The sequence below is a fragment of the Marinomonas spartinae genome (assembly GCF_900089775.1).
In the GTDB taxonomy this organism is placed as follows: Bacteria; Pseudomonadota; Gammaproteobacteria; order Pseudomonadales; family Marinomonadaceae; genus Marinomonas; species Marinomonas spartinae.
The window spans coordinates 230,686-286,946 of the sequence record NZ_FLOB01000003.1 but is presented as its reverse complement, the minus strand read 5'-3'; the positions used below and the strand labels follow the sequence as shown (position 1 = coordinate 286,946).

General features: G+C 45.7%; 57 protein-coding genes, 2 tRNA genes and 1 pseudogene (2 of these 60 only partly in view). 48 read left to right on the top strand and 12 right to left on the bottom strand.

Features of this window, described 5'->3' with window-relative positions:
- From MSP8886_RS09110 to MSP8886_RS09045, 14 genes are all read left to right on the top strand, one after another.
- Positions 1-2,198, top strand: partial view of a Mu transposase C-terminal domain-containing protein gene (locus MSP8886_RS09110; RefSeq protein ID WP_067015320.1) — the 3' portion only. It extends 1 nt beyond the left edge of the window; only the last 2,198 of its 2,199 coding nucleotides appear in the window; only part of the start codon is in view: it crosses the left edge, with 2 bases visible at positions 1-2; it ends in the stop codon at positions 2,196-2,198.
- A complete protein-coding gene (locus MSP8886_RS09105; protein WP_067015317.1) occupies positions 2,195-2,911 on the top strand; it encodes an AAA family ATPase in 717 nt (238 codons plus the stop codon). Before MSP8886_RS09110 ends, MSP8886_RS09105 begins: the two co-directional genes overlap by 4 nt.
- On the top strand, positions 2,908-3,297 hold the full coding sequence (locus MSP8886_RS09100) for a hypothetical protein (RefSeq protein WP_067015314.1): 390 nt from the start codon (positions 2,908-2,910) through the stop codon (positions 3,295-3,297). Before MSP8886_RS09105 ends, MSP8886_RS09100 begins: the two co-directional genes overlap by 4 nt.
- Complete coding sequence (locus MSP8886_RS09095; RefSeq protein WP_245659066.1) at positions 3,287-3,937, top strand: DUF3164 family protein; 651 nt, start codon at positions 3,287-3,289, stop codon at positions 3,935-3,937. Before MSP8886_RS09100 ends, MSP8886_RS09095 begins: the two co-directional genes overlap by 11 nt.
- 170 nt (positions 3,938-4,107) lie before the next feature.
- Positions 4,108-4,827, top strand: coding sequence for an AHH domain-containing protein (locus tag MSP8886_RS09090; RefSeq protein ID WP_067015308.1), 720 nt, complete (start codon positions 4,108-4,110; stop codon positions 4,825-4,827).
- Complete coding sequence (locus tag MSP8886_RS09085; RefSeq protein WP_067015305.1) at positions 4,824-5,411, top strand: hypothetical protein; 588 nt, start codon at positions 4,824-4,826, stop codon at positions 5,409-5,411. Before MSP8886_RS09090 ends, MSP8886_RS09085 begins: the two co-directional genes overlap by 4 nt.
- 42 nt (positions 5,412-5,453) lie before the next feature.
- The gene (locus MSP8886_RS09080; protein WP_067015302.1) at positions 5,454-6,041 is read left to right on the top strand and encodes a hypothetical protein; all 588 of its coding nucleotides are present in this window, start codon (positions 5,454-5,456) and stop codon (positions 6,039-6,041) included.
- Between the two features lie 143 nt (positions 6,042-6,184).
- A complete protein-coding gene (locus tag MSP8886_RS09075; RefSeq protein ID WP_083200887.1) occupies positions 6,185-6,628 on the top strand; it encodes a Mor transcription activator family protein in 444 nt (147 codons plus the stop codon).
- Positions 6,629-6,982: 354 nt separating this feature from the next.
- On the top strand, positions 6,983-7,477 hold the full coding sequence (locus MSP8886_RS09070; RefSeq protein ID WP_067015298.1) for an N-acetylmuramoyl-L-alanine amidase: 495 nt from the start codon (positions 6,983-6,985) through the stop codon (positions 7,475-7,477).
- Entirely contained in the window at positions 7,464-7,964 is a 501-nt protein-coding gene (locus MSP8886_RS09065; protein WP_083200886.1) for a holin family protein, read from the top strand. The genes MSP8886_RS09070 and MSP8886_RS09065 overlap by 14 nt, the downstream gene beginning before the upstream one ends.
- Before the next feature lie 20 nt (positions 7,965-7,984).
- Positions 7,985-8,185 carry a TraR/DksA C4-type zinc finger protein gene (locus MSP8886_RS09060; protein WP_067015293.1) on the top strand — a complete coding sequence of 67 codons (201 nt, stop codon included), beginning with the start codon at positions 7,985-7,987 and terminating at the stop codon, positions 8,183-8,185.
- Positions 8,182-8,490 (top strand): DUF2730 family protein, encoded by a 309-nt coding sequence (locus MSP8886_RS09055; protein ID WP_067015291.1) that lies wholly within the window; start codon positions 8,182-8,184, stop codon positions 8,488-8,490. Before MSP8886_RS09060 ends, MSP8886_RS09055 begins: the two co-directional genes overlap by 4 nt.
- Positions 8,491-8,595: 105 nt before the next feature.
- Positions 8,596-9,321, top strand: coding sequence for an AHH domain-containing protein (locus tag MSP8886_RS09050; protein ID WP_217491337.1), 726 nt, complete (start codon positions 8,596-8,598; stop codon positions 9,319-9,321).
- The gene (locus tag MSP8886_RS09045; RefSeq protein ID WP_067015287.1) at positions 9,318-9,893 is read left to right on the top strand and encodes a hypothetical protein; all 576 of its coding nucleotides are present in this window, start codon (positions 9,318-9,320) and stop codon (positions 9,891-9,893) included. The genes MSP8886_RS09050 and MSP8886_RS09045 overlap by 4 nt, the downstream gene beginning before the upstream one ends.
- Before the next feature lie 73 nt (positions 9,894-9,966).
- Here MSP8886_RS09045 and MSP8886_RS09040 read toward each other — a convergent pair whose 3' ends face one another.
- Positions 9,967-10,518 carry a DUF6881 domain-containing protein gene (locus MSP8886_RS09040; protein WP_370737024.1) on the bottom strand — a complete coding sequence of 184 codons (552 nt, stop codon included), beginning with the start codon at positions 10,516-10,518 and terminating at the stop codon, positions 9,967-9,969.
- 576 nt (positions 10,519-11,094) lie between these two features.
- Here MSP8886_RS09040 and MSP8886_RS09035 point away from each other — a divergent pair.
- From MSP8886_RS09035 to MSP8886_RS08955, 18 genes are all read left to right on the top strand, one after another.
- Positions 11,095-11,610 (top strand): phage protein Gp37, encoded by a 516-nt coding sequence (locus MSP8886_RS09035; protein WP_067015281.1) that lies wholly within the window; start codon positions 11,095-11,097, stop codon positions 11,608-11,610.
- A 45-nt stretch (positions 11,611-11,655) separates the two neighbouring features.
- Entirely contained in the window at positions 11,656-11,826 is a 171-nt protein-coding gene (locus tag MSP8886_RS21895; protein ID WP_083200885.1) for a DUF2635 domain-containing protein, read from the top strand.
- A 2-nt stretch (positions 11,827-11,828) separates the two neighbouring features.
- A complete protein-coding gene (locus tag MSP8886_RS09030) occupies positions 11,829-13,286 on the top strand; it encodes a phage tail sheath subtilisin-like domain-containing protein (protein ID WP_067015277.1) in 1,458 nt (485 codons plus the stop codon).
- A gap of 98 nt (positions 13,287-13,384) precedes the next feature.
- Positions 13,385-13,741: a phage tail tube protein gene (locus MSP8886_RS09025; protein WP_067015274.1), complete on the top strand. Its 357-nt coding sequence runs from the start codon at positions 13,385-13,387 to the stop codon at positions 13,739-13,741.
- A gap of 95 nt (positions 13,742-13,836) precedes the next feature.
- On the top strand, positions 13,837-14,211 hold the full coding sequence (locus tag MSP8886_RS09020; protein WP_083200884.1) for a phage tail assembly protein: 375 nt from the start codon (positions 13,837-13,839) through the stop codon (positions 14,209-14,211).
- Between the two features lie 118 nt (positions 14,212-14,329).
- Positions 14,330-15,838 (top strand): hypothetical protein, encoded by a 1,509-nt coding sequence (locus MSP8886_RS09015; RefSeq protein ID WP_139063120.1) that lies wholly within the window; start codon positions 14,330-14,332, stop codon positions 15,836-15,838.
- Entirely contained in the window at positions 15,835-17,073 is a 1,239-nt protein-coding gene (locus tag MSP8886_RS09010) for a DNA circularization protein (RefSeq protein WP_067015260.1), read from the top strand. Before MSP8886_RS09015 ends, MSP8886_RS09010 begins: the two co-directional genes overlap by 4 nt.
- Positions 17,070-18,167 carry a phage baseplate assembly protein gene (locus MSP8886_RS09005; protein ID WP_067015257.1) on the top strand — a complete coding sequence of 366 codons (1,098 nt, stop codon included), beginning with the start codon at positions 17,070-17,072 and terminating at the stop codon, positions 18,165-18,167. Before MSP8886_RS09010 ends, MSP8886_RS09005 begins: the two co-directional genes overlap by 4 nt.
- Before the next feature lie 2 nt (positions 18,168-18,169).
- Positions 18,170-18,793, top strand: a complete 624-nt coding sequence (locus MSP8886_RS09000; RefSeq protein ID WP_067015245.1) for a phage baseplate assembly protein V — start codon at positions 18,170-18,172, stop codon at positions 18,791-18,793.
- Entirely contained in the window at positions 18,790-19,257 is a 468-nt protein-coding gene (locus tag MSP8886_RS08995; RefSeq protein WP_067015242.1) for a phage GP46 family protein, read from the top strand. The genes MSP8886_RS09000 and MSP8886_RS08995 overlap by 4 nt, the downstream gene beginning before the upstream one ends.
- Positions 19,258-19,260: 3 nt before the next feature.
- Positions 19,261-20,316: a baseplate J/gp47 family protein gene (locus MSP8886_RS08990; protein WP_067015239.1), complete on the top strand. Its 1,056-nt coding sequence runs from the start codon at positions 19,261-19,263 to the stop codon at positions 20,314-20,316.
- Positions 20,301-20,951 (top strand): YmfQ family protein, encoded by a 651-nt coding sequence (locus MSP8886_RS08985; protein WP_067015236.1) that lies wholly within the window; start codon positions 20,301-20,303, stop codon positions 20,949-20,951. Before MSP8886_RS08990 ends, MSP8886_RS08985 begins: the two co-directional genes overlap by 16 nt.
- Positions 20,952-20,953: 2 nt before the next feature.
- Positions 20,954-21,787, top strand: coding sequence for a hypothetical protein (locus MSP8886_RS08980; protein ID WP_067015233.1), 834 nt, complete (start codon positions 20,954-20,956; stop codon positions 21,785-21,787).
- Positions 21,787-22,077: a hypothetical protein gene (locus tag MSP8886_RS08975; protein ID WP_067015228.1), complete on the top strand. Its 291-nt coding sequence runs from the start codon at positions 21,787-21,789 to the stop codon at positions 22,075-22,077. Before MSP8886_RS08980 ends, MSP8886_RS08975 begins: the two co-directional genes overlap by 1 nt.
- Position 22,078: 1 nt before the next feature.
- Positions 22,079-22,330 (top strand): phage tail assembly chaperone, encoded by a 252-nt coding sequence (locus tag MSP8886_RS08970; RefSeq protein WP_067015227.1) that lies wholly within the window; start codon positions 22,079-22,081, stop codon positions 22,328-22,330.
- A 204-nt stretch (positions 22,331-22,534) separates the two neighbouring features.
- The gene (locus MSP8886_RS08965) at positions 22,535-23,545 is read left to right on the top strand and encodes a hypothetical protein (protein ID WP_067015226.1); all 1,011 of its coding nucleotides are present in this window, start codon (positions 22,535-22,537) and stop codon (positions 23,543-23,545) included.
- Between the two features lie 274 nt (positions 23,546-23,819).
- Positions 23,820-24,797: a hypothetical protein gene (locus tag MSP8886_RS08960; protein WP_067015225.1), complete on the top strand. Its 978-nt coding sequence runs from the start codon at positions 23,820-23,822 to the stop codon at positions 24,795-24,797.
- An 11-nt stretch (positions 24,798-24,808) separates the two neighbouring features.
- A complete protein-coding gene (locus MSP8886_RS08955; protein ID WP_067015224.1) occupies positions 24,809-25,321 on the top strand; it encodes a phage tail assembly chaperone in 513 nt (170 codons plus the stop codon).
- Positions 25,322-25,624: 303 nt separating this feature from the next.
- On the opposite strand, the pseudogene MSP8886_RS08950 reads toward MSP8886_RS08955, so the two are convergent.
- From MSP8886_RS08950 to folX, 4 genes and pseudogenes are all read right to left on the bottom strand, one after another.
- Positions 25,625-26,040 (bottom strand): annotated as a pseudogene (locus tag MSP8886_RS08950) (transposase); the annotation flags it as partial.
- A gap of 684 nt (positions 26,041-26,724) precedes the next feature.
- Complete coding sequence (locus MSP8886_RS08940; RefSeq protein WP_139063119.1) at positions 26,725-27,534, bottom strand: hypothetical protein; 810 nt, start codon at positions 27,532-27,534, stop codon at positions 26,725-26,727.
- Positions 27,531-30,941 carry a transcription-repair coupling factor gene (mfd, locus tag MSP8886_RS08935; protein ID WP_067015206.1) on the bottom strand — a complete coding sequence of 1,137 codons (3,411 nt, stop codon included), beginning with the start codon at positions 30,939-30,941 and terminating at the stop codon, positions 27,531-27,533. Before mfd ends, MSP8886_RS08940 begins: the two co-directional genes overlap by 4 nt.
- Before the next feature lie 5 nt (positions 30,942-30,946).
- Positions 30,947-31,318 (bottom strand): dihydroneopterin triphosphate 2'-epimerase, encoded by a 372-nt coding sequence (gene folX, locus MSP8886_RS08930; protein ID WP_067015200.1) that lies wholly within the window; start codon positions 31,316-31,318, stop codon positions 30,947-30,949.
- A gap of 472 nt (positions 31,319-31,790) precedes the next feature.
- Here folX and MSP8886_RS08925 point away from each other — a divergent pair, with 472 nt between their 5' ends.
- The 8 genes from MSP8886_RS08925 to sthA all read left to right on the top strand — a co-directional run bounded on the left by MSP8886_RS08925 (position 31,791) and on the right by sthA (position 39,634).
- Positions 31,791-33,128, top strand: coding sequence for a Na(+)-translocating NADH-quinone reductase subunit A (locus MSP8886_RS08925; RefSeq protein WP_067015196.1), 1,338 nt, complete (start codon positions 31,791-31,793; stop codon positions 33,126-33,128).
- 6 nt (positions 33,129-33,134) lie between these two features.
- Positions 33,135-34,331, top strand: coding sequence for an NADH:ubiquinone reductase (Na(+)-transporting) subunit B (locus MSP8886_RS08920; protein WP_067015193.1), 1,197 nt, complete (start codon positions 33,135-33,137; stop codon positions 34,329-34,331).
- Positions 34,324-35,124 carry a Na(+)-translocating NADH-quinone reductase subunit C gene (locus MSP8886_RS08915; protein WP_067015190.1) on the top strand — a complete coding sequence of 267 codons (801 nt, stop codon included), beginning with the start codon at positions 34,324-34,326 and terminating at the stop codon, positions 35,122-35,124. Before MSP8886_RS08920 ends, MSP8886_RS08915 begins: the two co-directional genes overlap by 8 nt.
- Positions 35,124-35,786 carry an NADH:ubiquinone reductase (Na(+)-transporting) subunit D gene (locus tag MSP8886_RS08910; RefSeq protein ID WP_067015188.1) on the top strand — a complete coding sequence of 221 codons (663 nt, stop codon included), beginning with the start codon at positions 35,124-35,126 and terminating at the stop codon, positions 35,784-35,786. The genes MSP8886_RS08915 and MSP8886_RS08910 overlap by 1 nt, the downstream gene beginning before the upstream one ends.
- Positions 35,787-36,395 carry an NADH:ubiquinone reductase (Na(+)-transporting) subunit E gene (nqrE, locus tag MSP8886_RS08905; protein ID WP_067015186.1) on the top strand — a complete coding sequence of 203 codons (609 nt, stop codon included), beginning with the start codon at positions 35,787-35,789 and terminating at the stop codon, positions 36,393-36,395. It abuts the gene before it with no gap.
- A gap of 39 nt (positions 36,396-36,434) precedes the next feature.
- A complete protein-coding gene (gene nqrF, locus MSP8886_RS08900; RefSeq protein ID WP_067015184.1) occupies positions 36,435-37,658 on the top strand; it encodes an NADH:ubiquinone reductase (Na(+)-transporting) subunit F in 1,224 nt (407 codons plus the stop codon).
- 323 nt (positions 37,659-37,981) lie between these two features.
- Positions 37,982-38,218 carry a (Na+)-NQR maturation NqrM gene (gene nqrM, locus MSP8886_RS08895; RefSeq protein ID WP_067015182.1) on the top strand — a complete coding sequence of 79 codons (237 nt, stop codon included), beginning with the start codon at positions 37,982-37,984 and terminating at the stop codon, positions 38,216-38,218.
- Positions 38,219-38,239: 21 nt separating this feature from the next.
- Positions 38,240-39,634, top strand: coding sequence for a Si-specific NAD(P)(+) transhydrogenase (sthA, locus tag MSP8886_RS08890; protein WP_067015180.1), 1,395 nt, complete (start codon positions 38,240-38,242; stop codon positions 39,632-39,634).
- A 118-nt stretch (positions 39,635-39,752) separates the two neighbouring features.
- Here sthA and MSP8886_RS08885 read toward each other — a convergent pair whose 3' ends face one another.
- Complete coding sequence (locus MSP8886_RS08885) at positions 39,753-40,304, bottom strand: hypoxanthine-guanine phosphoribosyltransferase (RefSeq protein WP_067015177.1); 552 nt, start codon at positions 40,302-40,304, stop codon at positions 39,753-39,755.
- A gap of 35 nt (positions 40,305-40,339) precedes the next feature.
- The gene (locus MSP8886_RS08880) at positions 40,340-41,182 is read right to left on the bottom strand and encodes a YihY family inner membrane protein (RefSeq protein WP_083200882.1); all 843 of its coding nucleotides are present in this window, start codon (positions 41,180-41,182) and stop codon (positions 40,340-40,342) included.
- A 364-nt stretch (positions 41,183-41,546) separates the two neighbouring features.
- Between MSP8886_RS08880 and MSP8886_RS08875 the strand changes: the two genes are divergently transcribed.
- The 8 genes from MSP8886_RS08875 (at position 41,547) to MSP8886_RS08840 (ending at position 50,058) form a co-directional block, all read left to right on the top strand.
- Positions 41,547-41,623 (top strand) — tRNA-Arg (locus MSP8886_RS08875).
- A 117-nt stretch (positions 41,624-41,740) separates the two neighbouring features.
- On the top strand, positions 41,741-43,069 hold the full coding sequence (gene tig / locus MSP8886_RS08870) for a trigger factor (RefSeq protein ID WP_067015175.1): 1,329 nt from the start codon (positions 41,741-41,743) through the stop codon (positions 43,067-43,069).
- Between the two features lie 74 nt (positions 43,070-43,143).
- The gene (clpP, locus tag MSP8886_RS08865; RefSeq protein WP_067015172.1) at positions 43,144-43,776 is read left to right on the top strand and encodes an ATP-dependent Clp endopeptidase proteolytic subunit ClpP; all 633 of its coding nucleotides are present in this window, start codon (positions 43,144-43,146) and stop codon (positions 43,774-43,776) included.
- A gap of 13 nt (positions 43,777-43,789) precedes the next feature.
- Positions 43,790-45,073: an ATP-dependent protease ATP-binding subunit ClpX gene (gene clpX, locus MSP8886_RS08860; protein ID WP_067015168.1), complete on the top strand. Its 1,284-nt coding sequence runs from the start codon at positions 43,790-43,792 to the stop codon at positions 45,071-45,073.
- Positions 45,074-45,279: 206 nt separating this feature from the next.
- Positions 45,280-47,667, top strand: a complete 2,388-nt coding sequence (lon, locus tag MSP8886_RS08855; RefSeq protein WP_067015165.1) for an endopeptidase La — start codon at positions 45,280-45,282, stop codon at positions 47,665-47,667.
- A gap of 130 nt (positions 47,668-47,797) precedes the next feature.
- Positions 47,798-48,070 carry a non-specific DNA-binding protein Hbs gene (gene hbs / locus MSP8886_RS08850; RefSeq protein WP_067015163.1) on the top strand — a complete coding sequence of 91 codons (273 nt, stop codon included), beginning with the start codon at positions 47,798-47,800 and terminating at the stop codon, positions 48,068-48,070.
- Between the two features lie 7 nt (positions 48,071-48,077).
- A tRNA-Asp gene (locus tag MSP8886_RS08845) sits at positions 48,078-48,154 on the top strand.
- A 77-nt stretch (positions 48,155-48,231) separates the two neighbouring features.
- Positions 48,232-50,058 carry a SurA N-terminal domain-containing protein gene (locus MSP8886_RS08840; RefSeq protein ID WP_067015161.1) on the top strand — a complete coding sequence of 609 codons (1,827 nt, stop codon included), beginning with the start codon at positions 48,232-48,234 and terminating at the stop codon, positions 50,056-50,058.
- 150 nt (positions 50,059-50,208) lie between these two features.
- Here MSP8886_RS08840 and MSP8886_RS08835 read toward each other — a convergent pair whose 3' ends face one another.
- The 5 genes in view from MSP8886_RS08835 to MSP8886_RS08815 are tightly spaced (at most 56 nt apart) and all read right to left on the bottom strand, a layout consistent with a single transcriptional unit that may run on beyond the window.
- Positions 50,209-51,138, bottom strand: a complete 930-nt coding sequence (locus tag MSP8886_RS08835) for a Dyp-type peroxidase (RefSeq protein WP_067015157.1) — start codon at positions 51,136-51,138, stop codon at positions 50,209-50,211.
- Between the two features lie 56 nt (positions 51,139-51,194).
- Positions 51,195-53,027 (bottom strand): BatD family protein, encoded by a 1,833-nt coding sequence (locus MSP8886_RS08830; protein ID WP_067015154.1) that lies wholly within the window; start codon positions 53,025-53,027, stop codon positions 51,195-51,197.
- Positions 53,021-54,817: a vWA domain-containing protein gene (locus tag MSP8886_RS08825; protein ID WP_067015151.1), complete on the bottom strand. Its 1,797-nt coding sequence runs from the start codon at positions 54,815-54,817 to the stop codon at positions 53,021-53,023. The genes MSP8886_RS08830 and MSP8886_RS08825 overlap by 7 nt, the downstream gene beginning before the upstream one ends.
- Positions 54,814-55,827: a vWA domain-containing protein gene (locus tag MSP8886_RS08820; RefSeq protein WP_067015148.1), complete on the bottom strand. Its 1,014-nt coding sequence runs from the start codon at positions 55,825-55,827 to the stop codon at positions 54,814-54,816. Before MSP8886_RS08820 ends, MSP8886_RS08825 begins: the two co-directional genes overlap by 4 nt.
- Positions 55,820-56,261: the 3' portion of a DUF4381 domain-containing protein gene (locus MSP8886_RS08815; protein WP_067015146.1), read on the bottom strand. It continues 35 nt past the right edge of the window; 442 of the gene's 477 nt are visible here — the last part of the coding sequence; its start codon lies beyond the right edge, outside the window; its stop codon occupies positions 55,820-55,822. Before MSP8886_RS08815 ends, MSP8886_RS08820 begins: the two co-directional genes overlap by 8 nt.

Below are 56,261 nucleotides of genomic sequence, written 5' to 3'. Positions count from 1 at the left end.
TGAAACAATGGTTAACCGCAAAAGATATCAGCGAGCAGCGTTTGCCAGGGCTACCTGAAAGCAAAAGTGGCGTGCTGCGTTACGCAAAACTGAATAATTGGGAATGCCAAACCACCGCTTCCAGTGGCGGTTTGCGCTATGAATTCCACATTTCGAATTTATCAAAAGCCGCTCGTGAGGCGTTGCAAGAGCAGCATCGCCTAGCGGTATTGAAAAAAATGACCCTGCGACCCACCGCAGGGCAAAACAATAGGGCGTTAATCGCACCAAGCAGTAAGAACAACACCAGTATCCGTCAGCGAGATACGGCCAATAGTCGCGCTATGGTGTTGCGTGCTATCCAAGGCATGGTCGATGAAGGCATTAGCCAAGAAAGCGCCATCGCGACGATTTTGACACAAGCGCAGTTGGGCACCTTAGGGCAAAGCAATCCGGTGTTGGAAAAAGCCTTAGCCGAATCGGTGGATGCCCGAGGGCATACTCGTTACGTTCATTCGTGCGATTCACAAACAGCAGGGCGCTCTTATCCGAGTAAACGCAGCATTATGCGTTGGTTTGCCGAAGTGAAAAAGCAGGGCGATTTGATCCCTAAAAAGCGTGAAAAAGCCCCTTTGCCCAGTTGGTTTGCCGCGTTTCGAACATTCTATAACGTGCCAGAAAAGCCCAGTGTGAACGGTGCCTACGAGCTATTTCGTGACAACTGGCAGGGCGAAGAACCGTGTCCAAGCATTTACGCGGTGCGTCGTGCCTTGAATAAGTTGGGCAAAGTCGAACGGGAAAAAGGCCGTATGGGTAGCCACGATTTGGTGAACATTCGTCCCTTTGCTCGACGTCGTTTCGACCATCTTTTGCCCTGCGATATTTACAGCGCCGATGGGCATACTTTTGATGGGGAAGTGTCCCATCCGCTCCACGGTCGTCCGTTTCGTCCAGAGATCACGACCTTTATCGACATTGCCACTCGCCGAGTAGTGGGTGTGTCTGTGAACTTGGCAGAATCCGGCATTGCCGTGTTGGATGCCTTGATGGATGCCTGCAAGTGCGGCGTGCCAGCGCTTATTTATGTGGACAACGGCTCGGGCTATGTGAACCACATGTTAAAGGACGAAGCAAAAGGCATTCTTGCACGCTTGGGGTCTGAAATGACGCACTCCTTGCCGTACAACTCGAAAGCGCGAGGGGTCATCGAGCGTGTGCATCAAACTTTATGGGTGGCTGGCGCGAAGACTCTGCCAAATTATGTTGGCCAAGACATGGATCGCCAAGCAAGACTGGCCAATTTTACCGCCTCACGCAAAGGCGCACAGGGGAACGGCCCGATCAGCACCATGAGTTGGGAGGCCTTTATGAAATGGGTCGATGGGCGGGTGGACTGGTACAACAAGCGCCCCCATAGCAGTTTGCCGAAGATAGACGACCAAGGCACTAAGCGCCATCAAACCCCATTGGAAGTCTGGATGGACAAGGTCGCTACTGGCTGGGAGCCGTTGGAGCTTAGCAACGACGAGATCGCCCATGTGTTCCGTCCCCGTGAAGAACGCACCGTGGTGCGTGGCGAAGTGCGTTTGTTCAACAATCGCTATTTTTCTCCTGAACTTGAAGAGTTTCACGGCCTTAATGTGCATGTGGCCTATGACATTCATGACGCAAATCGCGTGTGGGTGTTCGACATGGAAACCGGTGAATTGATTGCTCAAGCCGATTGGAACGCCAACGAGAGCAAATATTTCCCTGATTCCATGCTTAACCAAGCGCGAGAAAAGCGTGCTCAAGGCCGTTTGAATCGGGCGATGAAAAAGGTCGACGAAATTGAAGCAGAGCGCACAGGCAACGGCATTCTAGACGCATCGCCTTCCGCGTTTTATCTAGAAGAGCAGAACCGTTTGGATGCCTGGCAAGGAGCGTTTTCTCTCACCAGTGCGCAACGAATCACTACACAGCAGGCTGAGCCGCTTGCCGACCCCGTTGCTCAGCAAGCAGACAACGCGCGCCAACCAGCCAACCCTTATGAGCCCTTGTCGCCTGCGGGTCGCTATGCCTTGTACCAAGCGTGTCAGCGTGACCCAGAGCAGGCGCAGCAGCATCAACGCTGGCTCGGTACCTACCCATTAACCAAAGAGTATCAGTATTTTCGTTCATTAGATGAGTCGTCCCATGAACGAGACGACATCAACAAAAAACAGGAGCCGTCATCATGATAGGAATCGCGCAAACCGCCAATCTCGCCCTGTGCGACATGGCCATCGAACGCGCCCAAGCGCGTACCCAATCACTGCCCGGTATGGTGTGCCTATATGGCCCCAGCGGCACCGGCAAATCCGTCGCGGCAAGCTTTGTGGCGAATCGCCGTCGTGCTTATTACGTGCAGGCGAAAAGTGTCTGGACCAAGAAATTTTTCCTGCAAGCCATCTTGCGGGAAATGGGCATCAGCACGGTGAAAACCTTGCCAGAAATGCTGGAGATCGCCGCCCAAGAACTGGCGTTGTCGAATCGGCCTTTGATCATCGATGAGATGGACCACCTGATCGACAAAAACGCCGTGGAGCTGGTGCGAGATTTATACGAATCCAGCCAAGCGGTGATCCTATTAATCGGCGAAGAGCGCCTGCCAGACAAGTTGAAAAAGTACGAACGTTTTCACGGTCGAGTCCTCGATTGGGTGCCCGCCCGTTTGGTGGATTTAGACGATGCGCGCCAGCTGGCGAGCCATTATGCACCGAGCATCGAGGTGGCCGACGACTTATTAGACATGCTCATCGCCCATGCGGCAGGCAGCATTCGGCGTATTGTGGTCAACCTTGAGCGCATCCACGAAGTGGCACTGTCTTGTGGTTGGACCATTGCCGACCAAGCGAACTGGGCCAATCGCCCACTGTATACCGGCCATGCGCCAAAAAGGAGGTTGTTATGACACAGCACAGATCGAATACCCAAGCCTTAGTGGATGTATCCGCCTGGGGAGAAGAGCCTCCCCATTTTATCCGCTTACTGGCCGATGCAGTGGCCTTGAGCAGCCGCGCCACCGTAGCCCGTCAAATTGGCGTGAGCCGTTCGGCAGTATCGACCTTATTGTCGAACCGTTACCCGAGCAAAACCACCAATAAAATCGAGCAAAAAGTGGTGGATGCCCTGGGGCGAGTGAATTGCCCAACCTTGGGGGACATCACCTCAGCGAAATGCCATCGCACACGGATTCGTCCTTTTATGAACACCAATAACCAAACCATTGCCCAGTTTCGCGCTTGCGCCAACTGCCCAAACAACCCCAATCGCCGGAGTCAACAAGATGAGCAATAGTATGAATCACACACAGCAAGAGAGCCAATCGTCTATCATTCCAATGGGCTACCGCCAGAATGCCAGCGGCCACTTGGTACCAGAAAGCGCCATTCGCGAGCAAGATTTATTGCGCGATCAAGTGGTGCAAAGTTTGGTGCCCAAAGCCCTTGAGTTGCATAACGCCTTGCAGGCCTTTAAACAGCTGGCCTTGCAAGACATCGACGACTTGATCCAAATCGCCGGTGAGCGTTACGGTGCCAAACTGGGCGGTAAAAAAGGTAACGTCAGCTTAACCACCTACGATGGCCGTTATAAAATTCAGCGAGCGTTTCGCGAAGTCTTGGCCTTTACTGAAGAGATCGAAGCCGCCAAAGGGTTAATTGATTCTTGTCTATCACGCTGGAGTGAAGGGGCCAACGACAACATTCGTGCTGTGGTTAGCCAAGCCTTTCGAACCAACACCAAAGGCGAAATCAAAACGGGCAAGATCCTTGATTTGATGCGTTTAACCATCGAAGACGACGAATGGAACCGCGCCATGGAGGCTTTACGGGATGCCCTCAAATCCATTGGCACCGCCGTCTACGTGCGAATCTACGAACGCATCGACAACACGGACCAGTATCGCCCAGTACCGCTGGATCTTGCTGCCTTATAAACTAGCCAGCCACGATACTTGTCACAAAAAGAAAAACGACAAAACCACCCAACGAGGTGGTTTTTCTATTTATAAACCACAAGCGTTGTAATAAGAGTGTAAGAGGGGTTGACCACAAATCCTAATGCCTAAAAAATGTCCGGCGTCAATATAGTGATAAGGATATTATTATGCAGCCATTGAAACACTACCCGCAACCTGAACGCCCGTCTGATCCAACGCCACTCGAAATGGCGATCTACAACTACGAACTCAAAGCCAAAGCCTTTTATGACAAAAAAGCGCGACTTGGCGACGCCAAAGAAGCGGACGTAACCAAACGACTTAACCAAGACTATAAACACCTAGAGCAAGAGCGGAATAGGTTGGAGTATATTACGGTGATACAGGAAGCTTTGGAGAAATATCGGGAAAATAGTGAAGCCATCGGCAAAGAAACTAAAGGGTTAGGATTGTTGGAGGAAGAGCATCATCCAACAAAAAAATTAGCTAGCTTTTTAACGGCCTCAGGAGAGCCTAAACCCTCCATAAAGCATGAGGCCCATCATATTATTCCAGGTAAAGGGCGCTTTCGAAAACCTGCCATAGCGAGAGCAAGGCTTCGTTTGCATGTCAATGGTATAGGAATTAATGATCCGATGAATGGTGTATGGTTATATGGTGTTGAGAAGGGGAAGCAAGAGTTTGATTGGGCAACGTCCGCAGCCACTTCTCACCGTCGAATACATCGATATAACTATGAAACATGGATAGCTACAACGCTTGGCGGAAGATTAGATAGAGTAAGATTTATTAACCGATTACAAAAAGTGAAATTCAAAATCAAGAATGGCATGATGCCTGAGAAAGTGATGATGAAAAAAGACGAATCTTGGGATGGCTTATCATGATGTACGCAGTTCGTAATATTACAAACTCATATGATGTTATTGAGTACGACTTTTTAGAAGTTGCGGAGAGACTAAAAGGGAGAATGGGAGGCGATATCCATCCAGTCATGTATTTATTGGATATGCATGAGGATAATAATCCTCTATCTGAGTATTGGCCTGACCCTATGGAGTTTAAGTACACTCCTAAGGGTAAAAAGCAGAACAATGACGTAAGTATTTTAGAAGGCTTAATCGTGTTTAGTGATAAAGCCCATGATGCCTTGCAGCCACTGCTGTCAGAATATGGTGAGTTCTTAAAAATCGATGTGGAAGGGGACAGAAAGTACCTTTTTAATCCTCAGGTATTTGGTAAAGAAGATCCTACGCTTAGTATAAAAGGTTATTTTAATAACGTTCATACTGATTATGAATGTATCGCGTTTAATAAGGACGATGTAGACGACAAGGTTTTCTATAAAAGCAAACTGGCTGTATCGCGTTTGTACTGCAATGAGGCTTTTGTCGAGGCGTTTAAAGGCCATCAGCTTAAGGGGCTGACTTTCACGCCAATAGAGGATTATATCGATAGAAGTGAGTTTTGATAGACAAAGTACAATAAGCGAAAGGAGTCCCGTGGCAATATCATGATTTACGCTGTTCATAATACTGAGAATACTTCTGATGCCATTGATATGGACTCGCTTAAGTTGGCAGAAGTGCTGGCATTAAAGATGCCTGATGACATAGATCCCATCGTGTATCTCGTTGAGCTGAGACAAAAGAACGACACACTTTCGGAGTATTGGCCTGAGCAGATGGCGTTTAAATATTCTGGTCGTTATAAAAAGCACAGTGTCGATATCAATATCCTCGGAAACTTGATCTTTTTTAATGGCAGAGCGTTTGATGCCATGCAAGGGCAGCTGTCTTCATATGGGGAGTTTCTAAAAATAGAAGTAGAAGGTGATCAACACTATCTCTTTAACCCTTTGGTATTTGGCGAAGAAGACCTTGTGTTTAGTGAAAGGCAATATTTTAACAATGTACCAACAGGCTACAAAAACATTATGTTTAAAAAAGAGGATGTGGATAAGAAAGTCCTCTTTAAAAGTAAGTTGGGTGGCGCTTTTATTTATTGTAATCATGAGTTTGTTAAGGCGTTTAACGACCATAACCTGACGGGCATTCAGTTCACATTGATTCCTGACTACAATTACAAAGAAGAGTTCTAGAATCAGTTAATCGGGTTATGCAACGAGTGACTGGCTGTAAACAAAACCACCCATCGAGGTGGTTTTTTATTGCTAGTGATCCGCTAAAAATCATTGACCGTTAGAATTTTTTACTAACGCATCACCATGCTATTTTTCTTAGCATGATGACTTTAGAACCTTGGCAATCTTTATTGCCCGACTCAGCGCAGCAGCTTATTCATGTAATTGGATGGGCCGATACGGCGCGTCTTATTAATACCTTTGGCGGGACGACGTTGCCGATGCCATCTGGCGTGAATGCCATTGGTCGCGCAACATTGGCGCTCTTAGCCGAGAAAATGGGCGATGAGGTAACACAAAAACTCGCCCAATATTACGGTGGCGCGCCCTTGTACGTACCCCGCTGTTCAGCGGCTCTGCGTCGTGCTCGCGATAATGTGATTATCAGTGAATTTGAAGCGCGTATTCGTGCCAAAGAAACCGCCACCAGTGCGGTGAATCAGTTAGCCATGGAGCATAAACTCACGGATCGTCGTATTTGGAAAATTCTGAAAACCACCCCGCCAGATGACCCTACACCGGATTTATTCCAAGGCTTTGCCTAACTCATTGTCTCTTTCATGGCCCTGATCGGGCCTTTTTTATGTCTGCGATTTTGTTATTTCCCCTTAAAAAAGGTGAATTTCAATGATATGAACTCAATTACCTCTTCGCTCCAACAAGGTGATTTCGATGCAACGACGTTGCACGACAATAAGGCGCTGAAAGTCTGATACAGCAGAGCGTAACAGAATGCACCAATATAAAGTCATGAAGCTAATCCAACGAAACAAGCAGCACAAATTCCCCCTCTATTACTGAATCCATCCAGTCAGGTTCCTTCTCTTGTGTCTTGTAACGTGAGGCAAAGCTCGCGGCAGTTGGCCGTGTGTGTTGTGTATTTTGAAGAGGAGAAAACGATGGGAGCCCGTCGACAGTTAAGTGTGATCGATAGTGTGATTATTCATCATGCAGAAACCCCTAATGGCCATGTGTTTACGGCTGAACAGATTGATCAATGGCATGAAGCGCGCCATTTCGAACGAGACATGAGTATTTGTCCGGGTTATAGCCCGTTAAAGCACATTGGCTATCACTATGTGATTGAGTTAGACGGCACGATTCAACGCGGTCGGCCTCTGGAAGAGGTGGGGGCACACACCTATGGGAAAAACCCTAAAAGCATCGGTATTTGCTTGATTGGTATGGATAAATTTGCCTTGGTGCAATGGCGGCAGTTGCTCAAACTTATTCAAAGTTTGGATGACAAGTTAGCCACTTCGCTGGCGGTGTACGGCCATAACCAATTTAGCCCGAAAACCTGTCCAGGTTTTAATGTTCCAGCTTGGATCAGCCGTAAATTTCGACCACTGGATCAACATATTTTAGAAGGTGACTTCCATGGGGTGGTTTAGCGATTTGTTTACGTCGGGAGCGGGATCCTTGGTGTCGTCCATTGGCGAGGTGGCGGATCGCTTTATTGAATCGCCGGACGATAAAAACGCCTTCAAGTTGCAAATGCAAACCTTGATCCAGCAGCGAGACAGTGAGATCGAGCAGAGTTTGCGCAAAAACTTGGAAGCCAAAGAGCGCGTCTTAGTGGCGGAGTTAAACCAAGGAGACAGCTACACCAAACGGGCTCGCCCCACGGTGGTTTACGCTGGGCTGATTTTTATCGCGATCAATTATGTGGTTTTTCCTTTGCTTGCCCGCATAGTGACGGCCACGGGTGTCATGATGGATGCCTCGCCGTTGGCGGATTTGCCTGGGGATTTTTGGTTGGCATGGGGAGGCATTTGTGCGACTTGGTCGATCGGCCGAACCATAGAAAAACGTGGAACGCAGACCCCGCTTACGCAAGCGGCGACGGGCTCTAAGCCAGTAACCAGCTTGCTTAAGTAAGGATGGGATAGGACAAGATTATGGATTTATTAGATTGGGCGGCGGATTTAGAAGAAGCCTTTCGTGCGGCCTCGATTCAACAACACAGACAACAAGGGGAGGCGACCTTCACGACCCATTGTGTGGACTGTGATGAAGTGATTCCCGCCCCACGACGGGCGGCATTACCTCATACCACACGCTGTATCGATTGCCAGCAAGATGAGGAGAAACGCCAATGACAACTGATTGGGGGCAATGGAAGTTTTGGTTTGATGTAGGGCAGTGGGGGATTATGCTGATGTTATCGGGCTGGATGTTTATTGACAAAGGTCGTGCTAAAAACAGCAATGCCATTCGTGAGATGACCATGAGTCAACAAACCTTGGACAAACGCATTACCCAGCTAGAAAACAAAGCCGCCACTCACGAAGACATCGCCAAACTCACCGCCGAGATGGAAGGGCTGAAAAGCACCTTAACCCGTCTGACGGTGACAACAGACCGAATACACGACTATTTGTTGAATAAGAAGGAAGGGGGCTAAGTGCCCTCTGGTTCGTTAAATACTTTGTATGAATAAGCGGTTTTGATTAGGATAAGGAAACCGAATAAAATTCGGTCATTGTAAATGATAGATAAGGATATCCATGTGAACTTTTCTTACACGCCTAAAGCAAAGCCAATTCGTCCAAGCAACCCTAGTGTTTTAGAGATGGCCATCCACAGATACCAATGTCTAGCGATAGACTACCATAACAAAAAAAATCTTGATGCATCTCTTATAAAAGAGACCCCAGCGGAGCTTAAAGAACGTATTGAGTCGTTAGAAAGAGACTGGGAGCATCTGCAGTTAGAAAGAAAAAAGATTGTCACGCAAGTTATTCTTCAGAAAAACTTGGAAAGCTATCGGAAAGAGAACCTACAAAAAGATGAAGATGAGCTGTTTGAAGAGCCTCATCACCCGACTCGTCTTCTCGCGAGGAATTTGAGTGCTATTGGCGAGCCTAAGCCTAGCCCTGATCATGATCCACATCATATTATTCCTGGAAAGGGTCAACATCAGCAAGTTCGATTAATGGAGACGCGCTTAGCTCTTCATGCACATGGAATTGGTATCAATGATCCGCTAAATGGCGTATGGCTGCCGAGAAACAAAAAACATAAAGGACATTGGGCTGGAAAAAATACCCCTGCCCATCGAGAAATTCATAGTTTTAACTATGAAACTTGGATTGTTAGTACGTTTAGCTCTCCACTATTACCTAAACAGGCATTTGTAAGTCGTCTACAGAATGTGAAACGTAAGTTACTTAACGGGGATCATCCTAGTCAGATAATTGAAAAAAAAGATACAAACTGGGCAGGTAAGGTATGAACATATATCAGTTAAAAGATATTCCCGATGAGTTTAAAACATTAACTTTAAATGTGATGTCTCTAGCTGAACAGTTAGGTAGCAAAAAGTTGACTCGTCAACTAAGAATGCAACCTGCGACGAATGAATCATTGAGCTCAATATGGAAAGAAAATGTTCGTGGTCAGTTTAGCGATGTACTTGGGAAAGGTTCGATGATCCCAGATATATCATGCTGGCGGGGAACGTACTTGGTGCTTTCTCCAAAAGGGTATCATTACCTTAAAGAACCATTATCCTCCGAGGGGGAGTTCTTACCTATTCAAGTGGAAGATACGACTTTTCATGTCTTTAACTGCCTGAGTTTTGGCCTAGAAAATGAGCCCCTATGCGTCAAAAAATATCTTGATGGCTTTGAAGATGGGCTGGAAACCCTTCACTTTGATGAAGACGATATTGAGCCTCGATTTTTATTTAAATCACAATTGCAAGGCTGTAGTGTGTTGTATGCAACAGACTCTTTTAAGCAGCTTTATGATGAGAATGGCTTAACAGGTTTACGCTTTGATAGTGATTTATTGACTCCTTTTTAGGTGTTTCTTTGTTTTGTATTGCATCAAACTATTGGGCTATACAGACATAATAGTTTGATGCACACAAATTTTCTTAGTTCTCAAGTAGATCATAAATATTTAATGCTATTTTCCTAAAGTGCCAGCCAAAAAAAGTAGCTACACCGCATATAGTTATCAAAATCGGCCCATTTGCAACAATTGCAGCTTGTAGTTGGTCGATGTCAAAAATGGATATTTTTGGGGAGTCACTAAATATATTTTTTCCTATCGCAGAAAGCGGCACAGCTACAATTGATAAAGATATAACTGAAAATAGCTTATTGGCTATAGCCATAAATGAATCAGCCGCTTTTTCAAAACTCCTCTTTTTTCTTCCTTTTAAAAAAGGGAGCGATTTTATGGCTTGTCTTTTTCTTACGGGGTCGCTATAAAAATTATCGTTTGCCTTAGTCCAAACCTCTTCAAATATTTCTTTAGATATTTCCTTTGTATCAAATTCTGGATCGTCCATTATTTCACTAGCGGGGGGAACGGGAATCTCGCCTAATCTAGTTTCACCTGTTGATTTGGTGGCGTCCGCGTAACTCAGCTCATCATCAGAAAACACTTCGACCTTGCGGGTTTCATAACGCTCAGCGTCCAGCTAACTGTAGAATTCTTTTGGCTGATTTTTAGGAGGGTTTATCCATTTTGAGTAGAGATACATTGTCATGTGAATGTCCTTTTTAGATGATGAATATCGATAGCGTCAGCTTTATACCACAATCCTATTCTAACCTCATTTCTCTCGTCCCCCTCATGCCTCATAACCCTCGACCCACTATATTGCCCTGTGTTTTTCGGGAAATGCGTTTCTAACGGGGGGCTAACGGGGTTTACGGGGCGGTTTGTTTATGCCGTCTTGATAAGTCTGTCTTGTCCATTGCTTTTTTCCTACTGAACTCTTGTTTGCTCCACTGAACTCTCTTTTGCTCCGCTGAACTCAAGTGTGTCTTGTTGGTTTTGTGGATGCTTTTTGCTGTCTCTTCTTTCGTTGTCTTTTCTCAAGCTCTCTTCGCTCATTCTTTCCTTTTCTGGTTCTGTTTTTTTCTTCTAACGCTGAACTGTGTCTCGGTTCGTGAAAGTTGGCTTCCCTTTAATCTTGCCTTATCGAAACGCAGACGCTTTTCGGCGCTCACCCAGTGGGTGAGATGAGTTTTCAATATGAGGGTTTTATTTGATGTTTGCTCAAGTAGACAGTGCGCTTAAAGCCGCGATTACCACGGCCTTGGGCAGTCATGTGAAAGAGGTGGCGAGCCATCCGGGTCATTGGAGCAAGGATGTGGTGAACAGCATGTTGCTGAGTGCACCAGCGGTGTACACCAGTTTCACTAAGGGCAAGTTGTTCGACGAGAACAAGCTAAAAAGCCGCTGGACGCTGTATTTGATCACCCAGTATCCCGCAGGCGATGAGCAGTCGTCCGCGTATGCCTTGATAGTGCGTTTGCTGCAGGCTTTGCATGGCTTGGAGCTGGAGCAAGCGGATGGGCTGATGTTTAAGTCGGTGAAGAATCTGGCGCATTTGGCGGAGGATCAAACCGGTTATCAATGCCATGAGCTTGAGTTTAGTTTGCTGATGCCATGGCCGGATCAGGTGGCGCTTGACGATCTGGACGATTTTTTACGCTACCACGCCGATGAGACAACGCTCGATGGCAAGCAGGTCTTAATCGCCGCTGACACCAAGGTCTTGTAGGTGGGACTTTCTACCTACCAAAGACATTTTAGCAAAGGAGCAAGTATGCAAGCAAAAGCCGCCGTGACTGTTCGTCCTGCCAAAGGGCGTCAGGTACGCAAAGAGAACGGCCAGATCATACCGAAGGACGGTATCGATGTGGTGCTAACGAGCTATTACCGTCGTCGTATTAGCGACGGCGACCTTATCGCCATTCAATCTTTAGGAGACAAATAATTATGGCTATTTCTTTTGACAATATTCCCGCGACGCTACGCAATCCAGGGACGTACATTGAGTTCAATAACGAGCTGGCAGGCGCGTCGTCCACTATGTTCAAAGTGGCCATTGCCGGTCAGCGTTTGAATACAGGCACACAAGCGGCGGGCATTCCGGTGCGTGTAACCGATCCGACTCAAGCGACGGCCTTATTTGGTCAAGGCTCGATGTTGGCGGGTCAATGTGCGGCGTTTTTGAATGCCAATACGGACACCGAAATGTGGGCGATTGCCCTAGACGACAACGCCAGCGGCACAGCGGCCGCAGGCTCGATTACCGTCGCAACCGCTCCGATTAGTGCGGGCACAGTGGCCCTGTATGTGGGTGGCACACGCTTAAGTGTGGGAGTAAGTGCCGGTGATTCGGTGGCAACCGTTGCCTCGTCCATTGCGGCACAAATCAACGCGGCATTGGATCTGCCTGTTACAGCAAGTGCTGCGGATGCGGTAGTGACCGTTACGGCACGTCATAAGGGCGAAGTCTTTAATGGATTGGATCTGCGCGCCAGCTTCTACGACGAAGCCATGCCGTCTGGTTTGACGCTTTCGTTTGCGAATCTATCTGGCGGTGCGGGTAACCCAGATGTGTCCGTGGCCCTGGATGCCATGGGTGATGAGTGGTTTAACTGGATGGTCTGTCCGTTCACGGATACCGCCAACCTAGTGTCTCTTGAGACGGAATTGGGCGATCGCTTTGGCCCTATGCGTCAGATTGGTTGTCGTGCCTTTATTGCTTTTGCCGGTACTCATGGCGAAACCGGTACGTTTGGCTCAAAACGCAATAGCCCGCACGTAAGCTGCATGGCAACGGGCACTAGCCCAACGCCGACTTATTTGGTATCGGCGATTAACGCGGCGGTGGCGGCGAAAGCCTTGGCGATTGATCCAGCACGACCACTGCAAACCTTGGTGTTGAAAGGTATGTTGGCACCAAGTCGCCATCAGCGTTGGAGCCAAAGCGAGCGCAACTTGTTGTTGTTCGATGGTATTTCCACCTTCACCGTGGGCAGCGATGGCACCTGTCGCATTGAGCGTCAAATCACCATGTATCAAAACAATGCCAGCGGCCTTAGCGATGCCAGCTATTTGGACATCTGTACGCCAGAAACCTTGGAGCGTATTCGTTACGAACAGCGTTTGATGATTTCGCAACACTATCCACGTCATAAATTGGCGAGCGATGGCACGCAATACGGCGCGGGTCAGGCGATTGTTACGCCGCAGATTATTCGTGGTCAGCTGCTGTCTTTGTACCGCTCTATGGAGCAAAAGGGCTGGGTTGAGGATTTTGATACCTACACGGAAAAACTCATTGTGGAACGCGATGCAGACGATGCGAACCGTCTGAACTGGCGAGATACACCGAACCTGGTGAACCAATTGCGTGTGAGTGCAGGCAAACAACAATTCATCATTTAACTCAGCGGGGCCTTTTCTACAAAGGAAGGGCTCACCGTTTTTAATCCGAGCGTTTAACAGAGCGCTTGAAACAATGCTTAACAAGTAGGAGCAAAGACATGGCTAAGGTCGCAAAGAAACTGTATTTCGATATTCCAACGATTGGACGCGTGAACTCGCTGTCTGGCGCAACGTTTAACCCAGGCGGCAGCAAGCGTGATGCCGTGATGGCTGACACCGGTGTGGCAGGTTTTACCGAGGAGCCAGTGGCCCCATCGTGTGAATTCAAAATCGTTAATACCAGCGATATCGATCAAAACCTGTTGCGTAATTTGGTGGATGTGAATGTCACCGTACAAGACGACAACAACAAAGTGTGGGTCATCAACGGCGCTTGGATGACCGAGCCACCGGTGTTATCCGGCGGTGAATACAGCTGCAAAATGCAAGGCATCAGTGCGGATTTGGTGAAGTAAGCCCGATTCATCGCCATTGGCGCAGAGCAACACATAGCAAGGGTGGGCGCTTAGGCATAAGCGCCCCGTGAGACCATCGATTAGAGGAAATCATCATGCATCAAGTCACGTTAGAAAAAGGCCTTATGGTCGGAGAAAAGCAGCATCTTAAGGCCACTTTGCGGCCGTTATCGGCGGGGGACATCATCGCCGCCATGGAGGAATCCGAGCGAGTGATAATGGCCCCCAATGGGGAAGGCAAATTTGAGCCCACTTTATTGCTGTCCAATGCCTTAATGGGCGTCAACACACTGCGTCGCCAAGTGGCCTCCCTTGGGGAGATCCAAGGGCCACTGGAAGTCGAGCAGTTCAAGCTGTTGTCGGATATCGATTTGGACTTACTGCAAAAGGGCGTGACAGCGATGGACATGGCGACCGCTAAGGCGATGGTTGAACGGGGGCGAGATGTCGCTACGGGCTCAGACGATTGAGCGAGCCTTAGTGCTTTTCTCAACGCGACTCCCTTGGACTCGTAGCGATTTTCTTTCCATGACAGAGCGCCAGCTAGTGCGCCTGTCTAGCAATCTCAAAGGGATTAAGTAGGTATTTATGAGCGATCTAAAGGCATCTCTTGCGATGGGGACAGCGGAGAACTTTGTACAGCGTGCCCAGCAGTATGCGGATGCGGTGTCAGCAATGGGCCAGCGAGGCAAGCAGGTAATGGGTGCCTTTAGCAGCTCGTTAGGGCAGGCATCGGCTTTTATTGAGCGTTTACAAGCGCAACTGGGCGAGCCCAAAAAGCAAGACGACAAAACAGGGCAGGACGCGAGCGATAAGGCAGAAAACTCCCCGCTAGATAAGGTACTGGAACAAGCCGAAAGCCTCGTGAATGAGCTTTCCCACGCCGTGGATACAACGTCGACGGTGATCGATGGGGTGTCTAACGCCGCAGGTGAAGTCAACGAGTTTTCTTCGGCATCGGTATCGGCATGGCAAGCCATTACCAGCAACAAGTCGAAAACCAGTAGTGAATACTGGAGCGGCGTATTTAAAAGCGTTAGCAACGCATACAAAGAAGGCAAAGACGTGGTGACCTCCGTGCAAACGGTGGTCGACACGTTATCAGGCAAGGCTTTGGATAAAGGTAAAGAGGCGCAGAAACCGACTGTCTCCACCTCCCCTTTATCCAAAGACGTCTTGGCAACGAACGCAGAAACAGCGTTAACAGAACATGGGCTTGCTGGTGGGGCGAATAACAAAGGGGCGACGCCAGCGGCGAATGTGCAGCGCGTCTTTGTGGTCAACATGCCGAAATCTGGGGTGTTCGCAGTACAGCGCGATCAAACCAATAACACCAGCGAGCCTTCATGGCTAGACAAGGTCAAAAGCGCCGTCGATATCGGCAAGGATCTGTTGGATCTAGGCAAGGGTATTAAAGAGTTTCGTAATGGCGGCACAAAAGGCGAGTCCCTGTTGGACTTGAGTGATATCGCTGGCCGGAACGAGAACAGCGGCGCAAAAGCCCATGGTAAACCACAGAGTTTGTTGCCGCATCTAGTGGACAAAGTGGATGCGGATTTTGACAAGCCTGCGGTGCCTGCTAAGCGTTTTCAGCCATCGAAATGGATAAAGGGCATTAAGGGCAATGGTGTTGTCAACGCCCTGGTGGGTTCCGCTGAGCTGGCGGAAGTGTGGAATGGCGATGCCAGCGTGAAGGAGAAGGTCAAACAATCCGGTGGCGTGGTGGGCTCGGTCGTCGGGTCTGGCTTAGGTACTTGGGGCGGAGCAGCGGCAGGGGCCGCCATTGGCTCGGTGGTGCCAGTGATTGGCACGGCGGTGGGTGGTCTGATCGGTGGCGTTTTGGGCTCCATGGGCGGTGGTGCCGTTGGGGAATCCTTCGGCAGCCGTTTAACCAGCTGGTTCACCGGTGACGATGAGGAGAAGGCGCCTAGCAAAGCAAGTAAGCCCAACGCACAGGGGGCGGCAGACGCCGCGCTAGATAAAGTGCATGGAGAAATCAAAATCAGCGTGGAAGACAAGCGTGTAACGGTGTCGTCGGTGACGGCCCATAACCTGAACTTGTCCATCGCAGGAAGTTCAATGGGAGGCCATCCATGACGTGGCGAGATCGATTACAGCAAGGCACCTTTCGTGGCGTGCGCTTTTTTACCGAGCAGGCCAGTGGCCAAGCCGGTCGACGGGTGGCGGTACATGAGTACCCGCAACAGGACGTGTATTTTGCGGAAGATTTAGGCAAAAAAGCCGAGTCTGAACGTTTGACACTCTTTGTTGCAGGGCAGGATTACGACCTGGCGCGCAATCAATTGATGCAAGCCTTGAATAAGCCTGGGGCGGGTAAGTTGGTGCACCCCTATCTTGGCACCTTGATGATTCAGGTAACGGATTACGACTGGACCATCCGTACGCAACGGGGCGGATACTGTCAATTTACTGTGCAATATGTGCGGGCTGGGGCTTTATCTTTCCCTGTATCAATCAGCAGCGCCAGTGTGTTAGCCAAGGCGATTGACCAAGCGTCGCAAACGGTACAAGCGGATTTTGCTAAGACCTTTAGCGTCGATAAAAACGCGTCTTTTGTGGAAGACGCGGCGCGGGATTTACTGCAGCAAGGTGCCACCTTACTGAGTCATTTAAACGGCCAAATGATGGGATTACTGACGCCGTTGTCGCAGGTAGGGAGCAAGGTAGTGGGCAAGGTAGTGGGCAAGGTAGTGGGCAAGATCGACGATTTTGTCGGCAAGCTGGACGACTATCTGACGAACCCCGAAGCACTGGCCAAAGGGGTAAACGAAGTCGTGAGCATGGTGTTTGACGACATGGACGACATGAAAGCCGTGTTGTCTGGCTATCAAGAAACCTTGGACACCTTCGCGACGGATCTGACCAAGCAAGTGAATACCGTGACCATGACCTTTAATCGGCAACAGGAAGCCTTGAACAAAGCGGCGTTGAATACCCTGTTTACGGCCAACGCGACCTTGTCCATGGCCCAGGCCATGGTCACGCAAACGGGCTTGTTTACCACCTTAAATGAGGCGCGTAAAACGCGGGATCTGGTGTTGGCGCAAATCGACGATTTGATCGAAGTGGGCACGGATCAAGCCTACGAGGCGTGGGCAGATGTGCAAACCGCCATTATGAAACGCATTGATGAGCTGGAGCCAAACTTAGCGACGGAAGCGACAACGCAATTAGAGCAATCCGTCCCTGCGTTGGTGATGGCTTACAACCTCTATGGGGATGCCCGTCGTGAGTTGGAGTTTATCCGCCGTAATGGACTACCCAACCCTTGTAGCGTGCCCGCTGGAGTGGAACTGGAGGTGCTGAAATGAACGAATTACAGCATGTGTTTGGTGCCAAGGAGGGCGCCACTGATCGATTGTTGGTGAGCATTGATAACAAGGTGCATCGCTTTTGGACGCAAGCCGCCATTGCTCGCTCCATGGAGCGGGGAGCCCATTCGTTTGAATTGTCCCTGACGGACAGTTTAGAGGCCACTGGCCTAGGCGGCCACAGCGCGTCAGCCCGTGCCGTGCAACCCGGTATGAGCGTCACCGTGTACGTCAACGATGAGCCCATCATTGCTGGTTATATCGACGATGTGAACGTCTCGTATTCCAGTAAGAGCCATCAACTGAACGTGACGGGGCGCAGCAAAATCGGCGACTTGATCGATTGCACCACCGTGGGTAAGCAATTTCAGGTCGGACAAACTCTGGCGGGCATTGCTCGTCAATTATGTGCGCCCTTTGGAATTGAGGTCAGCGTGGCAGACAGTGCCAAAGACGCCGCCAACGACGTATTTAAGAGTGATCAAATGTTGGATCTTGGGCAATCCATTTGGGAGTTTCTCGAAGGGTTAGCGCGTCTGAAAGCAGTGCTCTTGGTATCGGATTGGTCAGGGAATTTGCAGATTACCCGAGCGGGAGCGGACTTGGCCGAGGTGGCCTTGGTACTTGGAGAAAACATTCAAAGTGCTTCTGGCCACTTCAGTGCCCGTGGGGTGTTCAGCGAATACACGGTGACAGGGCAACAGATGAAAACCCCATCGACGAATCAGGATGCCAAAGCCATTACCCAGAATCAGGCCAAGGTAACGGCAGCGGGGCGCTATCGTCCGTTTGCCTTGAGCGCCGATGGACCAGCGGATGTGGCTGCCTGTGAAACACGGGCTAAGTGGCAGAAAAATGTGAATGAAAGCCGCGCCAAAACCATGACTTATACCGTGCAAGGCTGGCGACAAACACCGAATGGCACGCTTTGGGCACCCAATGCCTTGGTCTCGGTACAAGACCCTTGGATGGGCTGGGATGGGGAGCTGTTGATCACGGAAACCCGTTTGATGCTCAACGAAGGCGGCTCGACGACGGAGATTCATCTGTTGCCAAAAGGGGCGTTTGATCTTAAGCCCGTTAAGGGGAAGTAAGCATGGATATGGTAAACAGTTTAGTTCGGAAAATCCGCCGTTTGGCGGGGCGTGCCTTGATTCGTCGAGTGCGATACGCCAACAAGATTCGCTACTTTCAAGTTCAGCAAGAAGGCGGTATGCCCCTGGATAACGTAGAGCATGTGGAGCCCTTTGGTTTTACCTCGCATCCCTTGCCGAATGCGGAAACTGTGGTGCTGGCCTTTAATGGCAATGGCTCCAACAGCGTCGCCATTATGGCGGGAGACCAGCGTTATCGCTTGGTGATCGACGAAGGGGAAGCGGCGATTTACAACCACCATGGGGACAAGGTGCATCTGAAAAAAGACCGCACCATCAGCGTGGAAGCGGCCACTAAAGTGGAACTGGTGACGCCCCACACCCATATGACAGGCAAGTTGACCGTGGCTGAGACGATCGAGGCCCAAGGGCATATCACCTCGCAAGACAAAATCACCGCTGCGAGCGTGGTGCAAGGGGCCAGCTTTGTCAACGCCGCGGGCTCAGGAAGTATGGGGAAAGACGGCACCATGCAGGTGAAAGAGGTGGTCGCCAGCGGCATTAGCTTAACGGGTCATGTTCACAGTAATGGTAATAACGGCAGCAACACAGGAGGTCCGCAATGATGATTTCTTTAGCGTACAGCAATGCCTTGGGCGGTTTGGACATCGTCCCCACCACCGACGACGCGCTGACTTGGCTGGACAATGCAATTTCCATCTCGCTCTTTACCGATGCGCGAGCCAGTGACGATGATCTCTTGCCCGATGGTAGCCAAGACAAACGCGGCTACTGGGGCGATATGGATTTGCCCGATAAGCAAAGCTTGGGCAGCAAGTTGTGGTTGTTGAGCCGTAGCAAGATTACCCAAGAAACGCTCAACGCCATGCACGATTACCTCACCCAAGCGGTGCAGTGGCTGATCGACGAAGGGCACTTGCAGGCGATCAATATCAAGGTGGAGCGGGATAGGGCAACACAACAAGGGGTTGGGGATCCGAATCGAGTGAATTTTCGCTTGGATTGCCAACTAAACAATGGCGAGTGGGTGTCGGTTTTTAGAGCACACGACATAACAAATGGAGAGTAAAAGATGGCTTTTTCACGCCCAACACGAACAACAATTCAAGCCCGTGTCGCCGCTGACATAGAGCGACACAGTGGCCAAAAAGCCACTCGCCGAGGGGATGTGTATTACCCATTGGCACAGGCGGTGGCCGGGGCAGCCCATGGTTTGCATGGGCACCTGCAATACAACGTCGACCAATTATTTGATGATACTTGCGACGATGACAACTTGCTGCGCCGCGCCGCTGAGATGGGGATCTATCGAACCCATGCCTCCCGCGCGTCGGGCACGGCGACGATCACCGGCAATAACGGCGCCACCGTGCTGGTGGATACCTTATTGCAAACCGACGACGAGGCGACCTATCGCGTCACCCAAGCGGCCACCATTGCCGATGGTCAAGCGGTACTTGCCTTGACGGCGGTCAACGCGGGCAGTGAGGGCAACTTACCGGCAGGCAGTACATTGCGCTTTGTCAGTACCCAGTTGGATATCGACGTGGAAGCCACCGTCATCAGTCTGACGGGCGGTAGCGATATGGAGGCCATCGATCGAGTGCGCAAGCGCCTAGCCGAACGCCGTAAAAACCCCAGCATGGGAGGCAATAAGGCGGATTACATCACCTGGACCTTAGCGGCCCATAACGATGTGACACGGGCCTGGTGTTATCCCCATGAACTGGGGCTGGGAACGGTCACGGTGCGCTTTGTCACAGAGGATTTACCGTCGCCCGTGGCCAGTGAGGCACATCTTGCCGCGGTGAAGGCGTATATCGATGAAAAGCGCCCCGTCAGCATGAAACAGTTTTATGTCTTGCCAGTGATCGCGAAGCCTTTGGACATTCGTTTTACCACGGTTGCGCCGAACACCGCTGCTGTGCGAGCTGCCATCATCGCTGAGTTAAAGGACTTGCTGCGTCGTAAAGCCGAGCCTGGTGGTACCTTGTTTTTGAGCCAAATACGGGAGGCGATTTCGCTGGCAGCGGGAGAAGACAATCACGTGATTGACTTAACCCAGGATGTCACCTGTGGCAAGGGTGAGTTTCTGGTATTAGGAGAGATCTCATGGGCAGCAGGCTAACGAATCAAACAGCGGCGATGAATCAATCCTTAGCCAAGCAAGCGCTCAGCGAGCCAGTCAGCGAATACCAGCATGCTTTACTTGCGCTCTTGCCTCGGGGGAACGCCTGGGCCAAGGTGCCAGATTCTCAGTTAGGTAAGCTGATGGCGGGCATTAGCGAAGAATTAGCACGAGTGGATCAGCGGGCGTTGGATGTCTTAAAAGAATCCCACCCCAGCCAAGCCTATGAAACCTTTGCTCAATGGGAGGCGGAGTATGGTTTACCCGATCCTTGCAGCGGGGTGGATCCCTCCTATCAGGAGCGGTTGGCGGCTTTGCTGCAAAGCTATCGTATGAAGGGCAGCCAGAGCCGAGAGTTTCTGATCGAGATCGCTGCCATCATGGGGTATCAGATCACCATTACCGAATACCAAACGGCTCGCTACGGCCAGCCTTACGGCAGTTTGTATGGGGGGGAAGATTGGGCCTTTACTTGGCAAATTAACGCGGCGCAATACAGCCCAAAAACACGACATTATGGCGATCCATGGGGGGATAGATATCGCACCTGGAGCAACCAACGACTCGAATGTGTGTTCAACCGCCTAAAACAGGCCCATACACACATTATTTTCAAATATATCGAAGAGAAATAATTATGGACTATCCAAAAAGAGATGACCTTCCAAACGGAAGATTTACCGACGGTGATCCGGCTCACAATATTCTCGCCAGTCGGGACAGCGCTGAACAAATGAATGCGGTGTATGACGAACTACGAGCACTGATCATGGCTGGTGGAATAGCCCCTGATTCAGAAGACTTAAAGCAAGTTTCCAAATCTGTAGGCCACCAGCTTAGATCAAAAGGCTTGTTTGATGTATCAGGTAGTAAGAATGAAATTGTATTAACTACGCCAGCAGGCAAGCAGCCAGTTACTGCGTTGAATGACTATGATGAATTTTCATTTATTGTGACAGCGACGAATACTGATGTCATTACAGTGGTCATCGATGAGTTAGTGCCTCGTTCTATATCAAATGTAATGGCGGGTAAATTAATTGCGGGAAACATAGCAACAATTCGGCATATTTCTGGGGTGTTTTATCTCATTAAGCAAGCTGATCCTCAATCAACAAATGTTGTTGGTGGTTTTGTTGGTTCCGATGTTGTTGAGTATGGTGAAAATGCTGCGGGAGCGTACATTAAGTTAGCTGGTGGCTTGGTCTTGATGTTTTCTGTTGGTTTTGCTTCTGGTATCGCTAATTCAATCACGAGTGGTGTGTTATATGGCTCGGATCTGTTTACATACACATATCCATATCAGTGTAATACTCCTCCGTATGTGAGTATTACATCTATTGACAATGGAAACAATTCGTTTGTATCTCACGGTAGTCCAACTAAATCGTATATTACTTGCCGAGTATTCTCTGGTAACAATAGTAATGCGTTTTCGTTAAGCGCCTTTGCAATAGGTTGGTGGTCATAATGAAGATTATTTTAAGTCCGGTAGCAAGTAATAAAACGACCAAAGTGTCCGTAAGTGACCTTGTTTTGACAATTGATGGCGTTGATGTAGACCTATCTCAAATTCCTGAGGGTGGGCAAGCTGACGGGGAGTTGCCGCTAATCGGCGTAGTGACTCGTGAAGAGGCTACTATTCAATACAAGTACGATTCATCAAAAGCTAAGCCCTCTCAGTCAACAGATTGGGCAGATTACACGTTTGATGTAAATAATGGTGATGTTCCTAGTCCTATTGTCTGGAAGGAGGCGTAAGATGATTAAAAATATTAAGTCTGCAGAAGATATTCAGGCCGATATTGATATAAAAAAAGCGGCTGATGTCAGGGCAACTCGAAATGTGCTTGTTGATCGAGTGACACGTGAAATTAACCGCTTGGAAGACGCGGGCAAAGACGCCAAAGCATGGCGAGACTATCGTGTCGTCTTACGAAATGTGCCAGAACAAGCAGGCTTCCCACAAGAGATTGATTGGGGCAAACAGCCAGCGGCTTTCACTGGAAAATAGGAGTGGAAAATAAAAGCGACTAATTAAAACTGAGAAGTCGCTCTGTCACTGATCTCTAACAGAGGGGACTTTTCCCTTCTATGAATCATTATTCCTCGCAAGAGAGTGTTGCCCTGTTGGATAAAACACAGTGCTTCACTCTCTTTTTTGCAAACCTATCTCCCTAAAAGGATAGGTAACGAATACATTCAAAGGAGACAGTCGATGAACTACCCAGATAGCAATGATCTTTACCAAGGCAAATTTACTGATGGCGACCCACTAACAGGCCTTCCTGCTAGCCAAGATTTCGCCGAACAAATGAATGCGGTATACGACGAGCTGATTAATCTAATTCGAGAAGGGGATGTGGTCGAAAATGTCGGCGCCTTATCCCAGCTTGCTTTATCGGTGAAAAATCAAATACGTGGCACGTCCGTTATGACCACTCGTGGCAATGCGAATGACATCCAATTGACCTCACCTACTGGTAAGCAAACCGTCCAAGCGCTAAAAGATTATGACAAAATTTATTTTCGAGTAAATGGCTCTAACTTTGATAGCAAGGTTACTCTGACTATCGATGGACTGGCCCCTATTGCCCTGTCCAATGTAGTTGTCGCGAATCAGCTATTACAAGGTGCATTGGTGACCGTCACCTACCTCGAAGGCCGCTTTTGGCTCACCGAACAGATTAATCCAAAAACAGGCAACGATGTAAATGATATCGGCAAACTCATCGTCGATACCACCAACCATACGGCTCCTGGGGAAATCGTGCTCGATGGCTCAACACTGAGCCGAGCCGAGCACCCCATCTATTGGGCCAAAGTACAGACCATCTCCAACCTAATTGATCAAGCCCAAAAAGACGCCGACCCTCAAACCTACTCGGGTTATTACGGCACAGGCGATGGGAAAACAACGTTTACCATTCCAACACTGGGTGGAGAGTTTATCCGTGGCTACGATAATGGACGTGGTGTGGATGCAGGAAGAGGGTTTGGTAGTTTTCAGGTTGCTACTCAGATAGGTATTGCTAGTCGGCCCTCTGGTTTTTGGGGAAGTTCATGGACTGATAATTACATCACAGATTTAGTCAAAGAAAATTTTAGTGTGGGTGAGGTAAATGTAGGTGGAGTATCAACTTTTAATAGCAATCCATCGGATGTAAGGTTTTCCAAGTGGGATTCGCGTCCTCGTAACATTGCTTACTTTTTTAAAACCCGATTATAAAAACCAATAGTGTTTCTTTAAGCCTCGCATAGATCTTGTCTAAGCGGGGCTTTTTAGTGTCTGTGATTCACGTTGTAAAAGCTAACACTGAACCCTGACAGACAGCACCTATCGCGCTTTCCCTGCATTATAAATACCAAGAAAAGCGGCGCACTTTGGTCAAACTAAGTTCACCGCTTTTCTTTTTCTTCTCTCAATAAGCGATACCTTGCTCCAGCCGCCTTCCGCGCCTGACTCGCTTATTGGAGTAATGACCAAAAATAGGAGACAGTCAATGAACTACCCAGATAGTAATGACCTTTATAACGGCAAATTTACCGATGGTGATCCACTTAATGCCATACCTGCCAGCATCGCCTCAGCAGACCATATGAACGCGATTTATGATGAGCTTAAAGCGCTTATTACAGCAGGTGGTCTTGCCCCTGATTTTAATGATTTGGCGCAAGTATCTCAATCGGTTGGCAGTCAGCTTAGATCAAAACGCTTGTTTGATGTTAGCGGCACCGCCAATGCGATCCTACTGACCACACCAGCCGGCAAGCAGCCTGTCACAACCCTAAATAACTACGACGAGTTTTCGTTTATCGTTGCTGCTACAAATACGGCATCAGGTATGACAATCAAAATAGACGAATTAGCGGTCATGCCGTTGGCTGGCCCAGTCGCCACGCAGATATTCGAAACCGCATTGCTCACAGTGCGATATATCAATGGAGTGTTTTATGTCGCCGATCAAGTCAACCCTCAGACGGGAGTTAGAGTTTCAGATATAGCAAAACTTTACATCGATACGGTTGATGTATTGGGAGTCGGAGAATATGCGCTGGACGGCGCACAGTTCAGTAGCAGAAACCACCCACTTGGCTGGGCGATTGTATCAGCGTCATCGAACTGTATCGATCAAGCAACGAAAGATTCAGACCCCATTACATATGGTGGTTATTGGGGGTTCGTTGCTGAGTTAGATGGTTCGTTTACCGTCACACTGCCCATGATTGGCGGTGAATTTATCCGCATGTTCGATGATGGCCGTGGTGTTGATGTCGGGCGTGAATTTGGTAGCTGGCAGGCTGATGAGTTTAAGAGTCATACGCATAATTTCTCTTTAGCATCTAATAATAGACTGGGCAATACTTCAGGAAATGCAAGAGTAGAGCAGCCAATTGATAACAATGCGCCAACCTCATTCACAGGTGGCAATGAAACTCGTCCTCGCTCTATCGCTTACTACGGAAAAACCCGACTTTAGGAGTCTATAAAATGAATTTAAATGCATTCAAAATCGGGGATAAATACCCTGTTTTCACAAAGAAAATCGACGCGAAAAAAGACTTTGTAAGCGGTGAATGGATGATTCCAGCTTATGCGACGGATGTAGAGTTAATTCCTGAAAAAGCAGGTTTTCAGCGTTATTTTGTAAAAGCCGATCAAGCTTGGTATTACGTTGTCGACAATATCGGCACTGAATACTGGGATGAAGACGGCACAAAGCACATAATTAAGGAATTAGGAGAAGAAGTGCCAGAAGGCGCGTTGTTCGAAGCCCCAGTTATTACGCCAACCGTTACAGAGCTGGCCGCCGCGGCACGTGCTAAACGGAACGCATGGCTAAGCGCAATATCGTGGCGCTATGAACGCCATGCTAGTGAGCTGCGGCTTGGTATTAATGTAACGGATTCTATAGAAAGTTTGGACACGTACGCGCAAACTCTGCGCGATATTACAGAGCAAGAAGGGTTCCCCACGACGATAGATTGGCCAACGGAACTATAAAAAAGATCGAGCGACTCAGAAACGCGGTAATTTAACTGAGTCGCTCGATCTTTTAGCCGTACTAGGTTAACCAAACAAGGTTTGTTCTGTGGCGTCACGGTGAAATCCTTTCAACATTAGCTCGCTGACTAGACAGTCGCCTCCCCCTCTTAATAGAGACACATGTTATGTGTATGACATCCAAAAACGCTTATTTCACGGATTTGCCAAATGAAAATGAACAGTCGTTACAGGTGCGTTTCTTCTATGCCAAGACAGTAGGTAAACACCGCCAAAAGAGTCGCTACATGACATGTTGATAGCAAGTTCATCATCTTCTTGCTCTCGTCGACTTTTTGGACAGTCCAGCCAAGCGTAAAAACCGCTCCTATGGACTTGCATTGTTCGACACAAGACAGCAATAGAATAGTCGTGGAGCCGTGATTTTATGAACGTGTACTTTTCTTTGACTCCCCGGCAAAGTACACGGCGGCCTCCTTTAGAATGTCCCTCTCTTCGGTCACCCGTTTAAGTTCAGCTTTGAGCCGCTGGATCTCTGACTGAGCTGAATCTTCCATTTTTCTGCTCGCTTCAGGCTTGCTGTATCGGACAATCCAATCATGCATACTTTTGTAGCTAACGCCAAGTCGCTCAGCCACTTCTGCAATCTTGTAGCCGCGCTCAGTGACTTGTTTAACGGCTTCAATTTTGAACTCATCGGTATAACGTTTTCCACTCATAATTCACCTCATTTTTACCTATTATTATATAGCTATGAGATGTCTACAAAAGTGGGTCCATACCAAAGTGATCTCAGAGCCTCTGCCCCACCAAGCCGACTTAAAAGGAATCATTGCTTGGATACATTCCAGCATCGTTTCTAAAAAACGTTCCAGAGGTTCTTCACGTGCCAACCGATAGACCTCAAGTAGCGTTCTACTGAAAGCGTCGATAATGGCGCCCTCGGAAGTAAAATGGTGATCTAATTTTGGCATTTCGACTCCAGTCTGAGCGATACTAAAATTGACTATAAATTGATCTTATCCCTATTTTTGATCGGTAAACACCCTACATATGTAGGGGGGTAAAGAAATAAGTGGGTTTTAAACTGAAATATTATTTAAATACCTGCTTTCTGGTTAGGTCTTTGATATGAACACTTTAGTTCGTTTAGAGAGGTCGAGTGTGTTTTCTTCTTAGTGCCAATCGTGAGAGATGGTTAGTTGAATTTATGATTGATACATTAAAGACAAAAGGGGGTAGCACTTAGTTTCCATCGGTCACATTACTTGATGGAGACAAACCTTAAGTTGTTAGTGCTAAGGGATCTGGTCTAAAAGGTTAGTTGGAAAGAGCTTCCTTGCATTGAATTCCTTCCTCTAATCATTTTATTCCAGATCACCGATCACTATGAATAAATTGTATTAGGGGGTGTTTGTTGTAGTGTTTGTTCCCGTTGTTGTGTCTGTTCCTGTGGTATCCGAGCTTTGTGTTTTGAGTCGATCTAAATTTCGTTGTTGAATGGCGTCATCTAGTTTCATTGGTTCAAAGTAAAGTAGGGTACCTATGAGAGGATGGTCAAGGTAGTTTAGTTTTTTACTGGCAGTTTTATTTTTCAACTCGACATTTAACACTTGAGTTGGCATAGGACCAAGAGGTTGAGTATTTGCTTGTCCAGCCACAGTTTGATTATTGCTCTGAAGGTCTGTGTTGTTATCGCTAGCGCCATCAGGCGATGTGGCTTCAGGTAGTGGCGTAAAGAGATAGTGATGGTATTTAATGTCCGTTTCTAAATAGTGAGCATAGCGGATCGATATGGTCCCAGTGAGCTCAGGGTAGCCATTGGTATTGGTGTCACTGTGGAACGACTCATGGATCACATCGCCTCTTTTATCAAAGATCAAAATCCACTTTTTATTGATCAAGACAGGAGCATGGGGCGCAATTTTATTTTTAAAACCATCGAAGGGTACATACAAGGGTTCAATATCAGCCCCTTTGGATGAACCATCTGCTGAGTTACTAGCGTCTACAGGGTATTGAGGGAGCGCACTCGGGTCTTTGACCTTTTGGTAAGTAATCTGTTCGCTAGAGGCGTAACTAGGCCACATAAAGGTCAATAGATAAGCCTGGTACGCTCTAGCGGTATCTGGATTGATATCGTCACTACCTGCGGCGAATAGAGGGGTACTGAGTGATATCAGTGTGAGTAAGAGTATGTAATATCGTTTCAATGTAATTGTTCCAGCGTTTTGTAGGTTTGTTGGAAGCGCTCTTCTGCGCTGCTCATTGTTGCCATGTATTTTAGTGTATCCGATCCAACCAATTTATATTGGTCTGGCTTTGTTTGTATGAGCTTGATCAGTTTCATTGGATCAACAGGGGTTTTACTACTGAAGAATATTTTACCTTCTTTTTGATTCGCTTCAATTTTGGTGATGCCAAGCTTTTCAGCTTTGAGCTTGATGTCCGCTTGACGGAACAAATTTTTAGTCGGGTCGGGCAATAGACCGAAGCGGTCTATCATTTCCACTTGTAGCTCTTTCAATTCCTCATCATTTGAGGCGCTGGCAATACGTTTATACAGAATTAAGCGCGAATGCACATCACCTAAATAATCTTCTGGTATCAAAGCTGGAACACGCAAGTTGATATCGGTTTGTGCCGGAGAGCTAATATCCACATCAGGGGATTCGCCATTTTTTAGGGATTTGACGGCTCGGTCAAGCATGTCCATAAATAAAGAGAAGCCGACGTGTTCAATGTGTCCGCTTTGCCCTTCGCCTAATAGTTCCCCTGTGCCGCGAATCTCTAGGTCATGGGTTGCTAGAGTAAAGCCTGCACCAAGGGTGTCGGCCATGGTTATGGCTTCAAGACGTTTTTCTGCATCTTTGGTGAGTTTTCTGTCTTTGGGTGTCAGTAAATAGGCATAAGCTTGGTGATGAGAACGGCCAACGCGACCACGTAGTTGATGAAGTTGGGCCAAGCCAAATTTATCCGCCCGTTCTATGATAATGGTGTTAGCGTTAGGGATGTCTATCCCTGTTTCAATAATGGTCGAACATACTAATACATTGGCGCGTTTGTGATAGAAATCGGACATCACTTGTTCGAGTTCTCGTTCGCGCATTTGTCCATGCCCGACCAGTACCCGAGCCTCAGGTATGAGTTCGCTTAGCTCTTGCGCGGTTTTTTCGATAGTTTGAACTTCATTATGTAGGAAGTAGACTTGGCCGCCACGATGCAGCTCACGCAGAACGGCCTCTTTTATTTGGTATTCGTCTCTTTGTTTGATAAAGGTTTTGACCGACAAACGTTTTGCCGGCGGTGTGGCAATAATCGATAAATCGCGAATGCCAGAAAGAGACATATTCAATGTACGAGGAATCGGCGTAGCGGTTAAGGTTAGAATATCCACTTCTGCACGCAAGGCTTTGAACTGATCTTTTTGTTTCACCCCAAAACGATGTTCTTCGTCGATGATAACTAAGCCAAGGTTTTGGAATTGAATATTGCTTTGAATGAGCTTATGGGTACCAACAACAATGTCGGCTTTGCCTTCTTCAAGCCTTTTTACGGCATCAGTGGTTTGTTTGCCTGAGCGAAAACGGGATAGGAGTTCTATTTGCACGGGCCAGTCAGCAAAACGGTCGCAAAAGTTTTCGTAATGCTGTTGTGCTAGCAAAGTTGTTGGGACCAGCACGGCAACTTGTTTACCGCCAGCCACGGCTAAAAAGGCAGCACGCATAGCAACCTCTGTTTTACCAAACCCGACATCACCACAAATCAACCGATCCATAGGTTTCGGATTAAGCATGTCTTTGACCACAGCATCGATGGCCAGTTGTTGATCTGGCGTTTCTTCGAACGGGAAACCAGCGGCAAATAGCTCATACTGTTCGTCGGGTCGACTAAAAGCATGACCAACACGAGCTTCACGTTTTGCATAAATTTCCAATAGTTCGGCAGCGGTATCACGGGCTTTCTCCGCCGCTTTTTGTTTGGCGACGCTCCATTTATCTGTGCCGAGTTTATGGAGAGGGGCGTTGTCTTCGTCGGCACCAGTGTATCGAGAGATTAATTGCAGTGACGAAACGGGTACATAAAGCTTGGCATCGTTTGCATAGCCGAGGGTTAATAGTTCAGTTTCTTGCCCATCTATTTCTAAATTGGTAAGTCCTAGATAACGGCCTACACCATGATCAATATGAACGACAGGGGCGTTGATACGAAGTTCGGTTAAGTTGCGAATGATGGCGTCTTCATTGACGTCACCGTGCTTACGTCGGCGTCGCTGGGAAACACGCTCCCCAAGGATCTCACTTTCGGGGATGAGCGTTATCTCGTCCCGTATTTGGAAACCACGGGAAATACTTCCTTCGCTAATGGCAAGAGAGCTTTTTCCTGAGACAAAAGTGTGCCAGCTTTCACTGTAGTCAGGGTTGATTTGGTATTTTTTTAACAGCTCTAACAGGGCTTCGCGACGGCCAGCGGTTTCAGCGACGATGAGTACGCGAGTGTTTGTCTCGCTAAGGAAACGTTCTAATTTACCAATAGGGTTGGGGGATTTTGAGTCAATTTTGACATCACTGATTGTTGCGTAATGATCGTTTCTGCCGTTTTTTGCAAAGATAACGCTAGAGAATTGGTTCAAGGCCGCAAAGAGTTCATCTTCTCTTAGGCAAATTTCATCAGGTGTCAGAATAGGCCGTTCGATATCATAGTTGAGCGATTCATGGCGGCTTTTGTAATCAAGTTGAACGCTGGCGACTTGTTCATTAAAACTGTCGGTGCGAATAATCAGTGCTTCATCGGTGAGGTAATCGAAAAAATGACTGGTCTGGTCAAAAAACAAGGGTAAGTAATATTCGATCCCTGATGGGATGATGCCACTGGAAATGTCTTGATAAATGGGGCTGGACAGTGGGTCGACATCAAAGCGTTCTCGGAACGCTTGGCGAAAGTGCTGTATGCCTTGTGCGGTAGTGGGAAATTCTTTTGCGGGTAGCATATTAATTTCAGCGACTTTTTCGATGCTACGTTGAGTTTCCGTATCAAATAAGCGAATGGTTTCAATATCGTTATCGAACCAGTCAATTCGAATGGGGGTGTTGGCTCCCATTGGAAACACATCCATTAAAGCACCACGAACCGCGAACTGACCATGCTCGTGAACATTATCAACATTCAAATAACCTGCATCCGTCAGTTTTTGAGCGAGCTTTTCTAATGGTAACGTTTGTCCTTCCTTGATATGAAAACGTTGTGCTTTCAAGTGTTGGAGAGGACAAAGCCTGATAAAGCAAGACGCGACGGTCGTTAAAATAATGGGATTTGACGACTCCGACAACTTCGCTAGGGTTTCAAGGCGCTGGGAAACAATGTCCTGATGGGGCGAAAAAGCATCGTAGGGGAGAGTTTCCCAGTCACTAAAGCGTAATATTTCTTGCTCTTGGTCGCTTAAGAAGGTGAGTTCATCTTCTAGTTCATTGAGTTCGGATATGGTATCCGTGATGAAAACAATAGGGCGTTTTTCCTGTTTGGCAATAGCCAGTAGCTGTAAGGCACTGCGGCTACCGTCGATGCCTGGGAGGAGGTTTTTGTAACCGGGTTTTAAATTAAGCGACAGAGTATCTGGCATGGTGTTTAATCGGTGTCTTTTGTTGCGGAAAGAGTTAGGGAAACAGAATCGGCAAAGCGTAATGCATGGGGCTTTTCAACTTTCACTTTTACTGAGCAAACGTTGCTAGGTTTCATGCAAAGAGTGAGTACATCGGAGGTGAGCCTCTCAAGTAATAAGAAGCTGTTGGTTTCGACATGGTGGATAATCTCTTTGCAGATGGTGCGATAGTTAACCGCTTTATTTACATCATCGGTTTGGCTAGCTTCTACTGCTGGATAGTCAATCCAAGCGTTTATCACGACATCTTGCTTGTTTTTCTTTTCTGATTCGTTAAAACCGATAAAGGTACGCAGTCGAAGATTTTCTATATGTATTTGGGCATTAGCTTGCTTCATAAATGTCTTATCTTCCTAATAGAATATTGGTGAAGTTGATTGAAAAAGCCGTTCCAGATAGCCAGCCAGTATTATTGTGTCGTTTTCGCAGAATGATGGCAACTTAAAGTCATACACATTGTGCTTGCCTATTTTCTGCCGCATTTAAGAACTTTTTTGTGATTAACAGTGAGTGAACTGCTTAAAAAAAGGATATACAGAGTAAAAAACGCACATAATGTGTGTTTTTTGTACAGCTGGCGTATTAATATGGACGAATATTGCGAAAACAGTAAAGGATAAGTCCGAAAGAAACTGCGGAATAGTAGTCAAGAACAACAATGATCACTATAATACCTCGGTTTTTTGGTGAAGTGATTTGCGTTTTATAACAAACACTATGCTTGTTATTCGCTTTCGCATGCTTTCCCGGAGGGGGGCGTGAGCAAAACGTACAACGCTTTTGTGTTCAATTTATTGTTGGGCAGAACATATGTATAAAATTACTAAAGGCCTAGACCTTCCGATTAGCGGCGCTCCCAATCAGGTGATTGAGAATGTGGCAGCGGTAAAATCCGTTGCAGTGATCGGTCCTGACTACCATGGTATGAAACCTACTATGCTGGTTCAGGAAGGGGATAAGGTCAAAAAAGGACAGGTCATCTTTACGGATAAGAAAACGGAAGGGGTAAAATACACCGCTCCTGCCTCAGGTGTTATCTCTTCTATTCATCGCGGTCAACGACGTGTGTTTCAGTCTGTGGTGATTGATGTAGAAGGGAATGAAGTCGAGTCCTTTGCTTCATATGCAGGCACAGAGTTGAAAGGTCTTGACCGCGATAAAGTGGTTGAGAATCTCGTCGATTCTGGCTTATGGACAGCTTTTCGTACTCGCCCGTACTCTAAAGTTCCTGAAATTGCCTCTGAGCCTCATTCCATCTTTGTTACAGCAATGGATACCAACCCATTGGCCGCCTCACCTGAAGTTGTTTTGGCTGATCAAGGCGAAGCCTTTGCTGATGGTTTGACTATATTGACACGTTTGACATCAGGAAGCGTTTTTGTATGTAAAGCGCCTGATGCGAAAATTCCAACGACGTCGGATGTTAAAGTTGAGGAATTTGCGGGTATTCATCCTGCTGGCTTGGCTGGTACTCATATTCATTTCTTGGATCCTGTTAGTGAAAAGAAAACCGTTTGGTCCATCAATTATCAAGATGTGGTAGCAATCGGTAAGTTGTTTCTGACAGGTGAGTTATTTGTTGAGCGTGTTATAGCCATTGCTGGTCCTCAGGTTAAAAAACCACGTCTTGTTCGTACCCAGTTAGGTGCAAACCTTGATGTGTTGATTGCCGACGAGTTAAAGGATGGTGAAAATCGTATTATCTCAGGCTCTGTTTTAACAGGTCGTAAAGCGTTTGGTCCATTTGCTTATCTTGGTCGCTACCATAATCAGGTTACTGTGCTTCAGGAAGGACGAGAGCGTGAAATGATGCATTACTTGCGAGCGGGTGCCAAAAAACATTCTGTATTGAATGTTTTCTTGTCTAAACTCACAGGGAGTTCATCATTTGATATGACGACAACGACCAATGGTAGTGATCGTACTATGTTGCCTCTTGGTCATTTTGAACGCTTAATGCCATTAGATATTTTGCCAACGCAGTTATTGCGAGCACTAGTGGTAGGGGATACAGAACAGGCGCAGAAATTAGGCGCTCTAGAGTTGGATGAGGAAGATTTAGCGCTGTGCACTTACAGTTGTTCGGGTAAGTTTGAATACGGCCCGATCCTTCGGGATTGTCTCACTCTGATAGAGAAAGAGGGTTGATTTATTATGGGGCTTAGAAAAGTACTCGATAAAATGGAACCTGAGTTTCATGCAGGTGGTAAATATGAAAAATGGTATGCGCTCTATGAAGCAGTTGATACGATTTTTTATCGCCCAAGCTCAGTAACGAAAAACGGCTCTCATGTACGTGACGCTGTTGATATGAAGCGCATCATGATTTTGGTGTGGTTGTGTACTTTCCCTGCCATGTTTTTTGGCATGTACAACATCGGGCTTCAAGCAAATACCGCGCTTGCCTCTATGAATGTCGGTGCGGGCGACTCTTGGCGTCAGGTCATTGTGGCTGCGCTAGCCGGTCACAATCCGGCGAGTATTTGGGATAACATGATTTATGGTGCAACGTATTTCTTGCCTGTTTATCTTGTTACCTTTGTGGTAGGTGGTTTTTGGGAAGTCTTGTTTGCGACCGTTCGAAAGCATGAAATTAACGAAGGTTTCTTTGTTACTTCTATTCTGTTTGCATTGACTATGCCTCCCACTGTACCACTTTGGCAGGTTGCACTCGGTATTACCTTTGGTGTGGTGTTGGGTAAAGAGGTGTTTGGTGGCACAGGTAAAAACTTCTTAAACCCAGCATTAGCGGGTCGTGCCTTCTTGTTCTTTGCTTACCCAGCCTCTATGTCAGGTGATTCCGTTTGGACGGCGGTTGATGGTTTCTCTGGCGCAACACCATTAAGTCAGATAGCAGCGAATGGTGTGACGAGTTTGACTACAACTTGGTCTGATGCCTTCTTTGGCTTTATTCAAGGTTCAATGGGCGAAACTTCAACCTTGGCGATCTTTATTGGTGGTGCCATTCTAATGGTGATGCGTATTGCCGCTTGGCGTATCGTTGCCGGTGTGATGATCGGTATGATTGCAACATCTTTGCTATTTAATTGGATAGGTTCAGATACCAATCCAATGTTTGCAACACCTTGGTACTGGCATCTAGTGTTAGGTGGTTTTGCTTTCGGTATGATGTTTATGGCGACAGATCCGGTGTCTGCCTCTATGACGCAACGTGGTAAGTGGTTCTATGGTGCTTTGATTGGTGTAATGGTGGTGTTGATTCGTGTGGTTAACCCTGCTTACCCAGAAGGTATGATGTTGGCAATTTTGTTTGCTAACTTGTTTGCACCTTTCATAGACCATTTTATCGTTCAGGCAAACATTAAACGGAGGATTGCACGCAATGGCTAGCGGTAACGAAAGTATTAAAAAGACCATACTGGTTGCGCTTGCTCTATGTTTGGTGTGTTCTATCTTTGTTGCAGCGGCTGCGGTTGGTTTAAAGCCGATCCAAAAAGCCAATAAAGCTCTAGACCGGAAACAAAACATCTTGGCTGCGGCTGGGATGTTAGAGCCTGGTAAGTCTGTTGACGAGCTTTTCAAACGTGTTGAAACGCGTATTGTTAACTTGAATACAGGTGAATTTGCTACTCCAGAGGAGCTAAAGGCAGCAGGGATAAACCCTCAGACATACGACCAAAAGGCAGCGGCTCAAAATCCAAAGTTGTCTCGCGCTTTACCAGCTGATGAAGATCCGGCTGACATTAAGCGTCGTGCCAAATACGCGCCAGTCTATTTGGTGATGTCTGGCGATAAAATTAATAAAATTGTCCTGCCTGTACACGGCTACGGACTTTGGTCGACAATGTATGGGTTTATAGCACTTAAGAATGATTACTCTACTGTTGTTGGTTTTGGTTTTTACGATCAAGGCGAAACACCTGGGTTAGGTGGTGAAGTAGATAATCCAAACTGGAAAGCGTTGTGGAAAGGTAAAGAAGTTTATAACAACCAAGGCAAGCCTGTTATTCGCTTGGTGAAAGGTGGTGTAAACAATGCTAGTCCTGATGCTATTCATGAAGTAGATGCTTTATCTGGAGCGACCTTGACCAGTCGTGGTGTTACGCATTTGGTGCAATACTGGATGGGTAAACATGGCTTTGGGCCTTTCTTGGCAAAGCTTCGTAGCAAAGGAGTTCAGTGATGTCTGAAGTAAAAAAAGTCCTTTTTGGACCCATTTTAGCGAATAACCCAATTGCTTTACAGATCTTGGGGATCTGTTCGGCTCTTGCGGTGACCAGTAGCATGAGTGTGAGTTTAGTAATGGCGATTGCGTTGACCTTGGTAACCGCCTTTTCTAACTTCTTTATTTCGATAATTCGTAATCATATTCCTAGCAGTATTCGTATCATTGTGCAGATGATCATTATTGCTTCTTTGGTTATCGTTGTGGATCAAGTGCTACGTGCGTTTGCCTTTGAAATAAGTAAACAGCTTTCCGTGTTTGTTGGCTTGATCATTACAAACTGTATCGTTATGGGGCGTGCAGAGGCTTATGCTATGCAAAATGGTCCTGTGATGAGCTTCTTGGATGGTATCGGCAACGGCCTTGGGTACAGTGCCATGTTGATGGTGGTGGCCTTTTTCCGTGAGCTGCTTGGTGCGGGTAAGTTGTTTGGTCATGTGGTTTTTCAAACCGTCCAAAACGGTGGTTGGTATCAGCCTAATGGATTGATGCTTCTTCCTCCAAGTGCCTTCTTTGTCATTGGTCTTATTATCTGGGTGTTACGTTCAGCGAAAAAAGAACAAGTGGAAGAGCCTGAATTCAAAATAGCGGCTAATTCACGTGCGCAGGAGGCTTTATAAATGGAACATTTAATCAGTTTGTTTGTTAAGGCTGTTTTCGTTGAGAACATGGCTCTGGCCTTTTTCTTGGGGATGTGTACTTTGTTGGCTTTGTCCAAGAAAGTAGAAACGGCTCTTGGTCTTGGTGTGGCGGTCATTGTGGTATTGGCTATCACGGTACCCCTAAACAATTTGCTATATCAGAACTTATTGAAGGACGGGGCGCTTGAGTGGGCAGGTTTACCTAATGTCGACTTAAGTTTCTTGGGGTTATTGAGCTACATTGGTGTTATTGCTGCCGTGGTTCAAATTTTGGAGATGACGCTAGATAAGTATGTCCCAGCACTGTACAACGCACTTGGTGTGTTCTTACCTCTGATTACTGTTAACTGTGCCATTATGGGGGCGTCGCTGTTCATGGTTGAGCGCGATTACAATTTCAGTGAGAGTGTGGTTTACGGTGTAGGCGCTGGTATCGGTTGGGCGTTGGCTATTGTGGCGTTGGCGGGTATTCGTGAAAAACTCAAATATTCGGATGTGCCAGCGGGTCTGCGTGGTTTAGGTATTACCTTTATTACTGTCGGCCTGATGAGCTTAGGCTTTATGTCATTTTCGGGTGTGCAGCTTTAATTGCATAAAATGGACAACCAAGAATAAGGTTTAACAAACATGAACTTAGAAATTATTCTAGGTGTAGTGATGTTCACAGCAATCGTGCTGGCTCTGGTGGCAATTATTCTTGCTGCTCGAGCTAAGCTGGTGAGCTCTGGTGACGTCACAATTAGCATCAATGGTGAAAAGGAGGTAACTGCACCTGCAGGTGGCAAGTTGCTCCAAACCCTAGCAAATAGCGGTATCTTTTTATCCTCTGCCTGTGGTGGTGGTGGAACCTGCGCGCAGTGTAAATGTAAGGTGTTAAGTGGTGGTGGCTCTATGCTGTCTACTGAGCAGTCTCACTTTACTCGTCGAGATGAAAAAGAAGGCTATCGACTTTCATGTCAGGTATCGGTTAAGCAAGATATGGAAGTTGAGGTGCCGGAGGAAGTGTTTGGCGTTAAAGCTTGGGAGTGTACTGTTGAGTCTAACCCTAACTTAGCGACCTTTATTAAAGAGCTGACATTAAAGCTACCAGAAGGCGAAAACGTTGATTTCCGTGCTGGTGGTTATGTTCAGTTAGAGGCGCCACCACACACGGTACATTACAAAGATTTCGATATCGAAGAAGAGTATCGTGGAGATTGGGATCAGTACAATCTTTGGAAGTTTACTTCTAAAGTCGATGAAACTGTTATTCGTGCTTACTCGATGGCTAACTATCCTGAAGAGAAAGGGTTGGTTAAGTTTAATATTCGTATTGCTTCGCCTCCACCAGGAAAAGATGACGTGCCACCTGGTCAAATGTCATCTTACGTTTTTAGTTTGAAGCCTGGTGATAAAATCAAAGTATATGGTCCGTTTGGTGAGTTCTTTGCCAAAGATACCGATGCTGAAATGGTTTTTGTCGGTGGTGGTGCTGGTATGGCGCCTATGCGTTCTCATATTTTTGATCAACTCAAACGCTTGCACTCTAAGAGAAAGATCTCTTTCTGGTATGGTGCTCGAAGTATGCGAGAAGCATTTTATATTGAAGAGTACGACAAGCTTCAAGAGGAAAATGAAAACTTCGAATGGCATTTGGCCTTGTCGGATCCGCTTCCAGAAGATAACTGGGAAGGTAAAACGGGCTTTATTCATAATGTATTATATGAAAATTATTTGAAGGATCATCCTGCGCCTGAAGATTGTGAGTTCTACATGTGTGGACCACCAATGATGAATGCGTCCGTTATTAAGATGCTAGAGGACCTTGGGGTTGAGAAGGAAAATATTCTTCTTGATGACTTTGGTGGCTAGCAGCCAAAAAAGACCCGCCCAATAGGCGGGTCTTTTTGTATAGAGGGAATCAGGTGGTTATGTGTGAGGTGTTTTGATTGGATTTCAACAACTTATCATATTTTCTCCTAATTTGATTGGCTTTTTAGATGGGGTAGAGTGCGCGCCTTATGTAAAAAGCTTTATAATGGGTGCCAGATAATGAAACGGAGGCTGGCTAATTCGCCAGCTTTCGAATAAGCAGTTGAGTGATGCTAGGCGTTGGTTGTTAATTCTTTGGCTAGCATCTTGACTGCCTGGGTTCGGAAGGGCTTGTGGAGCGTTTCCAGATAGGAGGATTAATTATGTTAACTGCAGTTTTAGTGTTTGCTTTGATGTTGGCTGTTGTTGCCGCAATGGCGGTTGGTGTCATGATGGGAAGAAAGCCTATTGCGGGTTCTTGTGGTGGAATGAGTGCACTTGGAATGGAAGTCGCATGTGATATTTGTGGTGGAGATAAAGGGAAGTGTGAAAAAGAGTCTAAAAAATCAGCCATCCAAAAAAGTGTATCGGATGAAGCATTCTACGATGCATCTAAGTAATTGTATTTGAAAGGGGATAAAATGACGACGAGACATTATGATGTCGTAGTATTAGGCACAGGTCCTGCCGGTGAAGGTGCTGCGATGAATGCGGCTAAAGCTGGAAAAAAAGTGGCAGTGGTGGAAGCAAGCCCACAGGTGGGTGGTAGTTGTACGCATCTTGGAACGATTCCGTCAAAAGCACTGCGTCACGCGGTGAAAGAGATTATCGCTTTTAATACCAATCCTATGTTTCGTGATATTGGTGAGCCTCGTTGGTTCTCATTTCCAAAAGTGCTTGATCGTGCGAATAAAGTGATTGATAAACAGGTAATGGGAAGAACCGAGTATTATGCGCGTAATCGTATAGATATTTATTTTGGTCGTGGCAAATTCAAAGATGCGAATACCATTGAGGTGAACACCTATGAGCGTGGCCCTGAAGAGCTGGTTGCTAAGAATGTTGTGATTGCAACAGGCTCTCGTCCTTATCGTCCTGCTAACATTGACTTTACTCACCCTCGTATTTATTGCTCCGATACAATCCTAAGTTTGAGTCATACTCCTCGTTCTTTGATTATTTATGGTGCGGGGGTTATTGGTTGTGAGTACGCTTCAATCTTTTGTGGTTTAGGGGTGCGTGTTGAGTTAATAAACCCAGGCAAGAAATTGCTCAGTTTCCTAGATGATGAAATCACCGATGGGTTGAGCTACCACTTGCGTGATGGTGGCGTGCTAATTCGTCATAATGAAACCTTCGAGTCAGTTGAAACGACAGATCGCGATGTAGTGTTGAATATGGTATCTGGCAAAAAACTGCGGGCGGATGCGTTGTTGTTCTGTAATGGCCGATCTGGTAATACAGAATCCTTAGGACTTGAAAATATTGGTTTAGAGCCAAATAGCCGTGGACAATTGTCGGTAAATCATGCGTATCAAACTACGGTAGACAATGTTTATGCTGCTGGTGATGTGATCGGTTGGCCTAGTTTAGCAAGTGCTGCTTATGATCAAGGTCGTGCTGTTGCTGCTAATATGTTTGGAATAGAGGGTGGGCACTTTATTAGTGAAGTGCCAACTGGCATCTATACTATTCCCGAAATTAGTTCGATAGGTAAAACTGAGGCAGAATTAACCGCAGAGAAAATACCTTATGAGGTTGGGCGGGCGTTCTTTAAGAATACTGCTCGTGCTCAGATCACAGGGGAAGCGGTTGGTATGTTGAAAATTCTTTTTCATCGCGAGACGCTTGAAATTTTGGGGATTCATTGCTTCGGTGACCAAGCATCAGAAATTATTCACATCGGTCAAGCTGTCATGAAGCAGCCCGGTGAGCAAAATACCTTGAAGTACTTTTTGAATACGACCTTTAACTATCCTACGATGGCAGAGGCTTATCGTGTGGCTGCATTGAATGGTTTTAACCGTGTCTTCTAAAACGGTTGCTTTGTGTTGGAAACTCTATAGTTTGTTCGAAGAGTAAAAGTTTAAAAGGCGCTAGCTTCTCAAGTTAGCGCCTTTTTTGTGGGTATAAGGCAGGAGAAAGGGTTTTTAATTAGCTATCTTTAATAGCGTAAATGCCTTTTAGATTACGAAAAGCCCCTTTGTAATCCATGCCGTAGCCAAACAAAAAGCGGTCTTCGACTTCTACGCCAATATAATTTGGTGTTAGGTTGATTTTGCGGTTATGCAGTTTGTTGATAATCGTTGCTGTATAGACTTTGTTGGCTCCTTGCTGCTCGAACCATTCGATGATGGCTTTTAATGTATGCCCTTGATCAAAAATATCGTCAATAATCAAAATGTCACGATCTTTTATATCCGTTTGAGGGTAGCTTAGCCATTTAAGAGAAGTGCCTTCTGTTTCCATCCCATAACGAGTTGCATGAACGTAATCAAGTTCTAGCGGAAAAGAGAGTCGCTCAAGTATGCCTGCGGTTGGTATTAGTCCGCCATTCATAACGCAGATGACCAAAGGAAAGGTGTCTTGTAGGTCTTTTGTAATTTGCTCGCCCATTTTGTCTAAGGCGCTATCGATTTGTTTCTCACTGACTAGGCAGTCGGCTTGTTCTAAAATGGTGTTTAGATCGTTAATTTTGTTGATCATGACTAACTCTGTTAAAAAATTTCGGCAATTTTAACCTAATCTTGCTCGAATGCTAAGCTCTTAATGTGATGAATGCTCGCACAAAGGCAAGTTGATGCCAAAATAATGATCCATGTGAACTGTAGCCAGATCAAAAAGATAGGCAAGGCGGCAAATGCGCCATAAACCACTTGGTAAGAGCTGAAAAAATGAGCAAAGCTACTAAATAGAGTGTTCAATAAAAACAGTCCAATGCTGCCGATAAGTGATGCGAGGGCGGAAATTTTAATTGAAACATCGGTGTTAGGGGTTAAAAAATTTAAGGTGAATAGCATAAAAAAGTACAGTGCAGAGCTACCAAAGTCGATTAAGTATTTTATTGATTCGCTTGCTTGGATGTCTCTAATTTCATAGGACAGTAATGTGCCGTATAAGCTCAATGATGCAGCAAAAATGATTGGTCCAAGGGTGAGAATAGCCCAGTAAGTTAGTAGTTTATCGCGAATTTTTCTTTGCTTTTTAATATTCCAAATGGATTGTACGCTGCCTTCAAACGTATTAAGTAGTAACAGGGCGGTAATAAGGAGTGTCACAATACCGGCGGCAGGAAGGTTTTTTGCCTGTTGAGAAAATTTCATCAAATACGGGAAGATGGTATCTGTTGTTCCTGGTGTTAAGTGGGTGCTGAGAAAATTAAAAAGTTGGGTTTGCATATCCTTAAGGGCAGGTGTTAGGCCAAGGATGCCGATCACGATAGTGATAATTGGTACGGCAGCCAGTAGGCTTGATAGCGTGAGTTGTGCCGCTCTTTGTGTCAAATTGCTTTGTATAAAGCGCATTGAGGTATGGTGAGTGTAGCGTTTGCTAAGGATATAGAGATAACGGAAACGCTCTTGCATCGGATAATCCTCATAAATTAGGCTTAAATGGGTGATTTTATTATGAATGGTTTTTTTAAGTATATCTCCTATTTGTCATGCAAAAGGTTATGGTAAGTAAAAGTATGTGCACAAAGCACAAATATGGTGCAAGCCGAGTTAAATTGGGGCATCGGGCTTGTTTTATGGCTTGGCTATAGGTAATATTATCCCTGTTCCTTTTGTGATATTTGTTCCGTTGAAGGCTAAGTTTTTAGTTGGATTCGGTTCCTTGGTGACGAAAAGTCATTTTTTAGCCCAGTTTACTGGGCTTTTTTATGTCTTTGAGTTGACGATTGATATTCCATCCCTATAATAGCCCACCAAATGAAATGTAATGAGCTTTGTTCCGTTAGCTCAGTTGGATAGAGCAACCGCCTTCTAAGCGGTAGGTCACTGGTTCGAATCCAGTACGGAGCACCATTTCAGTCCATTACTTTAATAGGTTTAAATTTAGGTTTTGTTGCTGTTATCGACTGGTGATTAAGTTTAACCGTGACAACATCAACAAGTTAAAGCACATTCCCGAGAGGAAGTTTTATGCAAGTTTCTGTAGAGACAACGTCTCCAATCGAGCGCACTCTTACAATCAGCGTTCCTGCTGCTCGAATCGAAGAAAAAGTAAGTTCTGAAGTGGCTAAAACTGCGAAAACTATCCGTATTGATGGTTTCCGTAAAGGCAAGGTGCCTGTAAGTGTTGTTAAAAAACGTTATGGTCAAGGTATTCGTATGGAGGCAATTGAGCAAATTATGCGCGATGCCTACATGGAAGCTCTACAAAAAGAATCTATTCAGCCTGCAGGCATGCCATCTATTGAGCCAAAAAACGTTGCTGAAGGCGCAGATCTTGAGTTTGTAGCAAAAGTGGAAGTTTATCCTGAAATTACGTTAGCTGATGCATCAGCGATCAATGTTAATCGTGTTAATTCCGAAGTGACTGATGCCGATGTTGATACAATGCTTGAAACACTTCGTAAGCAAAATGCTGATTGGTCAGCTGTAGAGCGAGAAGCTGCTGATGGTGATCAGGTAACAATTGATTTTGTTGGTTACCTTGGTGATGAGGCGTTTGAAGGTGGTGCAGCGCAAGACCATAAATTGGTTCTTGGTTCAAACACTATGATTCCTGGCTTTGAAGACGGTATTTTGGGTGCTAAAGCAGGTGAAGAGCGTACTATCTCTGTCACTTTCCCAGAAGACTATCAAGCAGAAAACTTGAAAGGCAAAGAAGCGACTTTCAAAATTACAGTTTCTGAAGTCGCAGAGCAAATCATTCCTGAGTTGAATGATGCCTTTGTTGAGAAATTTGGTCTTGAAGAAGCGACCGTTGATGCTTTGCGTGCCGAAGTTCGCAAGAACATGGAGCGCGAATTGAATCAAGCGATTAAAGCGAAGTTGAAAAACAGCTTGTTTGATGGTCTATTATCTATTAACGGTGATGTTCAAGTGCCATCTGCTATGGTCGACCAAGAGGTAGATGCATTGCGTAAGCAAGCAGCTCAGCAGTTTGGTGGTCAAGGCTTCGATGCATCTCAGCTACCAGCTGAATTATTTCAAGAAGAAGCTTCTAAGCGTGCTAAACTAGGCTTGTTGATTGCTGAAGTAATTAAACAGCAAGAGCTAAAAGTGGAAGACGATCGTGTTCATGCGTTCCTTGAAGATATGGCTCAAGCTTATCAAGAGCCACAACAAGTGATCGATTATTACTTGAAGAACAAAGAACAGCTTTCACAAGTTCAATCTGCTGTACTTGAAGAGCAAGTTGTTGATAAACTGTTAGAAACAGCCCAAATTACTGATGTAACATTGGGTTATGAAGACGCTATCAAGCCAGAAGCCCAAGTTGAAAAAGAAGGCGAAGAAGCATAATACTCTTCTTATCTTTTTAAATAAGGCCGGCATAGCATTTGTTATGCCGGCTTTTTTGTCTTAAGGAATGCGATATGAATTTGAAAAACCCAACTACTGGTCCTGTTGCAATTACTAGCAATGGTCTTGTTCCAATGGTTATTGAGCAGACGGCTCGTGGAGAAAGATCATTCGATATCTATTCGCGTTTGCTCAAGGAGCGAGTTATTTTTTTGGTGGGCCAAGTGGAAGACCACATGGCGAATCTCGTTGTTGCTCAGTTGTTGTTTTTAGAGTCTGAAAACCCAGATAAAGACATTCACTTGTATATTAACTCTCCTGGTGGTTCGGTCACGGCTGGAATGTCTATATACGATACTATGCAGTTCATTAAACCTGATGTTAGTACTATGTGTATCGGTCAGGCTGCTAGTATGGGGGCTCTATTGCTTACGGCAGGTGCGGCTGGTAAACGTTATTGTTTGCCTAACTCACGTGTTATGATTCACCAACCATTGGGTGGATACCAGGGGCAGGCCTCTGATATTGAAATTCATACGCGTGAAATTTTAAGTATTAAACACAGACTTAATGAGATCATCTCGTTTCATACTGGTAAGGCCATTGAGGACGTTGCCGTAGATACGGATCGTGATAACTTTATGAATCCAGAAATGGCGAAAGAATACGGTCTAATTGATGATATTTTACAAAAACGAACTGTTTAAAAGGGTGGAGTAAATGTCGGATGATAAATTTAGCAGCCGTGGTGACCACTCTGATCGGCTACTATATTGTTCTTTCTGTGGAAAGAGCCAAGATGAAGTAAAAAAACTGATTGCAGGGCCATCGGTTTATATCTGTAATGAGTGTGTGGATCTGTGTAATAACATTATTACCCAAGAGTTATTGCAAGGGGATTCATCGGGTGAAGCGAGCGATGAGCTACCTACGCCATCTAAGCTAAGAGCGGCACTTGATGATTATGTTATCGGGCAAGATAAGGCCAAGCGAGTTTTAGCGGTTGCGGTTTATAACCACTACAAACGTTTACGTCATCAGGGAAAAACGGATAATAACGTCGAACTTGGCAAGAGTAATATTTTGCTGATTGGTCCGACTGGTAGTGGTAAAACCTTATTGGCTCAAACACTAGCTCGTGTTTTGGATGTGCCATTTACCATTGCGGATGCGACTACTTTGACCGAAGCCGGTTATGTAGGGGAGGATGTTGAAAACATCATCCAGAAGTTGCTACAAAATTGCGATTACGATGTTGATAAAGCTCAGCGTGGTATTGTCTATATTGATGAGATTGACAAAATTTCGCGTAAGTCTGACAACCCATCCATTACTCGTGATGTCTCTGGTGAAGGGGTGCAGCAAGCACTCTTGAAATTAATTGAGGGGACGGTTGCTTCTGTGCCACCTCAAGGTGGTCGTAAGCATCCTCAGCAAGAGTTTTTACAAGTAGATACGTCCAATATTTTATTTATCTGTGGTGGTGCGTTTGCAGGGCTTGAGCGAGTCATTAGCGATCGTACTGAGAAAAGTAGTATTGGTTTTGCTGCGACAGTGAAAAGTAAGGATGAAGGAAGGTCTTTTTCCGAAGCGGTTCATAAAGTAGAAACGGAAGACTTGGTTAAGTTCGGCCTGATTCCTGAGTTTGTTGGGCGATTGCCTGTAGTGGCAACGCTTTCGGAGTTGGATGAAGAGGCGTTGGTTACTATTCTTAGTGAGCCCAAGAATGCTCTAACTAAGCAGTATCAGCACCTTTTTGAACTAGAAGGAGTTGAACTTGAATTTACACCAGAGTCTCTAAAAGAAGCGGCTAAACTTGCTCTTATTCGGAAGACTGGGGCTCGAGGCCTGCGTAGTATTTTAGAGTCAGCACTATTGGATTGCATGTACGACTTACCAACGCGTAGCGATGTCGCGAAAGTTGTGATGGATGGTGCTTCAATGCGAGGTGAGTCCGCGCCATTGATGGTTCTTGAAAAGGAAGAATTGGCGAAAAACGGCTAATTTGAATTTTTAAGCTATAGTTAAAAGCCGAGTATGAATCTTTGTGTTCATAGTCGGCTTTTTTTTAGTGTGAGATTTAGAGGCAGCATGTACACTTAATTCAACATGCTGATACGGTTGTTTTTTTTATTATTGTCCTTATCTCTTTCCTAATCATAGAATGAAATGAAAGTGCGCGGTATTTTGCGCCCAGATTGGAAAAAAATATGTCGAAATTTTTGAAAATGCCAATGTTGCCTCTACGTGACGTGGTCGTATACCCACATATGGTGTTGCCGTTATTTGTTGGGCGTCCTAAATCCATTGCTGCTCTTGAAGCTGCTATGGAAAATGATAAGTATGTTTTTTTGGTTGCTCAGCAAGATGCCTCAAAAGATGATCCGCAATTGGATGACTTATATGCGATAGGCACAACGGCTAAAGTTATGCAATTGCTTCGTCTTCCCGATGGTACCGTAAAGGTGTTGGTAGAGGGGGGCAGTCGTGCTCGTTTAGATAGTATCGAAGATGATGGAGAATTCATCTCAGGACGCATTGCTGAGATAGCGTCAGAAGATGACGGAGGATCTGAGCATACGGCGATTCGGACAGCGCTTCTTAAGCAGCTTGATGAATATGTTGCCGGTAGCAAACGCATTCCAGCCGAAGTTGTTACCTCTGTGAAGTCCATCGATGATTTATCGAAGCTTATTGACAGTATTACTGGCCACATGAGTCTGAAGCTAGAAGATAAGCAGCAAGTGCTTGAGATCGCTTCATTAACTGAGCGTGGCGAATATTTAATGGCTTTGATGGATGGTGAATTAGATATTGCTCATCTCGAGAAAAATATTCGTAGCCGTGTCAAAAAGCAAATGGAAAAAAGTCAGCGTGAGTACTATCTGAATGAGCAAATGAAAGCCATTCAGAAAGAGCTAGGTGACATGGAAGACGGTGGCAACGAACTTGATGTTCTTCAAGAAAAAATCGATGAATCGGGTATGAGCAAAGAAGCGACCGAGAAAGCGGAAGGAGAGTTGAAAAAGCTTCGTATGATGTCGCCTATGTCCGCAGAAGCAACGGTTGTTCGTGGTTATATTGACTGGTTGATTTCACTGCCTTGGAAAAAACGCAGTAAAGTACGTAATGATTTGGCTTACGCTGAAAAAGTGTTAAACCAAGATCACTTTGGTTTACAGGATGTGAAAGAGCGTATTTTGGAGTTTTTAGCTGTACAACAACGAGTTAAAAAGGTTAAAGGTCCTGTCTTGTGTTTGGTCGGGCCACCAGGAGTAGGTAAAACGTCTCTGGGTCAATCCATTGCTAAAGCGGTTAATCGTAAGTATGTGCGTATGTCGCTAGGTGGGGTGCGAGACGAAGCTGAAATTCGTGGTCACCGCCGCACTTACATTGGTTCTATGCCGGGTAAGTTGCTACAAAAGCTAGCTAAAATTAAGGTAAAAAACCCGCTCTTTCTCTTGGATGAGATCGATAAAATGGGAATGGATCAGCGTGGAGATCCAGCATCGGCACTACTTGAAGTGTTAGATCCAGAGCAAAATCACACGTTTAGCGACCATTATCTTGAGGTGGACTATGATTTATCTGATGTGATGTTTATTTGTACGTCAAATAGTATGAACATTCCAGGTCCTTTGCTGGATCGTATGGAAATTATTCGCATCCCTGGTTACACCGAAGATGAAAAGCTAAATATTGCCAAGCGCTATCTATTGCCTAAGCAAATCAAGCTAGCGGGCTTGAAAGATAAAGAGATTGACGTCTCTGACGACGCAATAATGGATGTTATCCGTTATTACACCAAAGAAGCAGGTGTGCGTGGTTTAGAACGTGAGCTGAGTAAGATTTGCCGTCGCGTTATCAAGCAGCAAACACTGAATAAAGGTGCTGATACGGTTGTGGTCAGCTCTGATAATTTAGAAGACTTCTCAGGAATACATAAGTTTAGTTATGGAAAAGCAGAAGAGAAAAACCAAATTGGTCAGGTGACTGGGTTAGCGTGGACGTCGGTCGGTGGTGAACTGTTGACCATAGAGGCCGCTGGTGTGCCTGGTAAAGGCCGTCACGTTAAAACGGGTTCATTAGGTGACGTGATGCAGGAATCGATTCAGGCGGCTCTCACTGTCGTCAGAAGCCGCGCTGTTGGTTTAGGTATCGATGCGGACTTCCATGAAAAGACTGATCTGCATTTACATGTACCCGAAGGTGCCACTCCAAAAGATGGTCCAAGTGCGGGTATTGCGATGTGTACGGCGATTGTCTCGGTTCTGACCAAGATTCCTGTTAAGGCGTCAGTTGCCATGACAGGTGAGATCACTCTACGTGGTGAAGTGTTGCCGATTGGGGGCTTGAAAGAGAAGTTGCTGGCGGCTCATCGTGGAGGAATTAAAACGGTTGTTATTCCGCAGGAGAATGCTCGGGACCTAAAAGAAATCCCGGACAATATTAAAGCCGATATGAAAGTTATTCCGGTTAAATGGATTGATGAGGTGTTGGATATTGCTTTAGAGTACATTCCTTCACCAAAAAAGGAAGAAACCTTAACTTCTAAAGAAAAAACTGTTGATGAACAAGAAGCTGTGAGTCATCATTAGGGCAAACCCAGTGTTGACACGGGGTAGGAAGGGCTTGTATAACTTTGGCTCGGCCTTATCTATGAGCATTATTTTAATACAGTGCCGAAATGATTCTAAGGATCTACTTAAAATACTGAAGGGGTAAAACGTGAATAAATCTGAACTGATTGAGGCTATTGCGGCTTCTGCTGATCTTTCTAAAGCTGCTGCTGGTAACGCGTTGGATGCTACGTTAAAAGCAATAGAAGAAGCGTTGTCTAAAGGAGATCAAGTGACTTTGGTAGGGTTTGGTACTTTTGCAGTGAAAGAGCGTGCAGCACGTACTGGTCGCAATCCTCAAACTGGTGAGGAAATTCAAATTAAAGCGGCTAAAGTTCCTGGTTTCAAAGCAGGTAAAGGTCTTAAAGACGCCGTAAACTAAGGGATCAGGAGCAGTAGTTCAGTTGGTTAGAATACCTGCCTGTCACGCAGGGGGTCGCGGGTTCGAGTCCCGTCTGTTCCGCCACTAGACACAAAAAGGTGTATTCCGTGCGGAATACACCTTTTTTATTTAGAAACATCATTAACTCATGTGGAGGCATAATGCTCCAGGATATAAGAGATAAGTCACAAGGCATCGTGGTTAAGATCATTGTTGGTTTTATTGTCGTGACTTTTGCTCTATTTGGCGTCGAGGCCTTAGTAAAAAGCTTTACCTCAACCGACAAGGTAGCTAAAGTGGATGGCACTGATATTACTCGTGCACAGATGTTGCAACAAGCGGATCTTCAGCGTCGTCAGCTGATTGCTATGTCTAATGGCCACGTCAACCCAGCGATGCTGCAAGAGAATGTGTTGCAAAAGAATGCATTAAATGAGTTGATTCAAGGTGCTTTAATAGATAACCAGATTGCGTCACTTAAGCTAGGCGTGTCGGATGGTCAAGTAAATTCTTATTTACTGCAGAACCCTCAATTTCAAACTGATGGTAAGTTTGACCAAACCAAATATGTAAACTTTATTCGCACATTGGGTTTTACTCCTTTAGCGTTTAAAAATCGTGTGCGCGAAAGCATTTTATCGCAACAGCTTGAAAGAGGTGTTGTGAATTCTGATTTTGTTCTTCCTTATCAAGTTGATAGCATTGCTCAGTTGCAATCTCAAGAGCGTTCTTTTGATTACGTTAAGTTCTCTTTGGCTGATCAGTCTGAGAAAACCCGCGTGACAGATAAAGAGCTAAAAGCCTATTACGATGAGCATAAAAATGAATTCAAAACGCCTGAACAGGTAAAAATCAATTATGTTGAGCTAACGGCTGCGGATTTTGCGAACAAAGTAAAAGTAACCAATGAAGATCTCCAAGAGGCGTATAAGGCGTTTGTTGCAGGGCTTCCTAAAGAAGAGCGCAAAGCATCCCATATTCTGATTGATAATACTCATACGGAGAAACAAGCAAAGGCGATCTTGGATAAGATCAAGGCCCAGTTAGCGAAAGGTGTTAGTTTTGCTGACTTAGCTAAAGAGTACTCTGATGATATCGGTTCTAAGAAAAAAGGCGGTGAGTTGGGTTATATTACTCAAGGGACGATGGTTAAACCGTTTGAAGACGCTTTATTTAGCATGAAGAAAGGCCAAGTTAAAGAGGTAAAAACAAAATTTGGCTGGCATTTAATCAAGTTAGAAGCGATCAAAGATCCAAAAGTCCCTTCTCTTGCTGATAAAAAAGCAGCTTTAGAAAAACAAATAGTTGCTAAGAAAGCACAAGAGGCGCTGTTTGCTGCTCATGAAAACATCTCCGATTTAGCTTATGCCAGCGATCAGCTTAAACCGCTTGCCAATGAGTATGGTGTGAAGGTTCAGACTAGCAATTACTTCAGTCGTGATGGCGGTAATAATGCGATTACTTCGAATGCGTCAGTTATCAGTGCGGCGTTTGGTGATACCGTTCTTAAAGATGGTCAAAATAGCGACTTGATCGATTTGGGGGGCAATAAGGTTGTTGTGATCCATTTGGCTGATCATAAGCCTGAGTCTGTCCAATCCTTTGAGCAGGCGAAAAAAGAAGTTACGTCTAAGCTAGTGCAATCTAAAGCAGAAGCCGCCATTATGGCTCAAGCGAAAGCGGCAGAGACGGCTCCAAGCACTAAGTGGACGTCCGTTAAGCTAGCGAAGCGTGGTCAGGATGAAATTGCTTCTTTAGCCTTTACTATGGCGCAACCTGAAGGTAAACCTGTTATGGATATTAAGAAGTTAGACGATGGGGATCTTGTTTTAATTCGCTTAAACAAGGTTCAGGCTGGATCTGACAAAGCTTCTGACCGCCAAGAGCAGGCTTATGGACAATATCTTCGTGAGACGGAATCTAAGATGAATCTTACATCACAAAATGAGTGGTTAAAAAGCAAAGCAGACATAGAAACAAACCTGTGATCTAGCTAGCTGTTCTTAGATAAATTTGTCAAAGCAATAGAATGAAAAAGCCAGCAATCGCTGGCTTTTTTCGTTTTTGGAGTTGTGATTTGTTTTGCTAAGCTAATTGCGCCACAGCCATCATTTATCCCGTTAAACAAAGAGATGGCTTTACTTGCCATTCCCCATGCTTTCTAACCAAGTAACGGAAGGGACAAAGAAAGCATTACCAGTTTTGGCTGCGGTGTATCGCATCAAATGATCTTGGTTGCCGTTTTCATCACCTTCTACCATGCTTTTTAACATTTGGTTGAATATGCTGGGGGTTTTGCTGTAGCTGGCAAACATCAGACCTTTACAGGTTAATGAAGCGAATGGCATGCTGTGACGAAGTATTTCCAGTGATTTTCCATTGTGGTCTTTTAGGGACGTACGTTTAGTGTGTGCATGAACAGACTTATCTTTGGAGACGTACTCTTCATTTGCATACTTAGTACGTCCATAGGTATCTTCTTGGGTTTTAAGATCCAGCTGTTCCCATTTGTTTAGATCATGCTCAAAGCGCATAAGATTTAGATAGGAACCATCTTTAAAGTGTATATCTTCCTCACCAACAAGTGCTACCGCTTTTCTTGCTTCGCCTTCAGGGTTTTCTGTACCGTCGACAAAGCCTGTTAGGTCTCGATTGTCTAAGTATTTGAAGCAACTGATTTCGTCGATAATGGTCAGGCTATTATCAAATGCTTGATATAGAGCATTGGCGAGTAAATAAGAAGCGTCCCTACGCGTTGAGCGGATATGAAATACCAATTCTCCTTCTGTCTCACCAACTTCAATATTGTTATGGGAAAAACGGGGAAAGGGGGCTAATTCTGCTGGATGTGCACTTAAATCAAAATAACGCCATGCGGAATGACTGATTCCGATAGTGGCATAAAGGTCTGCATCAGGGAATTGCTGTTGCAGCTCTCTGATAATAGCCGGGCTCATTGAGAGGGCTTTTTTGGCGCCAGCAATGCGCTCTTTTTTGACATCAAAGGTGATAAATAAAGCATCACTTGATGCTTCTGGAATGATGCCAGACTGAAATGTATGGGTCATGATTTATCGCTTTCTCCGTCTATTTTCTTCATGAATATGTAATAAAAGCCAGTGACTTAAAAGTTTGGATAGAGTGTCTTAAGCTGACTGGCTTGAGTTTTTTTAGGTTGTCCCGTTTGATACTCTTCTAGTGCATCAGCGAGTGAGCTCCCTTGCCATTGATGGCTTGTCTGGTTTGAGTACAGCATCAATTCCGCCTCCATTAAGAGCTGAGTCAATGTGACAGACCCTGCTAGACGCTTAATGTCTTCTATGCTGTGGATTTGCTCGTCGCCCCAGCGGTGTCGAGCCCACTCCAAAAGGTACGATCTTAATTCTGTAATATTGTCTTGTCGACAGCATTCAATCAAGCTTTGAAAGGCGCTTTTTTCATCGCTGCTGGTTAATGGTGCAAATTCTTTCAGTGTTGGTACATTGGACTCGTCGTCTTTTGATTTTTTCTTTTTCCAAAACAGTAACAGGCAAACGAGTAATAGTAGTACGGTCAAAATGGCTAAGCCAATGACGCTGTATAGGCGCCAATTAACGTCACTCTGCTCTTTCACTAAGTGAGTGTGAATAGGTTTTGGAGTGTCGTCTGATGGATTAGACTGGTCTTTTTCTTGCTTGGCTAAAGAAATTGGAGCAACAGAGCGTGATTGTGGCGGCAATGGTTTGTCGAGCGTCTTTGGTTTTGGTGTGACGTTGTTTGTTTTTTCACTCGAGCTTGTTGGTAACGGCGCAATGGCCAATTCGGGCGTGCTTTGTGTTACGGTTTTTTCAACACGTTTGTTGGTGTCCCAGTAGGTGACAGAAACATCCGGTAATTTAATTGTGCCTTTTTGTGTGGGTACAACTTGAATTTTAATGGTCTGATGACCAATGATGCCCTTGTCATTCTTTTGGCTGCTAAATGTTGCTGGCTCTGGATAGAGTTTGTAGGCTTTGGTGCTATTGAATGTAAGCTGAGGGATTTGTTCTGGCAGTGAATCTTTCGCGTCAATATTAATTGTCCAAATGAGTGTATCCCCCACGCGTACCGTGCCCTTAGGTTTCTCTAATTTGGTGTTGATGGTAACGCCTTCGCTTGGTAGCCAGTTATCGTTTGTATAGCTGGGAGGGATAGGTAATACCTGTAAGTTAATGGGTTGGCTTTGAATTCTAACAATACGTTGGCCTGATCCCATCTGCATCATGGCTTGCATGGTTTGTGGGGCGATGGTGATTTTTCCACTTTTTTGTGGGAAAGCGAGGTACTTACGAGTGAGTACTTGGTAGCGCGTGCCGTTGATTTCTTTAAATTCGCTTTGGTCATCTTTAAGCTGTTCAAAAATCAAATCAGGGTTAGACGGTACGGAGATGTTAGCGTTGTTAAGCGATACTGATGTATACAACTTCATTGTGAAAATGACTTGTTGTTGCAAGTAAGGAGAGTCAGACGAGACTCGAGTTTTCAGCATCACTGGTGGGTTGCCGTTTTTATCTAACATTTCAGGCGCGTTTTTGACGGTCAATGTCAGAGGTTGGGAAGCGTATTGACCAATTTTAATAGGGGGAATAGTAAAGGTTCCGACAGACTTGGGCATGAGCGAGATAACCCAGTAACTCATAGCTGTGTTGCTGCCTAGATTAAAACTAAACTGACTGCTTTGGCTTTGGCTAACAATATCAAAGTCTTTTTTCAAAGGAGTGAGGTCGGGACCGTTGCCTGTGTTGGTGAAGTCAGCTCTTATGGTCAGTTGAACAATATCGTTTTCGGTTACGACATTTTTATCAAGTGAGGCGGTTACGCTATCGGCATAAGCTGGTAACGCCAAAGAAAATAATCCCGTAATAAGCAGTGTTGCCAGAGAAAAGTGTATTTTTCTACTGAAGGCGAACATGAAAGAATAAAACTGCTTCATTACCATGGGTTAATCCCATCCTCTTGATTGGTGTAATTTTCGTGGCTCTTTTCTTGATGTAAATACCACAGTTTGCGCTGTAATAGTGTGCCAGGATTATCCTGTATTTGTCTGAGCCATTGTTTTAATGCCTGTTTCTGCTCTCTATTGAGGTCAGTGTTAGTGGCAGATTTTGATTGCTGCTGTTTTTCTTCAGGCGTTTGCTTATTATCCTCAGACGACGGCTTTTTGTCTTGTTTTTCAGGACTTTTATTCTGTTTTTTTGCTGTTGAATCATGGGATGCTTTATCCGATGAATGAGAGGGAGGAGTCTGTTTGGGTGAGTGGTTTTGTTTACTGTTCGAATGATTTTTATCCGATGACTTGTTCTTATCAGATGAGCTATTTTTGTTTGATGAAGACTTTTTATTAGATTGTTTTTTCTTATTAGCATTTTTTGACTGTTGCTGCTTTTTTTGCTTCTCCAAGTATCTTAGATTGTCTTGAGCTTCTTTCATGGTGGGGTCGAGGGCGAGCGCTCTTTTATAGGCATCGATTGCGGGTTGCAGCTTGCCTGATAGGGCAAGTGCATTGCCGAGATTGTAAAAATCAGCGGCGCTTTTACTGATGCTGGAGAGTGTATTGGCGGCTTGACTGTATTTCCCCAAGGCATATTCGGATGCTGCTTTCCAATCTGGCTGCTGAAAATATTGGTTCGCTTTTTTCCAGTGGTCGTGATTAGCCGCTTCTTGGCCTAGTTGATCTGGGGTTTTGAACCAATCTAATGGTGAAGCGCTGGCCTTGTTGGATGGCAGCAAAAAGACCGACAGCATTAGCGTTAATAGCATGCCGCGTCGAAACTGAAAGGCGAGCCACAGAAGAAAAGGGAATGCGAACCAATGACCTTGATCGATCCAGTGAAAGCTCCGATTATCCGCTTGTTGATCTTTTGCGTGTTGATCGGTGTTTTGCGTAATGGCATTTAATTGAGCGGAAGTTAAGCGGCCGTGATAAAAGTGCGCATGGATTGTTTTTGCAAACGTTTTTAACTGTTCAACAGGCGTGTGTGGAACGACATTTTTTCCATCTGATGTCAGTATTTGTCCATTGGGTAATAGAATGGTGCCGCCTTTTTTTGTACCAATTGCGATTAGGTCTGTGTGGAGATGGTGATCCGCTAAAAGAGATGGAATGGCTTTTTTATCTTTTGCATCCAAGCTATCGGTCAAAATGATGAGGTGCGCGGATGTTTTTTTATTGGGAATGAGTGAAAGAGCATCTTTGACACCGCTGGTCAGATTACTTCCGTAAACGGGCATGATGATGGGTTCTAGTGCCAATAAAAAGTGTGTGATGGTATTTTTATCTTGGCTGAATGGGGTAATGGTATAAGCGTCCCCAGCAAACGCGACGAGGGCGATATTGCCATCTTTACTTTGTCCTAAAATGTCCCGTACCGTTTGTATTAACAGTGTTTGGCGATTGGGTTGAATATCTTTTGCATACATGGAAAGAGACTGATCAATCACGAAAATGGTTTTACTACTGGATTCAAACATCATAGAAGGCGCTTTCACCCAGCTTATGCCTGACAGCCCGATCACGCATAGAGAGATAGAGAGTAAGCCTAGCCATTTATTTATATGGCTTGGTTGCTCAGATTGTTCTAGATGAACAAGCAAGTTTTGATCAAAGGCTTTACTGAGTGTGTTGCTCCCTGTGTTTTTATAGCGAATAAGGAAAAACAGTAGCCAGATTAATGGTAACAGAAGCAGCCAATAAGGGCGTGCGAAATGAATCATAGAAAGTATATTCATGGACGTTTCCTCATGCTGGACTTAAATCGGCTGAGGGAAAGTTTGCCGCTAGTGAGCAGAGTCAGGGCAAAAAAGACGAGCGATGCCAGACCTAGCCAGTGAAAATAGCTGGTAATGGGGCGCTGCCAGATGGGTTGCGCTTTCGTTGGTTCAAGCTTATTGATATCCGCGTAGATACGTTTTAAATCTTGGGTGTTTCTGGCTCGGAAAAACTGGCCACCCGTTTTATGAGCAATGCTTTTCAATAGTTTTTCATCTAGGTCGCTGGATGGGTTGATGGTTTGTGGTCCGAAGAAACCTTGTACGACCATACGATCGGCACCGATGCCGATCGTATAGATTTTTAGATGTTGTGACGCAGCGAAGTCAGCCGCTTGTTCTGGGTTGACTTGTCCGGCGGTGTTGGCACCATCTGTCATAAGGATGAGGACTTTTTTGTCATCCGGTTTGTTTTCCATACGTTGAATAGCCAAACCTATGGCATCGCCTATGGCTGTTTGTTGTCCAGCAAAGCCAATTTGAGTTTCCTGTACTAACTGGTTAATGGTTTTTGTGTCGAAGCTAAAAGGTGCTTCTAAGTAGGCTTTAGTGCCAAAGACGATTAACCCAATACGGTCACCACGGCGTTTTTTGATAAAGTTAGATAGCACCCATTTTTCAGCCGTTAATCTGTCTACAGGTTGGTTGTTTAGCTTCATGTCTTTAACTTGCATACTGCCCGATAGATCCAGGGCAATCATGATATCTCTTCCAGATGGTATTACTTGGGTAGGGGCGCCGCGCCATACGGGCCTAGCAATGCCAACTACAAGACAGATCCATGCGAGTAATAAAAATATTAATGGCAAGCGAATGGCATGTTTACTGGGGCGCTTTTCTTCATGGTTTTGTAGATATTGCGCATTTGGAAACCAAATAGACTGATCTTTCCTAGCCACTGTGGGCAAAAAATGAAATAAAACTGGGACAGGAAGAAGGCAAAGAAACCAGGGCCAAGTCAATTCAAACACGGTGCTTCCTTATCCAATAACAAGTTAAACGGATCATGGTTGTTTTTTGTTCAGCTGCTAACGACACATCAGCACGATACTGACCGTTAATGAAATCGTCTCCCAGTTGATCAAAACGTCGTTTTTTAGGTAGGGCACTGTCTAATTGTGCTATCAAAGCGTGTGAAGGGAGAGCTGCTTGGCTGATTTTGTTTTCACTTATTAGACAGCGACGAATTAGCTCATGGCAGGTAATAATGAGCTCTTTATCGCTCAAATTATCTCTATTATTTTTGAGTGCCACTAGGGCTTCGCGACGATATTTACGCTTATTGCGTCTTTTATATAACAGTAAAATAAGGCTGAAGAGGGCGATAACCACGAAAGCAACCACTAGCCACGTCCACCATGCAGGTGGCCACATGGGGATGGCTTCGGGCAGTAAGTATCCTTTA

What these genes read in the sequence shown, in the direction of transcription:
- MSP8886_RS09105 (WP_067015317.1), top strand. Translation starts at nt 2,195, where the DNA reads ATGATAGGAATCGCGCAAACCGCCAATCTCGCCCTGTGCGACATGGCC.
- MSP8886_RS09100 (WP_067015314.1), top strand. Translation starts at nt 2,908, where the DNA reads ATGACACAGCACAGATCGAATACCCAAGCCTTAGTGGATGTATCCGCC.
- MSP8886_RS09095 (WP_245659066.1), top strand. Translation starts at nt 3,287, where the DNA reads ATGAGCAATAGTATGAATCACACACAGCAAGAGAGCCAATCGTCTATC.
- MSP8886_RS09090 (WP_067015308.1), top strand. Translation starts at nt 4,108, where the DNA reads ATGCAGCCATTGAAACACTACCCGCAACCTGAACGCCCGTCTGATCCA.
- MSP8886_RS09085 (WP_067015305.1), top strand. Translation starts at nt 4,824, where the DNA reads ATGATGTACGCAGTTCGTAATATTACAAACTCATATGATGTTATTGAG.
- MSP8886_RS09080 (WP_067015302.1), top strand. Translation starts at nt 5,454, where the DNA reads ATGATTTACGCTGTTCATAATACTGAGAATACTTCTGATGCCATTGAT.
- MSP8886_RS09075 (WP_083200887.1), top strand. Translation starts at nt 6,185, where the DNA reads ATGATGACTTTAGAACCTTGGCAATCTTTATTGCCCGACTCAGCGCAG.
- MSP8886_RS09070 (WP_067015298.1), top strand. Translation starts at nt 6,983, where the DNA reads ATGGGAGCCCGTCGACAGTTAAGTGTGATCGATAGTGTGATTATTCAT.
- MSP8886_RS09065 (WP_083200886.1), top strand. Translation starts at nt 7,464, where the DNA reads ATGGGGTGGTTTAGCGATTTGTTTACGTCGGGAGCGGGATCCTTGGTG.
- MSP8886_RS09060 (WP_067015293.1), top strand. Translation starts at nt 7,985, where the DNA reads ATGGATTTATTAGATTGGGCGGCGGATTTAGAAGAAGCCTTTCGTGCG.
- MSP8886_RS09055 (WP_067015291.1), top strand. Translation starts at nt 8,182, where the DNA reads ATGACAACTGATTGGGGGCAATGGAAGTTTTGGTTTGATGTAGGGCAG.
- MSP8886_RS09045 (WP_067015287.1), top strand. Translation starts at nt 9,318, where the DNA reads ATGAACATATATCAGTTAAAAGATATTCCCGATGAGTTTAAAACATTA.
- MSP8886_RS09035 (WP_067015281.1), top strand. Translation starts at nt 11,095, where the DNA reads ATGTTTGCTCAAGTAGACAGTGCGCTTAAAGCCGCGATTACCACGGCC.
- MSP8886_RS21895 (WP_083200885.1), top strand. Translation starts at nt 11,656, where the DNA reads ATGCAAGCAAAAGCCGCCGTGACTGTTCGTCCTGCCAAAGGGCGTCAG.
- MSP8886_RS09030 (WP_067015277.1), top strand. Translation starts at nt 11,829, where the DNA reads ATGGCTATTTCTTTTGACAATATTCCCGCGACGCTACGCAATCCAGGG.
- MSP8886_RS09025 (WP_067015274.1), top strand. Translation starts at nt 13,385, where the DNA reads ATGGCTAAGGTCGCAAAGAAACTGTATTTCGATATTCCAACGATTGGA.
- MSP8886_RS09020 (WP_083200884.1), top strand. Translation starts at nt 13,837, where the DNA reads ATGCATCAAGTCACGTTAGAAAAAGGCCTTATGGTCGGAGAAAAGCAG.
- MSP8886_RS09015 (WP_139063120.1), top strand. Translation starts at nt 14,330, where the DNA reads ATGAGCGATCTAAAGGCATCTCTTGCGATGGGGACAGCGGAGAACTTT.
- MSP8886_RS09010 (WP_067015260.1), top strand. Translation starts at nt 15,835, where the DNA reads ATGACGTGGCGAGATCGATTACAGCAAGGCACCTTTCGTGGCGTGCGC.
- MSP8886_RS09005 (WP_067015257.1), top strand. Translation starts at nt 17,070, where the DNA reads ATGAACGAATTACAGCATGTGTTTGGTGCCAAGGAGGGCGCCACTGAT.
- MSP8886_RS09000 (WP_067015245.1), top strand. Translation starts at nt 18,170, where the DNA reads ATGGATATGGTAAACAGTTTAGTTCGGAAAATCCGCCGTTTGGCGGGG.
- MSP8886_RS08995 (WP_067015242.1), top strand. Translation starts at nt 18,790, where the DNA reads ATGATGATTTCTTTAGCGTACAGCAATGCCTTGGGCGGTTTGGACATC.
- MSP8886_RS08990 (WP_067015239.1), top strand. Translation starts at nt 19,261, where the DNA reads ATGGCTTTTTCACGCCCAACACGAACAACAATTCAAGCCCGTGTCGCC.
- MSP8886_RS08985 (WP_067015236.1), top strand. Translation starts at nt 20,301, where the DNA reads ATGGGCAGCAGGCTAACGAATCAAACAGCGGCGATGAATCAATCCTTA.
- MSP8886_RS08980 (WP_067015233.1), top strand. Translation starts at nt 20,954, where the DNA reads ATGGACTATCCAAAAAGAGATGACCTTCCAAACGGAAGATTTACCGAC.
- MSP8886_RS08975 (WP_067015228.1), top strand. Translation starts at nt 21,787, where the DNA reads ATGAAGATTATTTTAAGTCCGGTAGCAAGTAATAAAACGACCAAAGTG.
- MSP8886_RS08970 (WP_067015227.1), top strand. Translation starts at nt 22,079, where the DNA reads ATGATTAAAAATATTAAGTCTGCAGAAGATATTCAGGCCGATATTGAT.
- MSP8886_RS08965 (WP_067015226.1), top strand. Translation starts at nt 22,535, where the DNA reads ATGAACTACCCAGATAGCAATGATCTTTACCAAGGCAAATTTACTGAT.
- MSP8886_RS08960 (WP_067015225.1), top strand. Translation starts at nt 23,820, where the DNA reads ATGAACTACCCAGATAGTAATGACCTTTATAACGGCAAATTTACCGAT.
- MSP8886_RS08955 (WP_067015224.1), top strand. Translation starts at nt 24,809, where the DNA reads ATGAATTTAAATGCATTCAAAATCGGGGATAAATACCCTGTTTTCACA.
- mfd (WP_067015206.1), bottom strand. Translation starts at nt 30,941, where the DNA reads ATGCCAGATACTCTGTCGCTTAATTTAAAACCCGGTTACAAAAACCTC.
- folX (WP_067015200.1), bottom strand. Translation starts at nt 31,318, where the DNA reads ATGAAGCAAGCTAATGCCCAAATACATATAGAAAATCTTCGACTGCGT.
- MSP8886_RS08925 (WP_067015196.1), top strand. Translation starts at nt 31,791, where the DNA reads ATGTATAAAATTACTAAAGGCCTAGACCTTCCGATTAGCGGCGCTCCC.
- MSP8886_RS08920 (WP_067015193.1), top strand. Translation starts at nt 33,135, where the DNA reads ATGGGGCTTAGAAAAGTACTCGATAAAATGGAACCTGAGTTTCATGCA.
- MSP8886_RS08915 (WP_067015190.1), top strand. Translation starts at nt 34,324, where the DNA reads ATGGCTAGCGGTAACGAAAGTATTAAAAAGACCATACTGGTTGCGCTT.
- MSP8886_RS08910 (WP_067015188.1), top strand. Translation starts at nt 35,124, where the DNA reads ATGTCTGAAGTAAAAAAAGTCCTTTTTGGACCCATTTTAGCGAATAAC.
- nqrE (WP_067015186.1), top strand. Translation starts at nt 35,787, where the DNA reads ATGGAACATTTAATCAGTTTGTTTGTTAAGGCTGTTTTCGTTGAGAAC.
- nqrF (WP_067015184.1), top strand. Translation starts at nt 36,435, where the DNA reads ATGAACTTAGAAATTATTCTAGGTGTAGTGATGTTCACAGCAATCGTG.
- nqrM (WP_067015182.1), top strand. Translation starts at nt 37,982, where the DNA reads ATGTTAACTGCAGTTTTAGTGTTTGCTTTGATGTTGGCTGTTGTTGCC.
- sthA (WP_067015180.1), top strand. Translation starts at nt 38,240, where the DNA reads ATGACGACGAGACATTATGATGTCGTAGTATTAGGCACAGGTCCTGCC.
- MSP8886_RS08885 (WP_067015177.1), bottom strand. Translation starts at nt 40,304, where the DNA reads ATGATCAACAAAATTAACGATCTAAACACCATTTTAGAACAAGCCGAC.
- MSP8886_RS08880 (WP_083200882.1), bottom strand. Translation starts at nt 41,182, where the DNA reads ATGCAAGAGCGTTTCCGTTATCTCTATATCCTTAGCAAACGCTACACT.
- tig (WP_067015175.1), top strand. Translation starts at nt 41,741, where the DNA reads ATGCAAGTTTCTGTAGAGACAACGTCTCCAATCGAGCGCACTCTTACA.
- clpP (WP_067015172.1), top strand. Translation starts at nt 43,144, where the DNA reads ATGAATTTGAAAAACCCAACTACTGGTCCTGTTGCAATTACTAGCAAT.
- clpX (WP_067015168.1), top strand. Translation starts at nt 43,790, where the DNA reads ATGTCGGATGATAAATTTAGCAGCCGTGGTGACCACTCTGATCGGCTA.
- lon (WP_067015165.1), top strand. Translation starts at nt 45,280, where the DNA reads ATGTCGAAATTTTTGAAAATGCCAATGTTGCCTCTACGTGACGTGGTC.
- MSP8886_RS08840 (WP_067015161.1), top strand. Translation starts at nt 48,232, where the DNA reads ATGCTCCAGGATATAAGAGATAAGTCACAAGGCATCGTGGTTAAGATC.
- MSP8886_RS08835 (WP_067015157.1), bottom strand. Translation starts at nt 51,138, where the DNA reads ATGACCCATACATTTCAGTCTGGCATCATTCCAGAAGCATCAAGTGAT.
- MSP8886_RS08830 (WP_067015154.1), bottom strand. Translation starts at nt 53,027, where the DNA reads ATGGTAATGAAGCAGTTTTATTCTTTCATGTTCGCCTTCAGTAGAAAA.
- MSP8886_RS08825 (WP_067015151.1), bottom strand. Translation starts at nt 54,817, where the DNA reads ATGAATATACTTTCTATGATTCATTTCGCACGCCCTTATTGGCTGCTT.